Annotated in this window: 52 protein-coding genes and 1 tRNA gene (1 of these 53 running past the window's edge); 31 read left to right on the forward strand and 22 right to left on the reverse strand. The window is 71.0% G+C overall.

Annotated features, from left to right (window positions below; all coding sequences use genetic code 11):
- A protein-coding gene (locus ACIQI7_RS08780) for a hypothetical protein (RefSeq protein WP_401106493.1) crosses the window boundary here: on the forward strand, positions 1-20 show its 3' portion. It extends 205 nt beyond the left edge of the window; only the last 20 of its 225 coding nucleotides appear in the window; its start codon lies off the left edge, out of view; the stop codon is at positions 18-20.
- Between the two features lie 168 nt (positions 21-188).
- Here the strand turns inward: ACIQI7_RS08780 and ACIQI7_RS08785 are convergent, their stop codons facing one another.
- Positions 189-1,514 carry a M14 family zinc carboxypeptidase gene (locus ACIQI7_RS08785; protein ID WP_401106496.1) on the reverse strand — a complete coding sequence of 442 codons (1,326 nt, stop codon included), beginning with the start codon at positions 1,512-1,514 and terminating at the stop codon, positions 189-191.
- A 314-nt stretch (positions 1,515-1,828) separates the two neighbouring features.
- On the opposite strand from ACIQI7_RS08785, the gene ACIQI7_RS08790 reads away from it, so the two are divergent.
- On the forward strand, positions 1,829-3,004 hold the full coding sequence (locus ACIQI7_RS08790; protein ID WP_401106498.1) for a HesA/MoeB/ThiF family protein: 1,176 nt from the start codon (positions 1,829-1,831) through the stop codon (positions 3,002-3,004).
- Positions 3,005-3,024: 20 nt separating this feature from the next.
- The gene (locus ACIQI7_RS08795) at positions 3,025-4,224 is read left to right on the forward strand and encodes a hypothetical protein (RefSeq protein WP_401106501.1); all 1,200 of its coding nucleotides are present in this window, start codon (positions 3,025-3,027) and stop codon (positions 4,222-4,224) included.
- A 63-nt stretch (positions 4,225-4,287) separates the two neighbouring features.
- Here the strand turns inward: ACIQI7_RS08795 and ACIQI7_RS08800 are convergent, their stop codons facing one another.
- From ACIQI7_RS08800 to ACIQI7_RS08850, 11 genes are all read right to left on the reverse strand, one after another.
- On the reverse strand, positions 4,288-5,007 hold the full coding sequence (locus ACIQI7_RS08800; RefSeq protein WP_401106504.1) for a nucleoside phosphorylase: 720 nt from the start codon (positions 5,005-5,007) through the stop codon (positions 4,288-4,290).
- A gap of 56 nt (positions 5,008-5,063) precedes the next feature.
- Entirely contained in the window at positions 5,064-6,857 is a 1,794-nt protein-coding gene (locus ACIQI7_RS08805; RefSeq protein WP_401106506.1) for a B12-binding domain-containing radical SAM protein, read from the reverse strand.
- A 30-nt stretch (positions 6,858-6,887) separates the two neighbouring features.
- On the reverse strand, positions 6,888-8,087 hold the full coding sequence (locus ACIQI7_RS08810; RefSeq protein ID WP_401106508.1) for a DegT/DnrJ/EryC1/StrS family aminotransferase: 1,200 nt from the start codon (positions 8,085-8,087) through the stop codon (positions 6,888-6,890).
- A gap of 77 nt (positions 8,088-8,164) precedes the next feature.
- The gene (locus ACIQI7_RS08815; RefSeq protein ID WP_401106511.1) at positions 8,165-8,632 is read right to left on the reverse strand and encodes an RpiB/LacA/LacB family sugar-phosphate isomerase; all 468 of its coding nucleotides are present in this window, start codon (positions 8,630-8,632) and stop codon (positions 8,165-8,167) included.
- A 234-nt stretch (positions 8,633-8,866) separates the two neighbouring features.
- Positions 8,867-10,012: a DegT/DnrJ/EryC1/StrS family aminotransferase gene (locus ACIQI7_RS08820; RefSeq protein WP_401106514.1), complete on the reverse strand. Its 1,146-nt coding sequence runs from the start codon at positions 10,010-10,012 to the stop codon at positions 8,867-8,869.
- Complete coding sequence (locus tag ACIQI7_RS08825) at positions 10,009-11,064, reverse strand: NAD-dependent epimerase/dehydratase family protein (protein ID WP_401106516.1); 1,056 nt, start codon at positions 11,062-11,064, stop codon at positions 10,009-10,011. Before ACIQI7_RS08825 ends, ACIQI7_RS08820 begins: the two co-directional genes overlap by 4 nt.
- A gap of 39 nt (positions 11,065-11,103) precedes the next feature.
- Positions 11,104-12,441, reverse strand: coding sequence for a hypothetical protein (locus ACIQI7_RS08830; protein ID WP_401106519.1), 1,338 nt, complete (start codon positions 12,439-12,441; stop codon positions 11,104-11,106).
- Entirely contained in the window at positions 12,438-13,181 is a 744-nt protein-coding gene (locus ACIQI7_RS08835; RefSeq protein ID WP_401106522.1) for a hypothetical protein, read from the reverse strand. The genes ACIQI7_RS08830 and ACIQI7_RS08835 overlap by 4 nt, the downstream gene beginning before the upstream one ends.
- Before the next feature lie 16 nt (positions 13,182-13,197).
- Complete coding sequence (locus ACIQI7_RS08840) at positions 13,198-14,208, reverse strand: Gfo/Idh/MocA family protein (protein ID WP_401106525.1); 1,011 nt, start codon at positions 14,206-14,208, stop codon at positions 13,198-13,200.
- Between the two features lie 79 nt (positions 14,209-14,287).
- Entirely contained in the window at positions 14,288-15,367 is a 1,080-nt protein-coding gene (locus ACIQI7_RS08845) for an NAD-dependent epimerase/dehydratase family protein (RefSeq protein ID WP_401106526.1), read from the reverse strand.
- A 33-nt stretch (positions 15,368-15,400) separates the two neighbouring features.
- Positions 15,401-16,324: a class I SAM-dependent methyltransferase gene (locus ACIQI7_RS08850; RefSeq protein WP_401106530.1), complete on the reverse strand. Its 924-nt coding sequence runs from the start codon at positions 16,322-16,324 to the stop codon at positions 15,401-15,403.
- 238 nt (positions 16,325-16,562) lie between these two features.
- Between ACIQI7_RS08850 and ACIQI7_RS08855 the strand changes: the two genes are divergently transcribed.
- Positions 16,563-17,897, forward strand: coding sequence for an XRE family transcriptional regulator (locus ACIQI7_RS08855; RefSeq protein WP_401106533.1), 1,335 nt, complete (start codon positions 16,563-16,565; stop codon positions 17,895-17,897).
- A gap of 34 nt (positions 17,898-17,931) precedes the next feature.
- Here ACIQI7_RS08855 and ACIQI7_RS08860 read toward each other — a convergent pair whose 3' ends face one another.
- The gene (locus ACIQI7_RS08860; RefSeq protein ID WP_401106536.1) at positions 17,932-18,819 is read right to left on the reverse strand and encodes a glycosyltransferase family 2 protein; all 888 of its coding nucleotides are present in this window, start codon (positions 18,817-18,819) and stop codon (positions 17,932-17,934) included.
- A 159-nt stretch (positions 18,820-18,978) separates the two neighbouring features.
- Between ACIQI7_RS08860 and ACIQI7_RS08865 the strand changes: the two genes are divergently transcribed.
- The 3 genes from ACIQI7_RS08865 (at position 18,979) to ACIQI7_RS08875 (ending at position 21,014) form a co-directional block, all read left to right on the forward strand.
- Entirely contained in the window at positions 18,979-19,536 is a 558-nt protein-coding gene (locus ACIQI7_RS08865) for a GIY-YIG nuclease family protein (RefSeq protein ID WP_401106540.1), read from the forward strand.
- 78 nt (positions 19,537-19,614) lie between these two features.
- Entirely contained in the window at positions 19,615-19,878 is a 264-nt protein-coding gene (locus ACIQI7_RS08870) for a hypothetical protein (protein WP_401106542.1), read from the forward strand.
- Positions 19,879-19,934: 56 nt separating this feature from the next.
- A complete protein-coding gene (locus ACIQI7_RS08875; RefSeq protein WP_401106545.1) occupies positions 19,935-21,014 on the forward strand; it encodes a hypothetical protein in 1,080 nt (359 codons plus the stop codon).
- 123 nt (positions 21,015-21,137) lie between these two features.
- Here ACIQI7_RS08875 and ACIQI7_RS08880 read toward each other — a convergent pair whose 3' ends face one another.
- A complete protein-coding gene (locus tag ACIQI7_RS08880) occupies positions 21,138-21,761 on the reverse strand; it encodes a transglycosylase family protein (protein ID WP_401106547.1) in 624 nt (207 codons plus the stop codon).
- A gap of 698 nt (positions 21,762-22,459) precedes the next feature.
- On the opposite strand from ACIQI7_RS08880, the gene ACIQI7_RS08885 reads away from it, so the two are divergent.
- Positions 22,460-22,723, forward strand: a complete 264-nt coding sequence (locus ACIQI7_RS08885; protein WP_401106550.1) for a hypothetical protein — start codon at positions 22,460-22,462, stop codon at positions 22,721-22,723.
- Between the two features lie 437 nt (positions 22,724-23,160).
- On the opposite strand, the gene ACIQI7_RS08890 is transcribed toward ACIQI7_RS08885, so the two are convergent.
- Entirely contained in the window at positions 23,161-24,345 is a 1,185-nt protein-coding gene (locus ACIQI7_RS08890; RefSeq protein WP_401106553.1) for a hypothetical protein, read from the reverse strand.
- Between the two features lie 199 nt (positions 24,346-24,544).
- On the opposite strand from ACIQI7_RS08890, the gene ACIQI7_RS08895 reads away from it, so the two are divergent.
- Positions 24,545-24,718, forward strand: a complete 174-nt coding sequence (locus tag ACIQI7_RS08895; protein ID WP_401106556.1) for a hypothetical protein — start codon at positions 24,545-24,547, stop codon at positions 24,716-24,718.
- A gap of 20 nt (positions 24,719-24,738) precedes the next feature.
- Here ACIQI7_RS08895 and xerC read toward each other — a convergent pair whose 3' ends face one another.
- The gene (gene xerC / locus ACIQI7_RS08900; protein WP_401106559.1) at positions 24,739-26,751 is read right to left on the reverse strand and encodes a tyrosine recombinase XerC; all 2,013 of its coding nucleotides are present in this window, start codon (positions 26,749-26,751) and stop codon (positions 24,739-24,741) included.
- A 452-nt stretch (positions 26,752-27,203) separates the two neighbouring features.
- Between xerC and ACIQI7_RS08905 the strand changes: the two genes are divergently transcribed.
- The 4 genes from ACIQI7_RS08905 (at position 27,204) to ACIQI7_RS08920 (ending at position 30,178) form a co-directional block, all read left to right on the forward strand.
- Complete coding sequence (locus tag ACIQI7_RS08905; protein WP_401106562.1) at positions 27,204-27,428, forward strand: hypothetical protein; 225 nt, start codon at positions 27,204-27,206, stop codon at positions 27,426-27,428.
- A 73-nt stretch (positions 27,429-27,501) separates the two neighbouring features.
- On the forward strand, positions 27,502-28,644 hold the full coding sequence (locus ACIQI7_RS08910; RefSeq protein ID WP_401106564.1) for a hypothetical protein: 1,143 nt from the start codon (positions 27,502-27,504) through the stop codon (positions 28,642-28,644).
- Between the two features lie 2 nt (positions 28,645-28,646).
- Positions 28,647-28,919 (forward strand): hypothetical protein, encoded by a 273-nt coding sequence (locus ACIQI7_RS08915; protein WP_401106909.1) that lies wholly within the window; start codon positions 28,647-28,649, stop codon positions 28,917-28,919.
- Positions 28,920-28,987: 68 nt separating this feature from the next.
- A complete protein-coding gene (locus ACIQI7_RS08920; protein WP_401106567.1) occupies positions 28,988-30,178 on the forward strand; it encodes a hypothetical protein in 1,191 nt (396 codons plus the stop codon).
- Here ACIQI7_RS08920 and ACIQI7_RS08925 read toward each other — a convergent pair.
- Entirely contained in the window at positions 30,172-30,645 is a 474-nt protein-coding gene (locus ACIQI7_RS08925) for a hypothetical protein (RefSeq protein ID WP_401106570.1), read from the reverse strand. The two genes, ACIQI7_RS08920 and ACIQI7_RS08925, sit on opposite strands and share 7 nt — an antisense overlap.
- Positions 30,646-30,830: 185 nt before the next feature.
- Between ACIQI7_RS08925 and ACIQI7_RS08930 the strand changes: the two genes are divergently transcribed.
- Entirely contained in the window at positions 30,831-32,540 is a 1,710-nt protein-coding gene (locus tag ACIQI7_RS08930) for a DEAD/DEAH box helicase family protein (protein ID WP_401106573.1), read from the forward strand.
- Between the two features lie 141 nt (positions 32,541-32,681).
- On the opposite strand, the gene ACIQI7_RS08935 is transcribed toward ACIQI7_RS08930, so the two are convergent.
- The gene (locus ACIQI7_RS08935; RefSeq protein WP_401106575.1) at positions 32,682-33,947 is read right to left on the reverse strand and encodes a cytochrome P450; all 1,266 of its coding nucleotides are present in this window, start codon (positions 33,945-33,947) and stop codon (positions 32,682-32,684) included.
- 288 nt (positions 33,948-34,235) lie between these two features.
- On the reverse strand, positions 34,236-37,019 hold the full coding sequence (locus ACIQI7_RS08940) for an AAA family ATPase (protein WP_401106578.1): 2,784 nt from the start codon (positions 37,017-37,019) through the stop codon (positions 34,236-34,238).
- Positions 37,020-37,678: 659 nt separating this feature from the next.
- Here ACIQI7_RS08940 and ACIQI7_RS08945 point away from each other — a divergent pair.
- The 4 genes from ACIQI7_RS08945 (at position 37,679) to ACIQI7_RS08960 (ending at position 40,649) form a co-directional block, all read left to right on the forward strand.
- Positions 37,679-38,047 (forward strand): hypothetical protein, encoded by a 369-nt coding sequence (locus tag ACIQI7_RS08945; RefSeq protein ID WP_401106580.1) that lies wholly within the window; start codon positions 37,679-37,681, stop codon positions 38,045-38,047.
- A 26-nt stretch (positions 38,048-38,073) separates the two neighbouring features.
- On the forward strand, positions 38,074-38,292 hold the full coding sequence (locus ACIQI7_RS08950; protein ID WP_401106582.1) for a hypothetical protein: 219 nt from the start codon (positions 38,074-38,076) through the stop codon (positions 38,290-38,292).
- 7 nt (positions 38,293-38,299) lie between these two features.
- A complete protein-coding gene (locus ACIQI7_RS08955; protein WP_401106584.1) occupies positions 38,300-40,354 on the forward strand; it encodes a phage portal protein in 2,055 nt (684 codons plus the stop codon).
- A gap of 61 nt (positions 40,355-40,415) precedes the next feature.
- Complete coding sequence (locus ACIQI7_RS08960) at positions 40,416-40,649, forward strand: hypothetical protein (protein ID WP_401106587.1); 234 nt, start codon at positions 40,416-40,418, stop codon at positions 40,647-40,649.
- On the opposite strand, the gene ACIQI7_RS08965 is transcribed toward ACIQI7_RS08960, so the two are convergent.
- Positions 40,631-41,785 carry a DUF6615 family protein gene (locus ACIQI7_RS08965; protein WP_401106590.1) on the reverse strand — a complete coding sequence of 385 codons (1,155 nt, stop codon included), beginning with the start codon at positions 41,783-41,785 and terminating at the stop codon, positions 40,631-40,633. The two genes, ACIQI7_RS08960 and ACIQI7_RS08965, sit on opposite strands and share 19 nt — an antisense overlap.
- Before the next feature lie 101 nt (positions 41,786-41,886).
- Between ACIQI7_RS08965 and ACIQI7_RS08970 the strand changes: the two genes are divergently transcribed.
- From ACIQI7_RS08970 to ACIQI7_RS08985, 4 genes are all read left to right on the forward strand, one after another.
- Positions 41,887-42,909, forward strand: coding sequence for a hypothetical protein (locus ACIQI7_RS08970; RefSeq protein ID WP_401106593.1), 1,023 nt, complete (start codon positions 41,887-41,889; stop codon positions 42,907-42,909).
- A 79-nt stretch (positions 42,910-42,988) separates the two neighbouring features.
- Complete coding sequence (locus ACIQI7_RS08975) at positions 42,989-44,023, forward strand: hypothetical protein (RefSeq protein WP_401106595.1); 1,035 nt, start codon at positions 42,989-42,991, stop codon at positions 44,021-44,023.
- A 66-nt stretch (positions 44,024-44,089) separates the two neighbouring features.
- Complete coding sequence (locus ACIQI7_RS08980; RefSeq protein WP_401106596.1) at positions 44,090-45,232, forward strand: HK97 family phage prohead protease; 1,143 nt, start codon at positions 44,090-44,092, stop codon at positions 45,230-45,232.
- Between the two features lie 34 nt (positions 45,233-45,266).
- A tRNA-Met gene (locus tag ACIQI7_RS08985) sits at positions 45,267-45,343 on the forward strand.
- 57 nt (positions 45,344-45,400) lie between these two features.
- Here ACIQI7_RS08985 and ACIQI7_RS08990 read toward each other — a convergent pair.
- Positions 45,401-46,102, reverse strand: a complete 702-nt coding sequence (locus ACIQI7_RS08990; protein WP_401106599.1) for a hypothetical protein — start codon at positions 46,100-46,102, stop codon at positions 45,401-45,403.
- A 307-nt stretch (positions 46,103-46,409) separates the two neighbouring features.
- On the opposite strand from ACIQI7_RS08990, the gene ACIQI7_RS08995 reads away from it, so the two are divergent.
- From ACIQI7_RS08995 to ACIQI7_RS09010, 4 genes are all read left to right on the forward strand, one after another.
- On the forward strand, positions 46,410-47,720 hold the full coding sequence (locus ACIQI7_RS08995; protein ID WP_401106601.1) for a phage major capsid protein: 1,311 nt from the start codon (positions 46,410-46,412) through the stop codon (positions 47,718-47,720).
- Positions 47,720-48,160: a hypothetical protein gene (locus ACIQI7_RS09000; RefSeq protein WP_401106603.1), complete on the forward strand. Its 441-nt coding sequence runs from the start codon at positions 47,720-47,722 to the stop codon at positions 48,158-48,160. Before ACIQI7_RS08995 ends, ACIQI7_RS09000 begins: the two co-directional genes overlap by 1 nt.
- Positions 48,161-48,289: 129 nt before the next feature.
- The gene (locus ACIQI7_RS09005) at positions 48,290-48,853 is read left to right on the forward strand and encodes a hypothetical protein (RefSeq protein WP_401106606.1); all 564 of its coding nucleotides are present in this window, start codon (positions 48,290-48,292) and stop codon (positions 48,851-48,853) included.
- Positions 48,854-48,913: 60 nt separating this feature from the next.
- Positions 48,914-49,942 (forward strand): NAD-dependent epimerase/dehydratase family protein, encoded by a 1,029-nt coding sequence (locus ACIQI7_RS09010; RefSeq protein ID WP_401106609.1) that lies wholly within the window; start codon positions 48,914-48,916, stop codon positions 49,940-49,942.
- Here the strand turns inward: ACIQI7_RS09010 and ACIQI7_RS09015 are convergent.
- On the reverse strand, positions 49,939-51,279 hold the full coding sequence (locus ACIQI7_RS09015) for a hypothetical protein (protein WP_401106611.1): 1,341 nt from the start codon (positions 51,277-51,279) through the stop codon (positions 49,939-49,941). The genes ACIQI7_RS09010 and ACIQI7_RS09015 overlap by 4 nt on opposite strands.
- Positions 51,280-51,529: 250 nt before the next feature.
- On the opposite strand from ACIQI7_RS09015, the gene ACIQI7_RS09020 reads away from it, so the two are divergent.
- The 5 genes from ACIQI7_RS09020 to ACIQI7_RS09040 all read left to right on the forward strand — a co-directional run bounded on the left by ACIQI7_RS09020 (position 51,530) and on the right by ACIQI7_RS09040 (position 56,764).
- The gene (locus tag ACIQI7_RS09020) at positions 51,530-51,967 is read left to right on the forward strand and encodes an ATP-binding protein (RefSeq protein WP_401106614.1); all 438 of its coding nucleotides are present in this window, start codon (positions 51,530-51,532) and stop codon (positions 51,965-51,967) included.
- Positions 51,964-52,446, forward strand: a complete 483-nt coding sequence (locus ACIQI7_RS09025) for a hypothetical protein (RefSeq protein ID WP_401106617.1) — start codon at positions 51,964-51,966, stop codon at positions 52,444-52,446. Before ACIQI7_RS09020 ends, ACIQI7_RS09025 begins: the two co-directional genes overlap by 4 nt.
- Before the next feature lie 13 nt (positions 52,447-52,459).
- Complete coding sequence (locus ACIQI7_RS09030; RefSeq protein ID WP_401106620.1) at positions 52,460-52,960, forward strand: hypothetical protein; 501 nt, start codon at positions 52,460-52,462, stop codon at positions 52,958-52,960.
- Positions 52,961-53,427: 467 nt separating this feature from the next.
- Positions 53,428-55,281 carry a glycoside hydrolase family 15 protein gene (locus ACIQI7_RS09035; RefSeq protein WP_401106623.1) on the forward strand — a complete coding sequence of 618 codons (1,854 nt, stop codon included), beginning with the start codon at positions 53,428-53,430 and terminating at the stop codon, positions 55,279-55,281.
- 220 nt (positions 55,282-55,501) lie between these two features.
- Complete coding sequence (locus ACIQI7_RS09040) at positions 55,502-56,764, forward strand: tetratricopeptide repeat protein (protein ID WP_401106626.1); 1,263 nt, start codon at positions 55,502-55,504, stop codon at positions 56,762-56,764.
- The last annotated feature ends 11 nt before the right edge of the window (positions 56,765-56,775 follow it).

Here is a 56,775-nt window from a genome sequence, read left to right on the forward strand (position 1 = left end):
TGGCCCAAGCGGGCGAGTAGTCAGGTGAGCGTGTTGTGGCCCAGCAGCTACTTGAGCCTCTCACCCTTCGGGCGCCCCTGTCCCATTTCGTGACCACGAAGCCGCAGAAGTTGGGGAAATCGCTGACCGTTCACACCGGGCTATGGTGGCCGCTGCTGCCACGGAGGTCGACCGGTGGAACTCGGCCGTCATGCCTCGCGCAGGCCGAGCTCCACAGCCGCGAGGACAGTGTTCGCCTGGTGGGCCGCCTGGTGGGCCACCGGGATCCACACGGGCCGGAAACGCTGCTCGTAATCGCCGGTCCACTCCCGCAGCAGGGCATCGAATCGTCCGGCGACCAACGCGGTGCGCGGGTTGTCCGGGCCGAGGGCACGATGCAGCAATGCGGCGGTGCGTACGGGTAGGCGATGGGCCCAGAGTTCAATGCCTTCGAGGCGGGCAGAGGTCATGAGACCGGACTTGAGAAGGCGTTGGCCGCCTGTCTGCGGGTCCCACTGGTCGGCGAGCTGGCGCAGGGCGGTCAGGGGGGTCTGGGCGGCGCGCAGCAAGGGGCTGTCGGTGAGGTGGGGTTTGGCGGTGTGGAGGAGTTCGGTGATCTGGCGGCCGCGGTCGCGGAGCCGGTCGGCGCAGGCGGTGAGATGGGTGCGGGCGTCGGGGACTGTGCGGGTGGAGTCCGGGTGGCTGGCCCAGACGGGGACCTCGATGATGAGGGTGTCGCCGCCGTGGCGCTGCGGGGTGAACCAGGGGGTGGCGCGGACGCCCGTCTCAGTTGCGTCCGATGCGCCGGGAGTGGCCAGCATGCCGGTGGTGCTTTCCTGGCGGTCGATGTCGTCGGGGTCCATGACGAACACGCCCGGGCCGGGTTCCGGAAGCCAGAAGGTGTCGAAGCTGCCGGAGTCGAGGGGGATGCCGAGGTTGTCGGCAGACTTGGCGAAGGGGTCGGCGAGGCCGGGTAGGTCGCGGGTGGCCTGGATGAAGGTGCCGCCGACGTCGGTGGAGTGGAGGGTGAACTGTAGGCGTGGGCGCAGTTCGCCAATCAGGTTCAGGAGGATGCGGCTCTCGGGCAGGTCGATGCCGACGGCCGGGGCCCATTCGGGCTGTTCCTCGGCGGCGGGGCGGAAGAACGTCGCGAAGTACTCGGGCAGGGTCCGGGCGTGGCGGCTGTCCTCGGCGACGTGTGCGCCGTCGGGGTCGAGGCAGAGCAGAAAGTTCCAGGTGACCATCGACTGGAGGGCCGGCTGGGCGAGGGCTCGGTGGGCCAGTTCGAGGACGCTCGCGCGGGCGGAGAACTCGTCGGCGTGGGCGCCGGCGACGACCAGCACCTGGTCATCACCGTGGCCGATGCTCAGGAGCAGCAGCGGGCGGTCGGCACGGGAAGTGCCGAGGGTGCGCACGCGGCACAAACCGGGATGGCGGGCGGCGAGGCGATGCGCGGCGTCAGCGAGTTCGTCCAGCGCGGGGTAGCGGTCGTTGAGTACCGCGGTGCCCGCAGTAGTCGACGTGTCGGTGAACATGGTGGTCCTCCCCGGTGTGCGCCTGTCCTGGTCTTGTCCATGCGAAGGGGCGGCCGTCGGCGTGTGCCGATGGCCGCCCCGGGGCGCGGGCCGGGCGTGCTAGCTACGCCCGGCCCGGCCGGTCGGTCAGCCCCCGCTGGGGCCGCTGACCGCGGTGGTCTTCTTCTTCTCGAGCGGCTTGATCGTGATCTGGTTCATGCCGTCCCCCAATCTCGGTTGAGAAAGATCAGCCGTAGGCGCACGGTTGACTGTACGTCAGTAGGCCATGTTGGTTGTTTTGCGTCAAGCGGTTTCAGGGGGAGGAGCGGTTGTTCATGTTGGTGCGTCCGCGGGTCAAACCTGAGCATTCCGGCTACCGGGCCAAGGACGGGACGGTGCGTCTGGGTAGCGTCGTCTACGGCATCGGGGTGGAGATCGAGGACCCCGACGGGTGGGTCTGGACGCTGGTGGATGCCATGGACGGCACTCGGACGGTCCCCGAACTCGCGGAGCTGGTCTGCGGCGCCCACCCGCAGGTCAGCGTGGCCGACGCTGCCGGAGCGGTCGCGGCGCTGTACGAGGCTGGCCACCTGGAGGACGCCGACGCTCCCGCGCCTGACCTCACGGCGCGCGAGCAGGAGCGGTACAGCCGCGGCGTGCCGCTGCTGCGCTGGCTGGACCGCACGCCAAGGCGCAGCGCCTGGCAGATGCAGGAGGATCTGCGTCGATCCCGGGTTCTGCTGGTGGGGCTAGGCGGGACCGGCGGCTACGCGGCACAGGCCCTGGTCGCCTCCGGGGTCGGGCATCTGCGCTGCGTCGACCCCGACACCGTCGGCCTGTCGAACCTGAACCGGCAGCCGTTGTACAGGGAAAGGGACATCGGCCGATCCAAGGCCGAGGCGGCCGAGGAGGATCTGCGAGCGCTGAACTCCGACGTCGAGGTCACCTGCGAGCGCCGCCTGGTGGAAGGGCCCGGTGACGTCGCGGACCTGCTCGGCTCCGGCGCCGAGCCGTACGACCTGCTGCTGATGTGCGCCGACGAGCCGCCCGAGGTTCGGCGGTGGACTAACCAGGCCTGCCTGGAGTCGGGCACGCGATGGGTCGACGGTGGCTACCGCGGCCCGGTGACCACCGCGGGGGTATACGTGCCCGGGACCGGGGGCTGCTGGGAGTGCGTGCGCACCAGCGAGATCAACCGCCGCGACCTCGGGCTCGCCCCCGGCCAGGACCCCGCCGTCGCCTCACCGCGCAGGCCCTGGAACCCGGTGACGGCCGTCACCGCCGGCATGTCCGGCCTGCTGGTCGCCCACGCCGCGATCACCCTGCTCACCGGAGCACCGCCGCTCGAACCCGGTGTCATGTTCGGGATCAACCTCGGCGCCCTGGACGACCCGGTCCTGCTTCGCTCCCCGCGCCAGCCCGACTGCCCGGCCTGCGGCACCGGCGCGGGCCCAGCGGTCGACGCTGGCGCCATCGCCAGGCAGCGGCCGGACGACCGGACGACCGGATGAGCGCCTCACCAGCGCTCCCGGTGATCACCGGTACCAGCCGTGTGATCTTGCATCAGCTGCGTACACGTCCCACGGGCGACTCGGTGATCGTCGGACGCCTCGAGACCGGCGAGGTCGTTGAACTGCCCCCCTCCGGAGCGAGGGTCATTGAGCACCTCGGCCGGGGCCTCACCGTGGCGGAGACGGCCAGGCTCATCGCTGCCGAGACGGGCGAGGACGTCGACGTCGCCTCCTTCGTCACGGCCTTGACCCAGTTCGGCTTCGTCGCCCGAGTCGACGGCAGCGAGGTGCCGGGGCCCATCCCCCGACGTCCGGCGCTGCCCTGGATCACCCCGCGCCGCGCCGCGTGGTCGCTCAACCCGCTCCTGCCCTGGGCCGTCGCCGCCCTCGCCGGGACCGCGGCCGTCACGATGACCGTCGACCCTTCGCTGGCGCCCGGCTATCAGAGCCTCTTCTGGAGTCCGTACGGCAGCCTCGTGCTGCTCGCAGTCTTCGGCGTCGGCTGGCCCCTGGTCTTCCTACACGAACTCGCCCACCTCGTCACTGCCCGCGCCACTGGCGTTCCCGCTTACCTCGAGCTCGGCACCCGCTTGCAGTTCCTCGTCGCCCAGACCGATATGAGCGGTATCGAACTCGCCCCACGCCGCCACCGCCTCACCGCCTACCTGTCCGGCATGGCCGTCAACCTCATCGCCGCCTGCCTCGCCATTCTCACCGCCGCCACCTTCGAACAAGCCTCTCCCTGGCGCCTGGCACTTCAAGCCCTGGCGCTTCTCGCGCTGCTCCCGCTCGCCTGGCAGTTCCTGATCAACATGCGCACCGACCTCTACTACGTCCTCCAGGACCTCACCGGCTCCGCGGACCTGTATGCCGACGGCCTCTCCTACACCCGACACCTCACCCACCGGGTGCTGCACCCGCGCCAGGACCCACCGCCCACCGACCCCACCCTGGACCTGCCGCCAGGCCAACGCCGCGCCGCCCGCCTCTACAGCGCCGTCCTTATGACGGGAACGACCCTGTGCCTGGCCGCACTGATCTTCATCACCGCACCCGCCGACCTGACCCTGCTGATCCATGCCGTCCGGCAACTCGGCCCCGATCACGGCACCCTCGAACGTCTGGACGGCGCGACCGTGGTTCTCCTGCTGGGCGGCTCGCAGGCACTGTGGGCCCGGACCAAGTGGCGGCAGTGGCGCCGCAGGACTACGAGAACTTGAGGCAGAACGAGCCTGCGCTCCCCAGAGGCGGTTGGTGAACACCTTGAAGCCGCAGCCCGGACCTCAACTGGTTAACGCCACCGTGGCAGCAGCCAGGGCGTTTCTCAGGCCGTTGGTGGTGCCCGGGTGGTCAGTGCGGGGGGTGCGGTGCGCCAGAGAGTCGGCGACGACCAGAGCCACCGCAGCAGCGACGCCCCGGTGCTCGGCCACCGCCAGGACGCCGGCGGCTTCCATGTCGGCCGTCAGCACCCCTTGGGAGGCGTAGGCGCGGACTTCTTCGGCGGTCTCCCGGTAGAGGGCGTCGGTCGTCCACGTCGGACCGGACTGCACCGGGGATCTCGTGTCGGCGAGGTTCGACAGGAGAGTACCGGCGAGGTGGGGCGACGCTGCGACGGTGCGGCTTGGAGGCAGGTAGTGGTGTGACGTGCCTTCGTCGCGGTACGCCTGCTGGGGAACGACGATGGTTCCGGGCAGCAGGCCGGGATGGAGAGCGGCGGCGGTCCCGACGGTGGTGATGCGGCGGATGCCGAGGGCGATGAGTTGTTCGAGCAGGAGGGCGGCCGCGGGCGCGCCGCGGCCGAACCCGGAGCAGAGGACGACGTGTTCGTCGGTGAGGTGGAGGGTTCCGGACGTCCACCGCCCCAGGTCGTGTAGGCGGTGGACGGTACGGGCGTGCTCGATGAGGGAGCTCTGGTAGATCAGGATGGCGCCGGCCGCAGTGGAGAGATCCGCGCCCGGGTCACGGGCGCGGATGTAGGCGGCGTGGTCGGCCGGGTCGGTCACGGACGGCAGGGAGTGCTTGCCGGGGTGTGCCGGGAAGCACAGTGGGGCGGGCTCGGTCACTGCCAGCCCTGCCGGTTGTTGAGGGCCTGGATGAGGGCCTGCTCCGTCGTCGTGTCGACGTCGTTGAGGACGTGCCAGGGCAGCACCGGGTCGTCCATGTGTCGCAGGTGCCGCTCGAAGTCGAGACCATGGGCGGCCAGCGCGTCGAACAGGACGTCTCGGGGCAAGTCGGTGGGGTCCATCCCGTTGTCGTAGAGGTCTTCAAGGACGTGGCCGACCCGGCGGTCGCCCCTGAGGCAGATGGCCTCCAGGTACAGGCGGCTCGTCTCGCCGAACTGCACGCGGTAGTGCTGGTCGAAGTCCTCCTGGCCGACTAGGTCGCGGAGCCGGTCCGTGATCTCGTCCCCGTACCGCTCGACGGCCTTGGGGTCGGCCATGCGCAGGCGCTGGCCCGGCGTGCCCGGCTTGGGCATGAACTGGTGGAGCTTGACGATCACGGCAGCGTCGGGCCGGTCGAGGAGCTCTCGGATCTCCTTGGCGCGGTCGGCGATGGCGAGGTGGTCCTCGGGGCGTTCGCCGGGCGCGCCGACGAGGAAGTACAGCATGACGGTGTTGATGACGGTGCCGCGGCACTGCTCGATGGTCTTGTTGACGCGTTCCGGGCGCATGGTCTTGTCGTAGATGTCGAGGAGTTCCGCAGAGGCGAATTCGGGGGCGATCGTGATGATGCCGCGGGCCTGGGTGAGGTTGAGCTCGGTGAACAGGTGACCGAAGTTGCCGAGTTCGTTGATGTCGCGCAGGTAGTCGGAGGTCATCTCGTCGGCGCGGACGGAGCCGATGATGGTGCTGACCTTGATACCGCGCTCAGCGGCGCGGTCGGAGTAGGCGCGGATCCGGTTGAGGAGTTCTTCGCGCCGCCGGTACTGGGTGAAGGTCGGGGCGGAGATGATGATGCGCTCGACGTTGAGCTCTTCGATGCGGTCCAGGTAGGCCGTGAGGATCTCGATCGGGACCTCGCGGAACGGGGGCACACCGAGGGTGCAGAAGTGGCAGCTGTGCTTGCAGCCGAGCACGGGGATCAGGCCGGCGGCGGTGCCATCGGTGATCGGGTAGGTGAAGTGCGCGTCGTGCAGGTCCCGCAGCTCGAGGAACTGCGTGTGGACGGTGGTCGGCACCGTCGGGGCCTTGGGGCGGACCGCCAGGACTCCGCCGCCGGGCGCGAAGTCGTATTCGTAGAGTGCGGGGACGTACAGGCCGGGGATCCGGGAGATCTGCACGAGCGCATCGTTCTCCGGGGTCCGCGGGTTCGCGTGGAGTGTACGGAGGAGTTCGGCGAGCGACTTCTCGGCCTCGCCCATGGCCACGACGTCGAGGTAGTCGGCGAGCACTTCGGGGTTCGCCAGGCCCGCGTTGCCGCCGACGACCAGCGGGTGGACACCGGGGATTCGATCGGCGCTGCGCCGGGGGATCCCCGCGAGGTCGAGCAGGCGCAGGACGCTGTGGAGGTCCCCGGAGTTGGTGACGGAGACGCCGACGATGTCGGCCTGGTTGACCGGGGCCGCGGACTCGATGGTGCGGTATGGCTCGCCATCGGGGGTGGTGAGACGGTTCCCGTTGCGGACGAGGTTGTCGTACTGGAGGGCGCGTTCGGCGTACGCGGGGATTCCGGCGGTGCGGTTGATGAGGTCGTACAGGCTCATCGGGCCGTTGCACATCAGAGAGTAAGCGTGGCCGTACGGGATGAGGAAGACCACGCGCAGGTCGCCCTCGACGCGGTCGGTGGGGTAGGGGCCGGCGACGACGGTCTCGCTGGCGCGGATGGCGGCGGTTTCCTTGTCGAGCAGGGACATTGGTGGCTCCATCGGTGGCAGGGGCGGTGGTCAGGCGCCGAGGACGTTGGCGACGTGGTCGGTGGCGTCGCGGATCGCCTGGCAGATCTCGGTCTCTTCGTCTTCGCTGATCAGCGGGTGCAGGACGGGGCACAGCAGGCGCGCGGTGAGTTGCTCGGCGCGCGGGCAGCGCTGGCCGACGGTGTGGTCGCTGATGTACTGGTGGCCGTCGTAGGTGACCGGGTCGTTGATGAGGCTGCCGACTCCGTGCTCGGCGGCGAGGGTCTCCATGAGCAGGTCCCGGCCGTGGCCGGCCCAGTGTTCGGGGACGAGCAGGTTGTAGCGGTAGTAGAGGTGCTGGCGGCCGTGGATGGTCGGTGGCAGCACGAGGTTCGGAGTCCCGGCCAGCAGCCGGGTGCGCTGGTGCGCGCGGGCGATGCGGGCGTCGTTCATCTCGTCCAGGCGCCGCAACTGCACGAGGCCGACGGCCGCCTGGGCCTTGGTCAGCATCTGGTTCGTGCCCCACTGGTCTCGCCCGCCGTAGGTGCGCAGCCGGTGCAGGCGGTTGGCGAGGCCCTGGTCGTCGGTGGTGACCATGCCGCCTTGGCCGAGGGTGGTCATCAACTTCTTCGACTCGAAGCTGAAGATCGTGGCCCAGCCCTCGCGGCCCACCGGAGCACCGGAGGGAGCGGTGCCGCCGCAGGCCCGGGCGGCGTCGACGATGACGGCGGCCGGCCCATGGACGGGGTGGGGATGGCGGGCGGCGGCGTCGAGGAAGGGCCGGACGTCGGCGACCTGCCCGTTCCAGTGGGTGAGGACGATGGCGCGGGTGCGCGCTGTGATGCGCTGCTCCGTGTCGACCGGGTCAAGGCTCAAGGAGACGGGGTCGGGTTCAGCGAGGACGAGCGTGCCGCCCTGGTTGGTGATCGGCAGGTGCACGCCGACGAAGTTGACGGCGCAGGAAATGACCTCGTCGCCCGGGCGGAGGTCCAGGGCGCGCAGCACCATCTCCAGCGCGGCGCCGCCGCTGTTGAAGGAGACGGCCGCGGCGGTGCCGACACGGGCGGCGAAGGTGCCCTCGAAGTCGGCGACCTGCGGGCCCTTCCAACCGGTGCGCCACGACGCCGAGTCGGCCATCACCTCCTGGAGCGCAGTGTTCTCGGCGTCGGTGTACCAGCCGCCCTGCCGCGGTTCGATGGGCCAGCGCAGGTTGGTGGTCGTGCGGGGTGCGGTGCGGGCGTCGGTGGGCATGGGGCATCGCTCCAAGAAGGCCGGTACGGTGGCGAGCGGCCAGGTCTCGTGACGGGCGGGGTGAACGCCAGGCGGTGTCAGGTGCGCTGCTCGTAGGCGGTGATGGCGGCGATCCTGAGAGCGGCACTGGCGCCGGGGTCGAAGCGCAGGCCGAGCCACGTGCGGACCAGGCCGACCGCGGTGCCGAGGTCGACGATGGCCTGGCCGAGACACAGGACCTGGGCGTTGTTGAACAGGACGGCGTGCTCGACGCTGTACGGGTCGTGGGCGGTGACCGCCCGTACGCCGCGGACCTTGTTCGCGGCGATGGCCATGCCGAGTCCGGTGTGGCAGATGAGCAACGCGCGGTCGGCGGCGCCGTGGGCGACGAGCTGCCCGGCAGCGAGGGCGACGTCCGGGTAGGAACGCCGGTGCCCGGCGGCGACGTCCGGGATGTCAAGGACCTCGGAGACGAAGGCGTTCGCGGCGAGTTCGACACGCAGAGCGGCCCGGTGGCCGCTGCCGGCCCGGTCCGAACCGAGGGCGATGCGGAGTGGTCCTGGCATGGCGCAGCCTCCCGGGAAGAGCGAGGGAATGGTGGGTGGCCGCGGGAAAGGCGGCGCGTCCACAATCTCCGGGGTACCGGTGGCGCGGGAAGGAGCGAGGGTGCTGCCCTTCCGGTGCTCTGGGCAGCAGCGCGGGAGCAACGGGTCCAGCTCTTCCTGACGCGGTCCGGCTGCGCTACAGCCGCAGCCGAGGCCAGCCGCCGATCTCCTGACGGCCGGCCCCGGGTGGGGCGGTCAGGACCAGAGGGCGTGCAGGGCGTCGATGACGCGCTGCACGTCGTGGGCGGTCATCGCCGGGTAGCAGGGAAGGGACAGCTGCCGGGCCGCGGTGTGCTCGGTGATCGGCAGGTGGTGCGGGGTGTGCCGGTAGGTGGCCAGGCGGTGGACGGGCTGGAAGTGCACGCTGGTGCCGATCCCGGCCTCTCGCAGCGTGGTGGCCACCCGGTCGCGGTCGCGGCCGGGGACGGGGTCGATCAGCACCGGGTAGAGGAACCGGCCATGCTCCACGCCGTCCAGCACGGTCGGCAGCGTCAGGCCCGGCAGCCCCGCCAGGGCCTTGTCGTAGGCGGCGGCGATGGCGGTGCGGGCGGCGGTGAAGTCGGGCAGCTTCTCCCACTGCTTCAGGCCGATCGCGGCGGTGATGTCCGGCATCGTGTACTTCAGGCCGGGCACGGTGACCTCGTAGTCGGCGGTGCTGCGTGTGCCGTGGCGCTGCCACACCGAGGAGTCGATGCCGTGGCGGCCCAGCAGCCGGGCCCGCTGTACGAGGTCAGCGCGGCCGACGAGCATGCCGCCCTCGCCGGTGGTGATGACCTTGTTCGCGTAGAAGGAGAACACGGCGAGGTCTCCGACCGACCCGGCACGCTGGCCGTCGCGCCAGGCGTGAAGGGCATGGGCGGCGTCCTCGATGAGCAGCAGGCCGTGGTCGTCTGCGAGCCTGCGGAACGCCGCCAGGTCGCAGGGCTGGCCGCCGTAGTGCATGACGACGATCGCCCGGGTGCGGGCGGTGATCGCCTCGGCGGCGGCCTGCGGGTCGAGGTTGAGAGTCGCGGGGTCGATCTCGGCGAAGACCGGGACGCCGCCGCTCCGGAGGATCGCGTTCGGGGCGGCGCAGAAGGTGAAGCTCGGCGTGATCACCTCGTCGTCGGGGCGCAGCCCGGCCGCCAGGAGCGCCAGGTGCAGTGCGGCGGTGCAGGAAGACACCGCGAACGCGTCCTGCTGTCCCAGCGCGTCGCGTACCGCCTGCTCGAACGCGGCCGCGTTCGGGCCGGCGGTCAGCCACCCGGAGCGCAGCACCCCGAGTACGGCGGCTTCCTCCTCCTTACCGATCGAGGGCCGGTTCCATGGCAGGAACGGTGCCTTCGCGGCCGGGGCGCTCACCGCGTGCCCCAGGCGGCCCGGTAGCCGGCCCAGTGCTGCTCGCAGTCCCCTCCGTCCCGCCGCCGGACCTTCCCGGCGGCGACGGCGGCGACCAGGCCCTTGTGGTTGTCGTACTGGTCCTGCGTCGGATCGCCGACGACGCCGGCCAGCACCAGGTCGGCGACCTCCCGGGCCCCATCCTTCAACGGCGTCGGGCAGGCGCCGGGCAGCACCTTCTGCAGCTGGGCGAAGGACACCCGGTAGTCGCGGGCGTCGGCCTCGTCGCGTTCCGGGCCGCGGTCGATCACCGCGCCGGGCACCACGCTCGCCACGGCCTCGGCGATGTCGGCGATGGTGTGGTTCTCGGCGTCGCTGCCGACGTTCAGCGCGCCGGTGATGCGCTGCTCCACGACGCCGGCGAGCACCCGGGCGACGTCGCGGACGTGGACGAGGGGGCGGCGCTGCCCGCCGCCGTTGAGGGGGATGCGGCCGGTGGCGGCGGCGGTGGCCGCCATCTTGTTGACCACGGAATCCAGGCGCTGGCGCGGCGAGGATCCGTGTACGGTCGCCAGCCGGAGGCTGGTCAGCGCGGCCTGCTCGCCCAGCTCGCGGGGCAGGTGCTGCTCGGCGAGGACCTTGGTGCGGGCGTAGATGCCGAGCGGGTTGGGGGCGGTGTCCTCGTCCACCGTGCCCTCGTGCATCCCGTACACGCTGCACGAGGAGAAGAACACGAAGTGGCCGGTGCCGGCCCGGCGGGCGGCGTCGGCGGCGATCAGCGGCGAGGCGTAGTTCAGCTCGACCGCGAGCCGCTCGTCGACCTGGCTCGCGGGTTCGCCGACCACGCCGCCCAGGTGCACCACCGCGTCCGCGCCGTCGGCGGCGGAGAGGAGCGCCTGCGGGTCGCGTAGGTCGGCGCGGACGAAGTCAGCTGCACCGGGCAGGAGCCGGGCCGGGTCGTCGCTGGGGCGGTAGATCAGTCCGTCCACCACGGTGACGTGATGGCCGAGGTCGATGAGGTGGCGGGTGGCGGCGGTGCCGATGTAGCCAGCGCCGCCGAGCAGCACGATGCGCATGGGGATGGGTCCTTGATTCGTGAGCGGTCGTGGGTGGAGTCAGTGGGCGGGCTGGAGCGCCGGGTGAGTGGTGTGCGGGGTGAAGGCGGCCTTGCCAAGCGCCGTGCTCTGCAGGTCGGCCAGGCGCGGGTGGAGGGCGGCGGCGATCTGGTCCTGGGGGTGGAGCAGGCCGCGCTCGCAGGTTCGGGCGGTCCAGAGGGTGACGGGGGCGGGGGTGGCGAGGTTGACGCCGATCTCCCCCTTGGGCAGGAAGCCGTTGTACGGGGCGGTGATGCGGCGGCTGTTCCAGTAGGCGTAGACGCCGTGGGCCTTGGCCTGCTCGATCAGGGAGAACAGCTGCGGGTAGCGGGGGTGGGCGCGCAGTTCGCGGAACAGGAGCTGGCCCAGCAACCGGGGGGCGGCTTCGGCGAGGTCATCGAAGTCGGCACCGTGGAAGGTGGCGGTGCGCACGTCCTGGCCGGCGTCCAGGGCGGTGGTGGCGAAAAGGTGGGCGAGGCGGCGGCGCACGTACGCCGGGGCGGCCTCGGCCAGGCCGGGTTCGATCGCACCGATCAGCTCGGCCAGTCGCCGGTGGCCGGGCCGGAACAGCGCCAGGTCGAACAGCCGGTCCATGCTGGGGACGGCGTTGAACGCCAGGCGCTTGTACAGACGGTTGTTCATCTCCCCCAGCTCCGCGCAGGCCCGGCTCTCGGGCGAGGCGGAGTGGAGCATCAGGTACTCCGACAGCACCTCGAAGTACAGGTAGCCGAGGAACGGGAAGCCGGTGATGGCGTGGGAGAGGCGGTCGAGGAACTCGGCCCCGTCGGTGGTGGTGCCGGAGGCGTTGGCGAGCAGCAGGTCGAGGAAGTCGGCGCTGTCGCGCACGCGTCGTACGGCGGCGGCGCGCAGCCGCTCGTCCTCGGCCGCGGTCAGTGCGTACTGGTGCTCGCGGTAGGTATCCAGGTGGATGCCGCCCAAGCGCAGGTAGTCGACGCCCTCGGGCGGGGCGGGCGCGGCCGGGGTGATCTCGATGACGACCACGTCGCGGTGGCCCTTGGTCTCCATGAGGTAGGAGCCGAGGTTGTGTGGGCGTAGTCCGGCGGCGGTGGGGGTCAGCGGCGCGCAGTACAGGGCACCGACCAGGCAGCCGCCAGCGCCGAGGACCTGCCCGCTGGAGCGGATGGCGTCCAGCGCGGCGGTGGTGTGCATCAGGTACAGCGGGCCGCCGCTGGCCAGGGCGTGGAGCTGGGCGTTGCCGCGGCCCATCAGCGCGCCGTTGGGCGTGCCGTGGTGCAGGTGGTGCTGCCAGTCGGCGTCGGTGTCGGCCAGCCCGGCGGGGGCGGGCCGCTGCCGGTAGGCGGTGTGGTCGGTGTGGGCGTACTCCCATTCGGGGTTCACTGCTGCTCCCGGGTCGGGCGGTCGAGGGCGTGGTGCAGGGCGTCGCTGTGGCTGGCGCCGTCCAGACGGGCGTGCTCGCTGTCCAGCACGAGCCGGAAGGCGAGGGCGTGCGCCGCCTTGGGCAGCGGGGTGCGCACGCGGGCGGGGTCGGGCCACCAGCGCAGGGCGGGCAGGCGGTAGCGGTCCAGGGCGTCGGCGGCGGCCAGGAGGTCGGCCACCGTCCGGGCGCGCGGGTCGGCGCAGCGGCGGTGCGGCGGCGTAGCACTGGCGGGCAGGTCGTGCAGGGCGATGGCGGTGGTGGCCGCTGCGAGGAGCTGCCCGGTCAGGTCGGGCAGGCGGAAGAAGGTGGTGACGGCGCCGTGCTGCTCGCTCAGCCATCGGGCCGCGCGCTCGCCGTGGCCGGCGTCGGTGCGGTCGTCCAGCCTTCGGCAGTCGTGGACGGCCGCCGCCACCGCCAGGGCCAGGGTGGCTTCGGCGTCCACGTGGTGCCGGGCGGCGAGGACTTGGGCGAGAACCGAGACGCGGGCGTTGTGCCGCATCCCGTGCAGGCCGTCGGCCAGCGTCGGGTCGGCGAACCAGTCCTCGGCGGGCACCACGACGTGCAGCCCCGGCGGGAGGGCGCTGGCCGGGCCGGACGCGATCGGTGGGCGGTGGGAGGCGATCCACTCCAGGGTGGCCCGGTCCATCACCTGATGGTCGGGCAGGCGCCGCTGGTCGGCGAGCTCGTGCAGGGCAGGCATCGGCAGGGCCTGGTGCTCAGGCGGCGGCGGCGAGCGCGCGGGCGGCGACCGGCGTCGTACGACCGGTGGCGGCGGCCGCGAGGACCGCTTCGGCGGCGGCGACCGCGGCCGCGCCGTCGGCCAGGGTGACCAGGCCGCCGTCGCCGTGGCCGAGCAGCACATCGCGCAGTAGCGCGTGTTGGACGGTGAACGGCGCGGGCCGCTCGGCCACGGGCAGTGCGATCGACGGCCCACTACTCACACCCCGGAAGCCGCCCTGCCCGTCGACGGGGGCGCTGTTGGCGTGCAGGCTCAGCGTGCCGGCGATCGCGTCCGAGATCAGCAGGCCTGCCTCGGTGCGGACCTGCACAGTGCGGGCCTTGTACGAGCTGATCCAGTCGGCGTGGACGCTCAGCAGCGGGCCGCCGCTCAGGCGGGCGGTGGCGGTGACGAGATCCTCGTGCGGACCGGCGACGCGCACGGTGTCGGCGCTCACCGACTCGATGGGCGCTTCGGCCAGCCACGCGCCGAGGTCGAGGTCGTGCACGGCCAGGTCGAGGGTCACCCCGACATCGCGGATCCGCCCCGAGTAGGGGCCCTGGCGGCGGGCGTCGATGTGCCACAGCGCGCCGAACTCCCCGGCGTGGAGCAGGCGGGCGAGTTCCGCCACGGGGGCAGTGTGGCGTTCGGTGTGGCCGACGGCGGCGGGGACGCCGACGGCGTGGAACGCGTCCTCGATGCGCCGGGCGGCGGCCGCGGTGGACGCGAGGGGCTTCTCCACGAGCGCGGGGATGCCGGCGGCGGCGAGCTGGAGCGCGAGGTGTTCGTGGGCGGCAGTCGGCGCGGCGACGACGCAGTAGTCGAGGTCCATGAGCAGCAGGTCCCGCAGGCGGGGGACAGTGCAGTGCCCGGGGAACCGGGTGCGGCGACGCGGGTCCGGGTCGGCCAGGGCGACGAGTTCGACGCCGTCCAGCGCGTCCAGAGTGCGAGCGTGGACGCCTCCCGCCCATCCGAGGCCGACGACTGCGGCCCTCAACTTCCTTGCCATGGCGGTTCCTTCCAGGAGGTAGGAGGTACTGGGCATCGCCGGTCGGGTCCCCGTGGGCCGGCTCGACCGGCGATGGGGATCAGGAACGGACGGGGGCCGCGCCCGACCAGGCGGCCAAGCGGCTCTCGGCGGTTTCGGCGCGCATCCACTCGGGCACGGCCTGGGGGTTGGCGTCGACCCACTCGACGTAGCGGGTGATGCCGTCGGCGACAGTCACCGCAGGCGCCCAGTCCAGCGCGGCGTGCATGAGAGCGGTGTCGGCCCGCCCGCCCCGCGGGTCGCCGGCGGCGGGCGGTGCGATGCGGATCCGGGTGCCGGGGAAGTGCGCGATCACGTGGTCGGCGACGTCGCGCACCGAGGTCTGTACGCCCGTGCCCAGGTTGAGCGCGCGCCCGGCCGCGCCCGGGGCGGTCAGGGCCCGCGTGATCGCCTCGGCCGCGTCGTCGCGGTACAGGAAGTCGCGTACCTGCACGCCGCCGCCGTTGAGCAGCAGCTCCTGACCCAGCACGGCGTACATCGCGAACTGCGCGACCACCCAGGACGCGGCCCCGGGCTTGGGCACCTGGCCGGGCCCGTAGACGGAGAACGGGCGCAGCACGGTGAAGTCGCGGCCGGCGGCTTGCAGCAGCTGGCGGGTGTGCTGCTCGGCCCAGGACTTGGCGCTGGCGTACGGGTTGAGTGGCTGGTGGGGCTGGGTCTCGGTGAACACACGCGGGCGTGTCGAGCCGGCGTCCTCGCCGCCGTGGCCGTACACCTGAGCGGTGGACAGCAGCACGAGGCGGCGCACGCCGGGGGTGTCGGCGACGGCACGCACCACGGTGTCGGTGCCAGCCATATTGGAACGGAACGCGGTCTTCGGCTCGGCAAGGCAGCCCTGGACGGTGGAGTGCGCGGCGGCGTGGACGACGTAATCGGCGTCCGCGACGAGGTGACGTACGAGGGTCTCGTCGCCGACGTCGCCGAGGACCAGGTGCGGGTCGCTGCGGCCGGTGCCCAGGAGGGCGAAGACGGCGGGGTCGTAGGCGGACAGGTCGTCAAGCAGGACGGGGCGGGCCCCGGCGCGCAGCAGGGTGTCACGGACGGCGGTACCGATGAAGCCGGCGCCGCCGGTGACCAAGACGCGCGCACCGGCCAGCGGGCTAGGGACAGGGTGGGCCATGGGACCCTCCTTCGGGATCGGGGGGACGGGTGGTCAGGAGCAGATGAAGGTGCCGGAGAGCTTCGTGACGGCGAAGTAGCCGCGGGCGTCGATCGCGTCGGCGACGGCCGCCGCCACGTGCTCCTCCAGAGCGGCGAGCAAGGCGGGCGAGGCGGGGTCCGGGCCTGCGGAGGCGGAGCAGTGGTAGGAGGCGCGGTAGAAGGCCAGAAACGGTGCGACGTCGGCGAACTGCAACTGGTCCTGCCACTCCAGGAGTCGGATCTGCTCGAAGTGCCCGACCAGGTGCCGACGGCCGTTGGTCAGGGAGATCCGGGCCTTGGACGACGCCTTGGCCAGGTGGTCGGGGCCGTCCAGGGTCCGTAGGGCGTGCAGGTGAACGTCGTACATCTCGACCATCGAGTCGGGCCGGTCGGTGGTGAGCAAGAACCGGCCACCCGGGCGCAGGACCCGCCGAACTTCGGCGAAGCACCGCCCCAGGTCGGCGACGTAGTGCGCGGTGTAGACGCACATGACGCGGTCGAAGGTGTCGTCCGCGAGAGCGTCGAGGCGGTCGGCGGTGCCCTCGATCCACTCGCACGGCGTTGCCACCCCCGCCAAGCGGTGCCGGGCGGCGGCGAGCATCGCCGGGGAGATGTCCAGGCCTGTGAGATGGCCGGCCGCCAGGTGCGGGCGCAGGCGCTCCAGCACGAAGGCGTTACCGCAGCCCAGGTCCAGCAGCTCCTCGGTGCCGCGCAGGGCGAGGGCCTCCAGCAGGTGGTCGTGCAGGGCCTTCGGGTTGGTGCGGAACCGGTCGTGGATACTCTGCTTGACCTCCAAGGCGTCGGCGTCGCGGAAGTAGGTCGCGCGGGCGTCCTCCGCCGTCAGAACAGCGTGCTCCTCGGGAATCACCTTGTCGGCCAGTTGCTCCAGATACGCGGTGGCGAAGGTCTGCGCTCCGGTGACGGCGCTCGTCAACATGCGCTCCGATCAGGGGAATTCGGACCGGTGCTGAGATCAGTGCCACCGGAACCGTCCCGGCGTTCAGCCGGGAGCCCTACGATGCGTCCCCGCCATGAGTCGCCGGAAGCACCCAGGACGGTGCTGCGCCGGTGCGCCGACGAGCAGCACCGGAGCAGCGCCCGAAGGGGTGTCGGGCATACGGCGGGAGCCAGTAGCGTCGGGCGGATCGCTGTCACGCGCCCAAGGGAGGGACAGGTTGGCTGCGGAGCCGCAGGACCATCCGCTGATCCGTGTACGCAAGGCCAGGAACCTTGAACGATCAGCCTTCGCGCGGAAGTTGTGCGATCGAAGCGCCGAGCTGGGCACGCCTCTAGGAACGGGCCGGGACGGCGTCTTACGCTGGGAGAAAGGCCGTACCCCCGACAACCTCACCCAGTTCGTCATCGCCGACCTGATCGGCGTCGACAGCGCCCTGGTCGAATCCCACCCGTGGCCCCAGTGGCTTCAGTACGACCCGCTTCAGCAGCCGAACGAGCACCCGTGGACGGGCCCCGGCACCGTGGGCGCCCTCAGAGAAGTGATCGGAAGTCCCATGGACCGTCGGACGTTCTTCCTCGGCTCGACCGCGATGACCGCCGCCCTGTTCTCATGGCTCACCGCCGACCCGGTGGCGGCTGCGCAGCTCACGACGGGCCGGCGCATCGGAGAAGGCGCCGTCACAACAATCGAGCGTCGGGTGCGGGAACTGCGGCTGGCCGACGACGAGGACGGCGGCGGCACGCTGATCCGGGACACGGCCGCGGCGCTGGAAGCCGTCACCGAACTGCTGACCAACCGCAGTTACACGCTCGCCCACCAGAGTCGGCTGTACGCGGCCGGCGCGGACCTCGCCCGGATGCGGGCCTGGGCCGCATTCGATGTCAACGGCCGGTGCGACGACGTGGCGTTCAAGGCTGCCCTACAGGCCGCGCATGCCGCAGACGACCCGGCGCTGGGCGCCCACATCCTCACCTTCTGGGCCGCGGCCGCGTACAACTGCGGACGTCCCGTCGAAGCGGAGGCACTGGCCTGCACCGCGGTGGCCGCCGTGCGGGGCAAGGCCACACCACGCGTGGAGGCACTCGTTCTCGCACGACGGGCCCGAGCGCGCTCCCACTTGCGTCATGAAGGCTGCTGGAGCGACCTCGAGGCGTCCCGGGCCAAGCTCGATGCTGCTGAGCGAGACCGGACGTACGAGCCGGACTGGGCGTACTGGTTCGACGGTTCCGAGTACGCCGGCAGCCTCGCCTCCACCCAGCTCGCCATGGGCCGAGCCGACCAGGCGGAGAAGGCGTTCGCGCTCAGTGCCCGTGAGGCCGCAGGCACAGTACGGACCCAGGCGATCTATCTCGTCCGGGCAGCTGATGCACAGCTCCAGCAAGGCCACGTCGAAGGTGCCTGCGCCACCGCGCACCATGCGCTCGACATCACTGCCGAGATCAGCTCCCAGCGCACCACCGGCCCCCTGCGGGACCTGGCCTCCGCCCTGGCCTCCTACTCCCATGTGCCCGAGGCCGCAGAGGTGCGAGAGCGAATCTCCGCCACCATCTGATGCCCCGCAGGCAGGGAGCGCTGAAGGCCGTCGGTCAGATGATCGGCGGCCGGCCGGCGCGGGTGAGCCTCCACACGGTGCGCCAGCTCATCGGGCGCCGCTCGCCATGCCCGCCGCGCAGCCCCTCCGCGAGGCCCTTGAACCACACCCCGAGCTGCCCCGTCGATCGGAAGCGGTAGGCGCTGATCAGCGTCCACGCCGCCAGGTACACCGGGACGAGCACCAGTGGCAGACGCCGGTAGGCCACCCACACCCTGTTGCGCGCGACCATGCGGTAGAACGGGCCGTGCCGGGCCGGATTGGTAGCCGGGTGATGCACCTCGACATCGGCTGCGTACCAACCGATCTTTCCGAGGTCCCACAGGCGCCACGACAGGTCGATGCCTTCGTGGAAAAGGAAATAGTGCCCGGGCCAGCCGCCAACAGCGTCGAAGTCCGCGCGACGGATGAGCACGATGCCCTCGGCCATCACCGTCACCACGCCCGGGCGCCGGGCATCGGAGGACTTCAACCGCGGCACCCACCGCCCCAACGTCTCCCCCGTGGTGGGATCCGCGATCCGAGGCTGGACGTACGCCGCCTCGGGATGCCGGTCGAACTCGGCCACCAGGCGTGCAACGGTGTCGGCCTCCGGCAGGATCGCGTCGTTGTCGAAGAACAGCAGAAACTCTCCGGCGTCCGGGCCGATCAGCGCCCGTGCCCCGACGTTTCGCCCCTCGGGAATCCCAGTGTTCTTCGGCAGGGCTACGGAGACCACCCCGGGCGGTACGTAGTCCGGCTCCACGCCGTTGCCCACGATCACCGTCCGCAGGCTGACCCCCTTCTGGGCGAGCACCGACGCCATTGCGTCACGGAACTCGGCGTGCCGGTCGTTCATCGTGAGGACGACGACATCGACAGCCCGTTCCGTGTCCTCGCCCATGAACTTCCGCCTCCCAAGCTGGCCTATCCGTACGAGCTCACCCTAAGGGTTGTCCCGGAAACGATGGCTGCTGCCCGCCTCCTCGCCCGCATCGGAACCGCCCAGGCTGAATGTGGGGAACGACCAGACCAGATTGGCTAGTTGTGGAATCCTTCTGAGATGACGCCCTTGTCCCAGTCCCAGTACGCCGCCCGGCTCGCGCAGGCCGGGATCGATCCCGAGATGTTGTTGGACCACCTCGGTGAGGACCAACTCCGCGAGGTGCTACTGGACAGGCTCCGCACCGATGGAACGGACCGAGCGTCCGAGGAAGTCACCAATCTGGTGTGGTTCGCGGAGTGGCGTGCGTTGCGGCGACTTGGGCCCGCTGCGGAACAGCCCCGGCTTCCCGGCCGGGACCAGCTCTACCTGCTGTCGTTCGCCGGCCCGACCAACTCGTACGTGAAGGTCGGACGTACCACCCGCTTCGGTGTGGGGCGGCTACGTAAGCTTCGGGCCGACGCGGAGCGTGACGGGTATGTGCTGTTCGATGCCTGGGCGTCCGAGCCGGTTACCGACGCGCACCCCTGGGAGCAGGTGGTGCTCGGAGAGCTTCGGCGCAGGCACCCGGGCGAGCGCAGGAGCGAGTACTTCTACGGGCTCGACTACGGCGAAGCGCGCAGCGTCGTGGATCAGCAGCGGATTCGGGTCGCACCTCGCTCAGCCGGACTCGAGTAGGCCGATAGGCACGGTGGAGACGGAGTCGAACGGCGCACCCGGGATGTGCTGGTGGCCCGGCTGCCGCATTCTCGGGGCATGGCCTCGATCGTCGTCCTCTACGAGCTGGATCCCGCGGATGGGCTGGCGTCCGACGACGGCGAACCGGTCGTCGTGGCGGTGCACGCCGCAGGTGCCGACCCCGACGTGCCGCAAGATCCGCTGCCCGGGACCCTGTGCGGGCTCGGCAGCGCGGAGATGGAGCACTCCCACTACCAGGGCGGCTACGGCCAGCCGTGGTATCCGCCTGCCTTGAGCGAGCTGCGGTGCCGGGAGTGCGAACGGGCGCTGCGGGCATTGTGAACGCCGCCCGGCCCGGCACGGACCCCACGCAGACTGAGCCGGCAGGTTTCACCGCGGTGGCCGACGCGCTCTTCTCCCGGCTGCCGACCGAGTTCACCAAGGCCCGCGACGAGGCCGCCGCCCGCGCCCGGGCGGCGGGTGAGCGGGCGCTCGCGGCCCGCATCAAGGTCCTGCACCGGCCCACCGCGGCGGCCTTCGCTGTCAACCGCCTCGCCCGCGCCTGCCCTGAGCAGACCGGGCAACTGCTGGACCTCGGCGTGGCGCTGCTCCGGGCTCAGGAGGAGCTGGCCGGCCCCGTGCTTCGGGAGCTGTCCGCGCAGAGGCACCGCCTGGTGGCCGCGCTGACCGCCCAGGCCCGTGGGTTGGCTGCCGAGGCGGGCGTGCGGCTCGGCGAGGCGCAGCTGCGGGAGGTCGAGCAGACGCTGCGCGCGGCGCTGGCGTCGCCGCGGGCGGCTGCCGAGGTGGCCGCCGGGCGGTTGTCCGCCGCGATCGAGGAGCCCGCTGTCCTGCCCGTCGTGGCCGGGGAAGGCCAGGTGGAGAAGGCCGGCAGGAAGGCGGACGTGCGGCCGAAGACGGCGGGCGGTAGGCCGGGACGCAGGGAGACACGAGAAGTGGCCCGAAAGCGGGACGCCGCCCGGCAGGAGGCCCAACAGCAGGAGGCCCGGCGGCACATGGCCGGGGCCCGGGCCGAGTTGGAGGTGGCCGAACGGCGCCACCGCGATGCCGCTCACCGCCGCGACCGGCTCGCGGCCCAGGTCGAAGACCTGGGTGCTCGTCGTGACCAGGCCGCCGCCGACGTCGATCGCGCCCAGGCGGCCCTGCATCGCGCCCAAGAGCAGCTGGAGGGCGCGGTCACCTTGCTGGCCGAGCGCCAAAGCGACCTCGGCCTCGCCACCACCGAGGCCGACACCGCCCTCGCGGACGCGACGCGGGCCCGTGATCGGTACAGGGCGGCGCAGCGGGCCACCCGGCGACAGGAAGGAGCGGCGAAGAAGCAGGGCGACGAGGACCTGTCGGCTCTTACCAAGGCGCAGCTCTACGAGCGAGCCACACGCTTGGAGATCCCGAACCGTTCGACGATGGACCGGGGACAGCTCCACGAGGCCGTGGAGAAGACGCAGGGAAGCGCCACGTGAGGACCGTGCCCTGATTCGGGGAGAAGCGCGGTAGTGCGGCCGTTCGGGCGTGCGGGCAGCAGCGTCTGGCGGGTGTACGCAGTGGCCCCGGCAGTTGTCGTCGGTGGATGGCCATGGGGCCGGTCAGGAGTCGAGGACGAGTACCTGGCCCGGCAGCAGCACGTCGGGATCGTCGCCGACGGTGTCACGGTTCAGGTCGTGAAGGGCGGGCCATCCGCCGGGGAAGCCCAGCTCCTGAGCGATGCCGCTGAGCGTGTCCCCCTCCGCCACCGTCCAGGTGTCCGAAGGGTGAGGGGCCGAGACGGTGGCGTGCGGGTGGGTCGGCACCGGGCGGTGGCCGTGCCCGTCGGCCCGCTGGTGAGCGGCGGCCCGGTCGGCGCCCCCGGCTGCCCGGGCACCACACGCCGGCCACGGCGCCAGACCCCGCCGCTCGGCCAGGTGCTCGGCCACCGCGATCTGCTGCTCCCTGGTCGCCCGGTCCGCGCGCGGCGCGTACGTGAGCCCGCCGTTGGACCGCCAGGTCGCGGCGTCGAACTGCAGGCCCCCGTAGTAGCCGTTGCCGGTGTCGGCACCCCACCGTCCGCCGCTCTCGCAGCGGGCCAGGGCGTCCCAGTCCGTGCCCGACTTCGCCCCCGTGGGCGCTCCGACGGCGGGCGACGCCCCCGCTCCTACGAACACCGTGCCGAGCACGAGCAGTGGAAGAAGGGCAGCGAACAGACGGTGCAGCGGCGCGGGGACGAAGGACATGGAAGCTCCATGGCTCGGGGACAAGAGCACAGGCGCCGAAGCGCCCGGACCCGATCCGTTCCCACGAAGCCGCCGCCCTCAGCCGCCGGACCCGTGCGTCCTCCGGCCGGCGGTCAGACGCCACTCCAACGCCAGGCAAAGCGGGTACGGCAACTGGACCGCACCTGCGTTGGCCGACCCGGTCGGTTGGCAGTCAGCGGGTCGGCGTGCCGCCAGCTCTTGACCAGCGGACATATCGGATCGCGCACGCGGCGATCTTCATCACTTGAGTGCGGTCGAGAGCCTCGCCGGGAAATCAGGCGGTGTCCGAAACCTGCCGAAGTTTGAATTGCTCACGCCAATCGGCGCGAGTGGCACGCGTATACCACAGCCGTCCCCGAAATGGGGGCAAACGGAAGCTGTTAACTCGTAAGCATGCTGTCGGGTAACCCATCTGGGCCCCAACCGTTGTGATAAGTGGAATGGGATTCCGGCCGATGCCGGTACCCATTCGAATATCCCCCAGCAGCCTGGACTCGTCGGCAAACTATGGCCAGGCCGCTGGGAGACACCATCAAATCGAACAGGAGGTTCGGATGAGTGAGACCCCTGCTCGCTGCCCGAACGAGAATTCGGGCACAGAGCCGCAGTCTCCCACGGCCCGTCTTGGGGGATGCCCGCGCGGGTGCGCGGCTACACCACAGCGGACCCGGCGGTACATGTACGCGCTCGGCTTGGTGCTCAGGGTCGCGGTACCCGAGGTCATCGAAGCTTCGATGGAGGGCGAGGCGGCCGACGAGGCCGCCCTGCTCTTCAGGGTCGGCTGGCCGATCGTGTTCGTGGGCCTGCGGGCCATCGAAAAGGGCCTGCACAGGGCTTTTTGCCTGCGCCGGCGTCGGCCCGCGCCGATGGCGCAGATCGACGGCCACGGTGCCATCCAGGGATCGGGTGAGGGAGAGGCGAACGACCGCCAGCGCGAGTAGGTGAGCACTGCCTCTCCTCCTTGGTGAGATGTTGTGGAGCCCGCTGTTGGTTGCAGCGGGCTTCATGCAATAGCCGATCCCCTGCCGCCCAGCAGGTGGTCCGGCCGTCGAAGGGTCTTCCTTGCGCGCTGCCCTTCGGGAACGCAACGCGGCGTGCCGGTGCAGTCGAGCGGGGAGTGGCGTTCGCCGCTGCTGGTACCGGTTGATCGTGGCTCGTTCGGACTAACTGCAACGCTACGAAGCGGGAAACGGCGCTGCGCAAAGGCTGAAGTACTGTTCACCCAATCGGGTGAAGAATTGCGGTGGATTACATGACCTACTAATTATCTGATGTTCGATGATGGCTCTTTGTGATTGAAAGTGTCAACTTTTGACAGGGCGACCATGGTGCGCGTGAACCGCGCCTAGGAAGCCTTTACTGCAGCGGAGCTGGTGGTTCAGGGCGAGACCTCGCTCGGTCCGGCCGACCGAGTTTCGACGGCGGCCAGCCGGAGAAGGAACGGCGGCGCGAGACGGTGCAGCGTCTCGTGTCCGTCCGCGTCCGTCGTGGCGAGCACCTTGTTGATCGCGTCGAAGGAGAAAACCAGCTCCAGTGCGGTCAGTGCCTGTTGGCCGGGGGTGGGGGAGGGCTCGGCCAGTCCCTTGATCAGGTACATCCTGCCGATGCCGAAGAGCTGGCCGAAGACCCACTCGAGGCACGCGTCGCCTCCCGGGGGCTCGGACGACAGCTCGGTCTCGACGGCCTGGCACAGTGCCTCGGCCCAGCCAGCCATTTCCCCGGCGGTGGCCCAGCCGGCCCGTAGCCGCTCCAGCGGGGCTTCCCGGGCCACCGAGAGGAAGTGATTCACGACGCTCTCGGACGGCAGCCCCGGCAGTTGGTGGGGCGGCGTGTGCCGGATGGCGATAAGAGGATCGAGCGGGTCGGTCTCCAGCAGGTGGGCGGTGTACTGCGGAACCTCTCGGCCTGCCTGAGCACGGGCGATCCGCGCGACCACCTCCGGGGCGATCCCGTCGGCCCCGCCGACGGCAGCCGCCAGACCGTGGAACAGCACACCCGTGTTGTCCAAGGGCTCGATGTCGGCGCGGTCCGGGTCGAACCCGGCGGCGAACTTCCACAGCTCGGCGACCGCGGGCAGCTGCCGCAGCTGCTTGTCGATCGCCCTGATCCGGCGGTTCACCCCGGTCAGCCGACGTGCGCCCTGCTGCGCGATCTCGTCGGCCCGGTCGCTCACCCACTCCTGGACGTCACCAGTTGCGGGCACTGGGCCGAGCTGGTCGGTCATGCGTTCCGCGAGCCGGACGACCTGCCGGGTGAAGGCTTCACGGACGGTCTCCTCCGGGACGGGTAGCTCGGCGCCGAACGCGCCCAGCGCCAGGTAGAAGGGATCGGCGCCGGGCCGGCTGTGCTGGCCGAGCCACACCACGAGATCGACGACCGCGGGGTTGGTTGTGGAGGTGCTTCCGCCGACGGGGCGGCCCGGGCGGGAGCGGGGGTTGGCTGGCAGCAGGGGCCATGGACGAGCGCGCCAGCGCTCCAGCTGGCGGCCGGACACCTTCGTACCGCAGTCGGCGACGAGCTGGAGCAGCAGCTGGTCGGCCGCGCTGGGTGGAGTTCTCACCATGAGCTCACGCTACTGGCCGGGGAGTTGGCGTGCCGCGCTGACGTGGTGCGCGCTTAACCGGCAGACCTAGAGGTACCGAGGCGGACGTAGAACCCCCCGAGGTCTCCCGGAAACCGCGGGTGGGGCACCTGGTCTGCTGGGTTCAGCGGCCCGCACAGGGCGGCCCGCGACCTCGAACAAGACAAAGCAAGGAGGCCCGATGGTGGGCAAGTTGAAGGCATCCACCCAAACCCCGGTGGCCGGCGAAAGCCGCCGCAGAACGGTAGTCAGGCGCAGCCTGCGGCGGTTTTGCTGGGGCGTGCTGGGCGGTTCCGGCCATGCACTGGGCAGCACCGTCGTCGTGTGGCTGGCATGGTGGGTGCGCACCAGGTAACGGGGCCGGGCCAAGGGTCGTCACGTCGAGACGGTCTCACCCGGGGGCTGACCGTCGTTGGCACCGGGGGAACTGGTGGTGAGGAGCTGCGCGGCCTGCTCCAGGGCTTGGTCGAACGCGCCCTTCACCGCCGCCGCGTCGGTGCCGCGGGCCACGACTTCGATGGTGCCGCGCAGGCCGTGACGCAGCTGCACCGAGCTGACGGCGGCCTGGTCGGTGTACAGGTCGCGCTCGAACTCGAAGCAGGGCTGTTCGGCAAGCGGCAGTTCGTAGATCACCGTGCCGGAGCGCCGGTCGATGCCGGTCACGGCGGAGTGCAGCTGCTGGTGTCGGGGCTGCCGCTCCCACAGCACCCCGCGGCCGGTCCAGCGGGTGCGCTTCGTCGGTATGGTCGCGGGGCGTTCCCTCAGCCCGGGGTAGCCGTGGGCCAGGAGTTCGTTCCACAGGTCCACGAGGGCGTGGGCGTCCTCGGCGTTGGTCATGGCGACCTCGATGCCGCCGAGCACCAGCAGGTACACCAGGGGGGCGCTGGTGTTGCTGCGGGACTTCACCGGGACGAGCGCGGCGGCCTTCTCGGCGTTCTCGCGGTCGAGGGATGGCAGTACGGAGGTGTAGGTGTCGGCGGTCAGTACGTACGTGGCGTGGCCGAGTACCTCCTGCACGACTTTGAGGTCGGCGCCCGCGCCGAGCAGCAGGGTGGCCGCGAGGTGCCGCAGGTCGTGCAGGCGTACGGGCGGCAGGCCCAGCTTGTTGCACAGCAGCTCGAACCTGTCGGTGAGGTAGTCCGGGTTGATCTCGGTGCCGTCCTCGCGGACGAACACCTTGTCGGTGATGGGCCACGGCCGTCCGGCTTCGGCCGCGTCGTGGCGCGCCTCGGCCATCCGGTCGCGGTGGTCCCGAAGTTCCTGGAGCGTGTGGCTGTCGAGGGCGAGCGTGCGTTCGCTGTCGGCCTTCGGCTTCTTCCCGAGGGGCTTGCCCTTCACGGTGACCACCTGCCAGTCGACGGTGATGACCGCGGCCTGGAGGTTGGCCTTTGGCCATTCGAAGCCGGCGCCTTCGCCGCGGCGCAGCCCCCGGAAGATCGCCAGGTGCCAGAACGCGCGCAGCCAGTCGTCCGCGACGCCGTCGAGGAACTGGCCGGCCTGCTCCGGGGTCCACACCATCACCTTCGACGGCTTCTCGCCGGTGCGCCGCCACTCGTCGACGCGCTCCGGCGTCCACAGCAGTGCCTTCGGCCGCTTGCCGGAGGGCAGGTCGACCAGGCTCGCCCAGTTCCGGCTGACCTGGCCCTTCTTGACCGCCGCCGTGAGGGCGGAGCGCAGGGTGGCGCGGATGCGCTGCATGGTCGCCGGGGCGACGATGCGCATCTGAGCGTGGGGCTCGCGCTTGGGTATCTCGGGCGCGGGCACCGGCGGCGGTGGTGCGTTCCTCTTCGGCCGGCCCGGCTTGCGCCCGTAGAGGGCCTTCCACTCGGCGTACTCGGCTCGGGCCTTGGCGATCAGCGCCAGCTCGTACGCGATGACGATGTTGCGGGCCTCGATCGCGTCGAACATGTCGGCGATCGGCTCGGCGGTCAGGTCCTCCAGCTTGATGTGGCCGAGTGCGGGGATCAGGTAGATCCGGATGTGGCTCTCGTACGAGCTGACGGTTGTCGGTTCCAGGGTTTTGCGCTGCTCCAGCCACTTGAGCAAGTACTGGGCGACGGTCGTGCGGTGGTCGATCACCTCGCCGCGGTCCACCTTGCCGATCGCCTTCTTCAGGGCGGCGACGGCGGCGTCCTTGTCCGGGTAGCCGCCCCTGCGGTCCCGCCCGGGTTTGCCGTCGGGACCGGGCTTCAACCTGAGGTAGTACCACCACGTGCCATGAGCCTTTTTGCCTTTCAGCTTCGGGCACTTGGCGCCGAGTTCTCGCATCTTCGGCTTGCCCTTGGCGTCCAGCACGGGCTGCCTGTTCTCGTCCAGGACGGGCTCGCGGCAGGTGCAGCGGCGATACACCGACCCGGGACTGTCATTCTTCGACTCGCGCTCGCTCATCTCTCTCAATCAGCGCTCAGCGCCCGGTGGTTGGGGCGGCGGTCAGGTCGTCCCCACAGTCACCGGCCCGCGCCTGCCGGGGCACAGGTCGGTTCGGTCGTGGCGGAGTTGGCCGTGACCGTACGGTGCTGAGCACGACTGGGTCGCGCCGAGCTGGACGGGGCCGTTCGCGCGTTCGCCGACGTGGACGGCTCTGGACGGAGAAAGACACATCGGTGGGCGGCGCGCCATCGCACCGGGACCGCTTCCCAGCGTCCGCGCGCTCCCAGACGGGCCTGTCCGCGAGGAGCCGCAGTTCACGGCAAGGCTGCCATTCGCGGCGCGCATTCATTCTGACCTGCACGAACGTGGCCCTTGGTGTACTGGCGCGGCCGGTGCCACACGCACGGGGACAGGCTGAGCCGACTGTGGACGGCGGGACGGTAGACCCGGCCCCGGGCCAGGGTGCGGGCATGACGACAAGCCCCGTTCCCGCCCTCCCCGACCCGCAGGTCCAGCCGACGATGACCGTCCCCGAGGCTGGCCGGCTCTTCGGCCTCGAGCGTGCCGCCAGCTACAACGCCGCCCGGCGCGGCGACATCCCGACGATCACCGTAGGCCGTCGCGTGCTCGTGCCGACGGCGAAGCTGCGCGTCCTCCTGGGCCTCGAAGCTCAGGCCACCGACACGGCGGCCTGAGCGCCGCCACCTCTCTCCGATCGTCATGCCGGCCTGCGGACCCGGCACCCCACCTTGGTAGGAGACCACCGGCATGCCCTGGTTCGCCGTCGGCGACAACACGGACGACCACCCCAAGATCCTCGCGGCAGGCAACGCGGCCGTCGGCCTGTGGGTGCGCTGCGGTGCCTACGCGAGCGCCCACCTGACCGACGGGGTGATCCCGGCGGCGGTCGCCGCAAAGAACGGCACCGTCACGCAGATCAACAAGCTCGTCGCTTCCGGACTGTGGCACGAGGCCGGGCACGCGTGCGCGCGCTGCCCCCAGCCCCGGCGCGGCGACTATGTGATGCACGGCTACCTGGACGCCAACCCGAGCCGGCGCCAGGTCCAGGAACGGCGTCGGCGCGCGGCCGAGAAGAAGCGCCAGCAGCGCAACCCGCCGCCGGTCGGCGACGGTTCCGCCGATGAGCAGGGAACAAAATCTGCCCCAGCTGGCGAGGACTTCGCAGGCCAGCCGCCTGTGTCCCCGGGGGACCGTCCTCGTCCTCGCGCGCGCCCGGCCCCTCCCAGCCCCTCCCGCAGGGAGGGGGCTGGTGTGGGTGGGGAAGGCGCAGGTGGATGGGGGCCGGCGCGCCGGCACCCCCTGCCCGACGGCTTCGCACCGGAGCCGTCGGCGCTGGCGTGGGCGGCGGTCGAGGGCCATCTGGACCGCCTTGGCGGCCCGGCCGGGCTCGCCGCCGTGACGACGGTGTTCACCGACTGGCACCGCGGCCGTGCCACCCTCGCTACGGACTGGCAGGCGCTGTGGCGCAAGTGGGTGCGCGAGCAGTGGGAACAACCCGGACACACCGGGTCCGGCCGCCCCGCCAGGCGCGGACACCGTGCTGCGCCACGGCGAGGACCGGCCTACGCGGCGCAAGTGAGCGTGGCGGCCCGGCTTGCCTCGATCGAGACCGAGATCGCCCGCGACCAGGAACCCGGTGCCGTCGACAGGCCGTTGACGCTGCTGCCCGCGCGGCCCGACGACGGGGCCCGCCCCGGTGGCGTGGCGCCGATGCCCGGGCAGCGGCCGCTGATGGCCGCGCTTCCTGGGGGTCGCACGCAGGCCCCCGACCCGCTGGAGGTGCTGGAGGCGATCGCCGAGCACGGCCAGGCCCACGCCGTCGCCCTCTTCGGCTGGCGGCCCGTGGCGGCGCTCCTTGTCGGCGTCACCGCAGCCGCCGGAGAGGCGTGAGCATGCTGCCGACGCGAGGCCTCGCCCGGTGCCGGCTGTGCGGAACGGCAGTCCACTGGACCATCACCGCCGCCGGCGCACGGCTGGCTGTGGACGCGAACCCGTGCGCACTCGGCAACACCGCGGTGTTCCGCGACGGCACCGGCACGATCCGCTCGCGTCGACCGAACGCGGAGTTGCCGCTGCTGTCGTACGAACGGCTGCACCTGCCGCACGCGGCCACATGCCTCGCGCGGCCCTCGGAGAGCAACTCTTTGCGGCGCCGCGTGTCTTGAGGATGTGAGGACAACTCGGACTGCCAACTAGCCGGTTGGTTGAGGTCGGATCAACGAAGGAAGGGCGCGTGCAGGAGTACGAAGCAGTGCTGGCGGCGCTGCGCCGGTGGGGGAACGTCTGGCCGACTGAGGGCGGCTGGTTGGCGCGCTGCCCGGCGCACGACGACCGGCAGGGGACGCTGCTGGTGCTCGCCGCCGGGGACGGTCGGGTGGAGCTGGACTGCCTGGCGGACGGATGCGAGACGCAAGACATCGCGGCGGCGCTTCGGCTGAGCCCGGAGTGTGTAGTCGTCGCGCCGCCGGCCTTCGAGGACGGCCCCGGCTGGATCTGGCCCGGGTACGTGCCAGCAGTGGGGGTGAGCCTGATCGACGGCGAGGACGGCGTAAACGCGTTGGCGGTGGCCCTGGACATCGCGGCCCGCTCGGCGGCCGGCGCGGCTCTGCCGGACGGGCAGCAGCCCGGATCGGCACGTCGCGTGCTGGTGCTCGCATCTCCGCAAACGGTCGAGCACGCCGCGCAACTGCTGGCGGCATGCGGCCCGGGCAGCGAGGACGTGGACGTTGCGGCGGTGCTCGGCGGTCGGGGCGGCCAGCGGGGGCTGCGCCTGCCCGCCGACGCCGACCGCCTGGAGCAGCTGCTGCGCGAGCGCCGCCCTGACCTCGTGGTGCTGGACTTGATGACGATCTGCCCGTACCGAGTCCCCGTCGAGACGGCGCTGCGAGTGTTGGCCGACGTAGTGCAGCGCGTCGGCACGGCCGTCCTGGCGGTGCGGGAGGCCTCCAAGCGGGCCGGCTGGTCGTCGTCGCGCAGAGCGGCGGAAGCTTCGCAGTCCCGGCTGACGGTGGCGGTGCACATGGCTGTCCACGGGGAGGGCGGGGCGATGGCCCTGGTGCCGGTGTACACGAGGTCGTGGGCGGTCATGGGCGGCTTGGCGTTCCACCAGGCCGGGGGGTTCAGGCCCGTGGTGTGGAGCCGCTTCGCGCGGGGCCGCGACGAGGCGATGAGCGGCGCGGACCTGCGGCGGCGGCGCCCAGCTAGTACCAGTGCCCACAGGTTCCTGAGCAGCATCTTGGCGGCTGGACCGGCGCCGGCCCGGGAAGTGCTGGCGGCGGCGACCGCCGTCGGGCTCGCTCCGCGTACGGTGCAGCGGGCGCGGCGCCAGCTGGGAGTGGTAGCGGTGAAGACGGCGACCGGCTGGGTGTTGTCCATGCCGGTCCGGGGCCCCTCGAGTGGAGGAGCCCCGGGATCAGGTCAGTGACTCGGCTGAGGGCTGCGCGGGCTGCTCTGGGCCGGGGAGGGGGTCGAGGTCGGGAGCAGGGTGCTGGTTGCGGTCGAGGCCGGGGAGGGGGCCGTCGGGGCGGTCACGATCTGCATGCTGGTGATCGTTACGGTGACGGTCGGGGCGGGCTCAGTGATTGTGGCCGCCGGGACGGTGACGGTGACCGTGGCGGGCGGCTCGGGCAGGGTGATGGCAGCCGGGCTCGGGGTGGCGGCGGGCACGGGGCAGATGGCGGCCGGGGAAAGGGGGGCGTCTGGGGCCGCAGTGGGGGCTGTCGAGGCGGTGAAGGTCAGGGGTTGGGCCTGGTCGGGGCTGACCGTCACGGCCACCGGGTTGGCCGGGACGGCGGTGGGGCGGGTGCTGATGACCATGCCCGTGGTGAAGGCGGTGGTAAGGGCGAAGGCGACTGCCGCGTGTCGGGCGGTGACTCGGCTGGTCAGGGCCATGGTTGGTCTCCTTGAGGTTCGGGCCGGGGGTTCGCGGTCCCCGGCTGGCGGAACCAGCCTCGCAGAGAAGTTGACTCAAGTCCATAAAAACTACCTAGGGATATTCGTGGCGGAATTCTCGGCGCGACACTCGGCCGCAGGTCCGGCACCGTGGCCTGCCGACCGGCGTGAACCAGGGGGAGAGCGTGACCAAGCCACTGTCCGCGATGCCCGCGCCCCGCTCCGGCAGGCTCGGTCGCCGCCTCTACGCTGAACTCGCCGACGCGCCCCCCGCCGTCCGCCGGCGCTTCTACCAGACCCTCGACGCCGCCGACTGGGAGCAGGTCCTCGCCGCAGCCGACACCGAGGCAGGCACCCCCTACGCCCTGTGGGCCGACGACCCGGTCGGATTCGTGGAGGACGTCCTCGGCGAATCCCAGTGGAGCCGCCAACGGGACATCCTCGAAGCCCTCGTCGACAACCGCCGCGTCGCGGTGCCCTCGTGCTTCGGATCCGGCAAGACCCACATCGCCGCCCGCGCCGCCGTCTGGTCCGCCGTCGTCCACCCGCCCGGCACCGCCCTCACGGTCACCACCGCCACCCGCGCCCGCCAAGTCCAGCGCCAGATGTGGCCCCACATCCGCCAGATTGTCGCCCGCGCCGGCCTACCCGGCGACGTCGGCGTCGCCCAGTGGAAGATGCCCGACCGCCACGGCTCGGACACCGTCATCGCCTACGGCTTTAGCGCCCCGCCGCACGACGAAACCGCCGTCCAGGGCATCCACGCGCCCCGCCTGATGGTCATCGTGGACGAGGCCGGCGGCATCGGCCGCATCATCGGCGCCGCGATGCGCGGCCTGCTCACCGGCGAACACACCCGCGCCCTGCTGATCGGCAACCCCGCCACCGACGACGAGGGCAGCTGGTTCGAGCAGACCTGCGCCGACCCCGCAGTTCTCGTCCTCCCGATCAGCGTCTACGACACCCCGTTGCTGTCCGGCGAACGCACCCGGCGGTGCCGCGCCTGCCCTGCTCACGCCCCTGCCCACCTGCTCGCCACCCACCTCGTGGACCCCCAGTGGGTGGAAGAGGCCATCCGCGACCACGGCGAGGACGCCCCGTTCGTCCAGGCGAAGGTACACGCCAGGTTTCCTCGCGGAGGCCAGGCCCGGGCGATCCCCTCCTCCTGGGTCGAGCGCGCCGTCGACAGCCCCGAACCGGACGGCCCCGACTATGTCGCGCTCAACGCTCTTGGCCTGGACGGCGAGACCAGCGCCCACCGGGTCCGGCGCGGCGCCTGGGTCCGGCTCGGCGTGGACGTCGCCGCCGATGGGGGCGACGAGTTCGCGATCGCTCGCTCCGTCGGCGACCTGGTCGAGCTGCGCCACGCCACTGCCGGCCACGACAACGCGGACGCCGTGGTCGTCGCCGGAGTGGTGCTGCGGGAGATCAAGGCCGCCCAACTGCTCGCCGCTGCGCTCGGAAGCACCGCCGACGTGAGAGTCAAGATCGACGGTGTCGGCATCGGCTGGGGCGTCGCCGGCCTGCTGGAGGCGTGGCGACGCGAAGGCCTCCACCACGCCGAGATCGTCACCGTGCTCGCCAGCGAGGGTACCGGCCGGGACGACGAGGCCGCGACGTTGCGCCCCTCCACCAAGAGGGATGAGATGTGGCTCGCGATGAGAGCTCTCCTTTCCCCGCACGGGCAGGGCGCGGTGCGGCTACGCGTCGACCGCCGGACTCAGGCCCAGCTGTCCACCCCGAAGCTGGAGACCAACTCGGGCGGGCGCACCATCATCGAGTCCAAGAAGTCGATGAGAAGGCGCGGCATCAGCTCGCCCGACCGTGCGGAGGCGGTCCTGCTCGCCCCCTACGAGCCGCACACCGGTCGGCGACGCGTCCGCGTGATCGCCTGACCGCGACCAGCAACGAGCCGCCCCTCCCGAGGAGTATGCACCCTTGTCTTCTGGCAACGCCGGTGCTGGCCGCCGTAGAGCCAGCGCCTCGACCGGTTGACGGTCCAGGGACACGCTCCCTAGGCCCGGCCGGGAATTGAGTCATTTGACGGTGGCGGACCTGGCCGGAGACGGCCCGCGACTGACGGCGGCCGCTTGCGCGGGCGCGATTCGCCCGCGCAAGCGAGTGCGGTAACGGACTGGGAGAGACAGCACCCCGCGGATGATGCCTGAGCCGATCCAGGAGAGGGATTCAAGCGGGACTGCGGGTTCGAACTCCGGTAGGCGGGAGAGGAGAACACGCAGGGCGATGGTCGTCTCCAGCCGGGCGAGCGGGGCGCCGAGACAGTGGTGGATGCCGTGGCCGAAGGCGAGGTGGCGGGCGTCCGGCCGGGCCACGTCGAGAGACGCCGAGGCGGGGCATCCAGCCATGCGGGCGTCGTGGCTAGCCGAACCGAGGGCGACGGCGAGCACGGCGCCGCGGGGGATCACCACGTCGCCCAGCTTCACGTCCTGGGCCGCGTAGCGGTTCGTGGAGCGTTCCACGGACGTGTCGTACCGCAGGAACTCCTCCACCGCGCCGGGCAGCAGCTCCGGCCGGTCACGCAGCAGCTGCAGCTGGTCGGGGTGCCTGAGCAGCGCCAGTTCGGCGTTGCCGAGCAGGTTGACGGTGCTCTCGTGGCCCGCAACGATCAGCATCAGGGCGGTGCCGACCAGTTCCTCCTCGGAGAGCTGGCCGGCTTCCTGGTCACGGACGCTGACCAGGGCAGATAGCAGGTCGTCCTTGGGACAGCGGCGCTTGTCCGTGACCAGGTTGGCGAGCAGGCTGTGCAAGGCGGCCAGTGAGGAGCGGTGCTCGGGCGAGGTCGGCCGCAGGGCCTGTGCCGACCAGCGGCGGAAGTCCTGATGGTGTTCCGTCGGGACGCCAAGGAGTTCGGCTATGACGGTCGCGGGCAGCGGGGCGTTGAAGGCCTCGACGAGGTCTACCACGCCCGAGCCGGGCATAGCGTCGATCAACTCGTGGGCGATCTGCTCGATTCGGGGTGCCAGTTCTGCCGTTCGACGGGGAGTGAAGGCTGCCGCGGCGAGACGGCGTAGCCGGGTGTGCTCGGGCGGGTCAGCCTCCAGCATCTGCGCGCCGAGGCCGACGGAGGGCTTGTGGAGCACGAAGCCAACGGCGTCGAGCACCTCGGCAGCGGGCGTGGCGTCCTTGAGCAGCAGGGGGTGGGTCAGCGCCTCGCGGGCGAGGTCGTAGCCGACGACAATCCACCCCTCCAGACCGGGCTGTAACTCGGCTCGGTGGATGGGGCCGAGTTCCCGGAGGCGGGCATAGCGGGCGGGGGCGTCGGCCTTGAAGGCGGCGTCCATGGCCACTGGAGCAGCGCAGGAAGGCACGTCGTGAGGGTTAATGATGCGTCTCCTGATGACGGCGTGAAGGCGCCGGCGCTGCCCGCCGCAGGGCGTCGGCGCGTCTGATCCATGGGTTAGGCGGGCTGCTCAACTCTTTCGCCTGCCAGCGGACTTCCACATCCGTCATCTGACGGTAGAAGCCCGGGCTGCCCGTGGCGCCGCACATCGACCGTGTACGGCGTTCATGAAGAGTTCCGGGAAGGCCCGGGTAGCGGCCGGCTGAGGCTGGTGCTGTCGTGGAGAGGGTCACGCGTCCGGGGCGGAGGGCAGGCGGTCAAGGGCATCGCGCAAGGCGGCGCGGGAGGTGATGCCGAGCTTGGGAAAGACGCGGTAGAGGTGGGAGCTGACGGTGCGCGGCGACAGGTGGGTTTGGGCACCGATCTCCTTGTTGGACAGTCCACTCGCCGCGAGATCCGCGATCCGGCGCTCCTGGCGGGTCAGGGCTTCGAAGTGCGGCGCAGCGTCGAGCGAGGCTGGGTGGGTGGTGAGCAGTTCGGTGCGGGCGCGTGCGGCCCAGGTGGAGGCGCCGATGCGTTCGAACACCTCGACGGCGCCGGCCAGCACCGGTTGCGCCGTCCTCGGGCCCTTGGTGCGGTGCAGGTGCACACCGTGGGCGAGACGGATGCGGGCGAGCTCGAAGGGGAAGGTGTCCGCTTCCGGAAGGCCCTCAGCCCGGCGGTACCACCTCGTGGCGTGCGCTGGGTCGGTGGCGGTCATGGCCAGCGCGCCGTAGGTAACCAGGGCGAGGCGGGGCGAGATCTCGGGCAGACCGGCCTCTTCGGCAGCCAAGGCGTGCTGACGTGCCTGGGAGACGCGGCCGGTATGCAGGGCCGCCTCGACCAGGTCAAGCAGGGTACGGGAAGCCTGATGGGCGTAGGCGGTGAAGGTACCGGGCTCGGTGATGCCGACGGCGTACTGGTAGGCGGTCTCGTAGTCGCCCTCGGCCAGGGCGGCGGCGGTACCGACGGCATCGGTGATCTGGGTGAGGAAGCCGATTCCGCGGGGCCGCGCCCAGGCGTCGACGGTGGTCTGGAAGTCTCGCGCGAGATCACCGCTGCCGCGCACCGCCGCCAGCAGCCCGAGGTACGCGCGGGCCTGGTGGGCGAACAGCGGGTGGTGGTGCGTCGTCGCCAGCTCCAGACAGCGCTCCCCGGTCCGGCCCGCGTCATCCCACTCTCCGACGGCCAGCTGGTCGAGCATGACCAGGTGCAGCATCGTCAGGCCGACTACGGCGGCCCCGGTCGCCACCTCGCGGTCGACGGTGCGCCGCAGGTGCGGCCGGAACAGGCCGAGCGTGTCCACGTGGTACGCGGAGACAGCCAGCCGAGTGAGTTCCCATGGCTCCAGCATGCGCAGCCCGCCGAACGCTTTCTCGACCCGCTCCCGCGCTCCGGAGCCCCGGCGAACCACATCGCCCCACGTGTCCTCGTAGAGGCGCGCCAGCGGTGGGACCAGGTCGCCTAAGGAAGCGAGCAGCTCATGGGTGTCCGCCCACGCGGACTCGTCTGCCCCGTACTGGTCGACGGCCAGCAGCAGAGTGACGAGCCGGGCGACCACTTCGGCCGGCGCGCCCTCACTGCTGTCGCGGATGGCTTCTATCGCGCCGACCACCTGGCTGCGCGCGAAGCGTACGTTCCCGTCCTCGTAGAACGCGGTGTAGGCCGATGCGAGTACTGCGGCGGCGGACTCGCCCGCGACACAGTCTGTGTCGGCTAGGGCCAGCTGCTGCGCACGCTCCAGCAGACCGGCGTGACTAGCGATGAAGGCTGCTGCGCCCAGTCGGCGGGAGCGTTCGGTGTGGGTCTCGCTCAGTTCTGCAGCCCGGGTCAGCCAGGCGACGGCGGCCACCGCTCCGCCATGTCGGATGACGGACTCCGCGGCGTTCTCCATGGCGGCCGCGGCCTCCTCGTCGGGGCCAGGCACCGAGGCGGCCAGGTGCAGAGCATGCCGTTGCGGGTCCTCGTGGTGCACACGCGCGAGAAGCGCGTGCGCCGCGCGCCGCTCCTCGGGCGCGGCGCTCTGGACGACTGTCGAGCGCACCAGTGGATGCCGGAAGACGAACTCGCCGCTGAACGGCTCGACCTCGAGCAGTCCGTTGTCGACGGCAGCCATGGCGTTCGTCATGCGGTAGCGCGGACGCAGGAGGTGGCCGGCGGTCGCGCCCGCTGCGACGCCGTCCAGTGCCCCACGCAGCAACTCGACGCGGACCGTGTCATCGAGCGCCTTCAGCCGGACGTCGTACACCTGCTGAAGGCGACGCGGCACAGGAACACCCAGGTAGCCGGGCACGTCCGGGCCGCCCGTGACCGGATCTTCGCGAACTATCGGGGGCGCGGTCAGCATGTGCGGCGGCAACTCCCTCAGGGCCAGAGGGTTGCCCTGGGCCTCATCCAGGACGAGGCGGCGCAGCCCGGCATCCAGACCCGGGTGGTGCAGCTCCAGGAGCCGCTCGGAGGCCTGCGCCGACAGCGTGGTAACCGCCAGCAGGGGCAGCGCGGCGGTGTCGAAGCCGCAGGGCACATCGGAGCGCACCCCCACCAGGAGCTTCACCGAGCTGCCGGCAAGCCGCCGTCCCACGAAGCCGAACACCTCGGTGCTGGGCGCGTCGAGCCAATGCCCGTCGTCCAGCACCAGCAGCAGGGGACGGTCCGGCACGGCGAGGGAGAGCAGGTCAAGGACGGCGATGCCGAGCGTCATGACCGACGGAGGTGTTCCGTCGCCCCGGCCGAACACGGCGTCCAGCGCCCGCGAGCGGCCCTCGTCCAGCCTGCCGATGTCGGAGAGCAAAGGGTGGAGGCACTGATGAAGGCCGGCGAACGGCAGCTCCCACTCGGCCTCCGCCCCGTACGCCCGGACCACCCGGTGATTCCGGGCCACAGCGATCTCGGCGGCGTAGTCCAGCAGGACGCTCTTGCCGACTCCCGTGTCACCGCTCAGGACGAGTGCGCGGCCCCCCTCGGCCGTCACGAACTCGGACAGCTCCTGCTGCTCGCGATCGCGGCCGACCATCGTGTAGCTGATCGATTCCACCGCGCCCCCACTCACCTTCCCAGGCCACCCAGGCCCGACATCCCCTGCGGCCCGTACGCGGGACCGACTAGGTCACGGCAGGCCGTGCCAGAGCAGCAACCCGGAGGGCCGCGTCGCCCGTCACCGCCGAGCCGTGACCGGCTCTCCCCGTACCTGCCACGACGCAAGAGACTAGATGCCGTCCGGCAGTTCGTCACCTGACAACCGATACTGCCCATACCCGGTGGCCGCCCGGCGGGCGGTGCATCCACGGGAAAACGGGGTGCTCTCAGGCCGCGCTGGCGCCTGCTGGCCGACGAGCAATAGGAGGTCGGGGCCAGGTCGCGTCGTGGGGCCGCCGCCAGCCGCCGGTCGTCGGATCCGAGCTCCTGTGCGAGGCCGCATCGGCCAGCTTTTTGACTGAAATCCGCTGACTTGGGTCATGTGACTGAAGCTCCGGTTCATGTCGATGCGTCACAGTCAACTCCTCGGCTCGTACGTGCGGCCCGGATTGGAACACCTAGCGTGCCGCCACCCATCCGACCAACGCACAAGGGGAGCGGGCCTGACGAGGACGACGAGGGCCGCCTGCACTGCGGGGCTCGCGTAGAACCGGACGAACAATCGCTGCTGCCACTGGCGCCCACCCACTGGGCATCCGCTGGCGAGGGGAGTGCAGCTTGACCACCGACCACACTACGACCGACGACGCCAACACCGACATCCACGAGTGGGTGATCGCCGCTTACGTTCCCGTGGACATGCAAGGTGCCGCCTACGCGCGCCGCCGCGGTGTCTACCGCGTCCCGGCCACCACCAAGATCCGGTCGGCAGATGTGATGTGCATCCGCTGCCGCCGGCCCTACGACGAGGTCTACCAGGCGCCGTGTGCCGGCTCCGACCCGATGCTGCACGGCGGACCGATCGGGACCCGCAAGCGCAGGGCCGCGCCCGAGTACCGCCACCAGGTCGACGCGGCCGAGAACTTCCGCAAGCCGGACCCAGGAGACCCGGGAAAGCGGGTCGGGAAGAGGCCGCCAGGACGCTAGGCACTTCGGTGTCTAGCCTGCGTGCCGTGACGATACCCAGCAGGCACCAGCCCCACCTGACCGACGACGTCGCACACCTGACCGCACGCCGGGTGCGCGACGTCGTCGCCGTCGTCCTGCTCGTCCTCGGCGCCCTCGGCCTCAACGCGGCCGCCTACGCCACCGACCCACGCCTCGGCCTCGCCTGCACCAGCCTGTCGGCGCTCGGCAGCGCCGTCGCCCTCGGCCAGACCGACGAGGAGTAGGAGCCCCATGCCCCGCCGCTGGTTCCCCACCCTGCGCCGCCCCGTCCCGGCCGTGAAAACCCTCCCGGACTTCTCCCTGGGCTGGACCCCCGTCGGCGTCGACCGGGCCCGCCCGTGGTCCGTTGAACGAGCCGTGCGCGACGGCATGGAACGAGCGGTGTGGATCTACAAGGCCGTCGACACGATCTCCAACCACGCCGCGGACAGGTTGCTGCGGGTCCGCCCACGCAGCGGCACCTCCGATGAGCAGTTGCCTCCTCACGACACGCACCCGCTCTACCGGGCGATGAACATCAGGGCCAACCCGGCTGAGGGCGCGTGGACCTTCAAGAAGCGGGTCAGCATGCAGCTGCTCCTCTCCAAGCGCGGCGTCTTCCTGGAACCCACGTTCAGCCGCGGAGGCGACCTGCTGCGGATCGACCTGCTGCCGCCGGGCCGGACCCGGCCGGTGCCGTCCACCGGCGCCGACCTGATCTCGCACTTCGAGACCGCCACGGTCACCGGCGAACTGCGCCGCCTCGGCGTCGACCAGGTGCGGTGGATTCGCAACCCCCACCCGCTCGACCCCTACTCCGGCATCACCCCACTCGAGGCCGCAGGCCTGTCCGCCGACCTCGACTTCTTCACCCGCCACTACAACCTGTCGTTCGTCAACAACGACGCCAGGCCCGGCGGAGTGATCGGCATCGATGGCGACATGGACGACACCGAACTGCGCCTGCTGCGCGCCAGGTTCGGCACGGGGCCCTCCGCAGCCGGCGCCTGGACGGTGCTGAACGGCGGCAACGTCACCGTCACCGACACCTCCGTCACACCCCGGGATATGGCCTACGAGACTGTCGCCGCCCTCTCCAAGGTCGAGCTGCTCGCCGCGTTCGGCGTCCCGGAGTCCCAGCTCGGCAACGCCTCGGGCCGGACCTTCGACAACGCCCGCGCCGAGAAGACCACGTTCTGGGAGATCACCATGCCGCCGCACCTGCGGCTGATCGCCGATGCCTTCCAGGACGACGCCGGGGAAGACGCCGAGATCTACTTCGACACCTCCGACATCGACGTGCTGCGCGAACCCCGCACCAAGCGCCTGACCGAAGCCCGAGAGGAAGTCGCCGCCGGCGTCCGCTCGATCCGCTCCTACGCCGAGCTCGCCGGATACGCCGACGAGATCGATGACACCCCCGAGACCCGGGCCCTGTGGCTGGCCTCCGGCCGCACCGCCCTACCCACCCGCGCCGCCGACGCCCCCGCCCTCGGCACCCCGGCACCACCCCCGGCGCCGATCTCAGGAAAAGCCCTGACGCCCTCCTCCGACCTCGTCCTGGACGAAACCGCGGCCGACACGCTCCGAGGCCGCCTGGACGACGCCCTCCAGACGCTCACCACCCGCTGGACCGAACGCACCGTCGCCCGACTCAACTCGCCCCGCTACCGCAAGGGCACCCGGCACTGGGACGACCGAGGCCACACCGTCGCCGCCACCGCCAAGGACCTGCCCGTCAACCAGGTGATCGACGTCGCCACCTGGCAGCAGGAGGCCGCCCAGGCACTCCGGCCCCTCATCGAACAGGCCGCCACCACGGCCGCGGCCGAGCTGCATGCCGCCCTCGGCTCGACCGGCACCGCCACCGTCGGTGTCTGGCCCGCGACCTCCCCGCTGCTCACCACGTGGCTCGCCGAGCAGGCCCAGGCCCTCGCTGACGACGTGACCGAGGCAGACCGGGACGGCAAGAGCCTGACGGGCATCGCCGAGGCCACCCGCGACTGGGGGCGCTCCCTCGCAAACTGGGCGAGCGTCAAGGCCAACCACCTCGCCACCGCCACCATCGAGATTGCCCGCGACCAGGCCGCCGCCGCCAGCGCCCGCACCGGCCTCGTCCGTCGCTGGATAGCCCACGACGACGGTCGTACCAGGCCCGACCACGACGCGGCCGACGGCCAAACCCAGGCCTACGGCCAGCCGTTCACCATCGGCGACGACCTGCTGCGCCACCCCGGCGACACCACCGCCCCGCCCGGACAGGCCGTCAACTGTCGTTGCCGCCTTGTTTGGCGCCTCGAACGCTGACTACCCGCCCCGGCCGCAGAACCGCGACCACCTGGCCCGTACCCCCGTGTGAGGATGAAGCATGACCACCGGAACACCGCCCAGCGACCGCCAGCAGCTCAATGAGGACTGGCTGCGCAGCCGGCGCTGGGACATCCGCTACCCGAGCGGCGAGCCCGTCACCACCCTCGACGGGCTCGCCCAGGTGCTCCGCGTCTCCCGGCAGGAAGCGGCCCGGCGCGTCCTCACCCAGCCGTTCGGCAAAGCCGCCCCGCAGCAACTCCGGGACGAGGCGGCTCAGGAGGACTCGGCCTGACCCTCGCCGACGTCTAGGGCAACCACCCAGCTGACTCGCTCGTCCGGCTGGTCAATCTCCCGCCCTGCAATCAGGTCCCGCACGTAGTCCGGCAGGCGGTACCGCCGCGGTGCGTCAGTGCCACGGAATTCGTCCAACCGCACTCCGGCGAAAGGCCAGTGCCCGGACGACTGGCCGTCAGCCGGCACTTCAAGGGTGGCCGTGGGCTCCTCCCACAGAGCACCCAGTTCGAGGTCTAGCGGGTCCATCCGCACACGGTGCTCGTAGACCACGTGGGGTCGGTTGCTCGAATCCGTCTCTGCCCCGTACCCATCGGCTGTTTCCCTCCTCTCCCGTGCAGCAGCAGCTTCGTCCGCCCGCCGCACGGCGTCCGCGCCTTCCTCGTCCATCCGCTTGAACCTGAACGCAGCGGCATCCAGACCGTGCAGGCTGTCCGCCGGGCCTTCGCAGAACAGTCTGTGCCACGGCAAGCTCTGGTTCCGCACCGGGGCGTAGCCCTTCTTGCCGTGGTCGAGGCGGGCCTGAACGATCCGCGCGGACACGATCGTGCAGCCCAGATGAGCCTGCTGCCCAGCTCCGTGCATGCAACTGCCGGTCCCGCCGAGCCCCACCCGGGGTACCCAATTCCTGTGGTTGTAGAGGACGTAGAGCGGGATCATGCCCTTGTCGTCGGCAGACTGGATCAGCGCGTCGCACTGGCTGCGGCCCGTGGTGCCAGCGGGCGCGTCAAACTTGAACGCCCCTCCGCGGCGGGCACGCTTCGCTTGCACGCGCAGCCCGATCCCGGAATCCCCTGAGTGAAGCCACCACTCCCAGTCCGATCCGTTCTCTGCCTCCTCGGATGCCACGAAGCGGTGGGACCGGATCTGATGTTGGTGGAGGCGGATGAGGTCGATGAGGTTGCGGCGGGTGAGATCGTCCTCATGGGGCACCAGGCGGCCCCCATCGAAGTGGTCTTGAGCGAGCAGTTCGAATGTTCGCGCGGACAGCGCCCGGAACGTATGGCACAACGACTGCCCCACAACACTTCCGGGCAGATCTTCCACGCTGATGGCCGGGTTGAGAGGCCGAGAGCAGCCCGGACAGTAGTTGTACTCCAGGCGGAGTTCCGAACCGCACACGCAGACCACAGCCATCCCCCTCCGCCTCCCCAGCGCCAAAAACACCGTAAGGCACGGAGCTGACGCTAAGCATGTTGATCGGGACGCTTGCTCCTCCACCGAAACCGGAGGAGCAAGTGAACGTTACCGCCAGGGTTGTCCGGCTGAGATTCCGTTCGAAGAACAAGCCGTTCGAGGAACACCTGCACCCGCGGGACGGCCGCGGCCGGTTCGCGCACAGCCCCGGCGGGGGGCTGAACCCGCTGCTGGAGCGCATCCGGGCGGCCGCAGGCCGGCCATCCCGGGCACCACGTTCCGAACCGAGCTTCGACGAGGAGCAGCACGGCTTGGTGTTCCGCGACGGACAGAGTGAGCGCGTCGCCAAGGCGTACAAGGCGAACGTGGTGGAGGGGATCAGCCGCGACCTGCGGGACATGTCAGATGAGGCGCTGCTGCTGGAGCCCGACCGGGCGTGGCTCGACAAGGTGCGCTCGGGGCAGGCGCACGCGTACGAGGACCGGGTGAACGGGATCGTCAACTCCGTGAGGCCGGGCGACTCGCCGGCGGACGCGTCCTGGATGCACGTCGACGCTGACCGGGCACGCGAGCTGTTGCGGCGCGACGCCGTCAACCAGGTGGTTGCCACCTGGGCGATGACCTCCAACGACGAAGACCCCGGCGCACTCGCCCTCCAGGAGACCGCCCGCCAGGCCTTCGGGCTGCACCCGGCCGCCGACTGGCCCAGCACCGGCCACATTGCGCGGGAGACCGCCGCCCAGCAGGCCGCCCTCGGAACCGGCCACGCGGCGATGCTGGCGGCGATGTGGGAGCGCACCCAGAATCACCTCGCTGAAGCCGACCTCGGCTCGCTGACCGTGTGGCGCGGCGTCGCCACCCCCGACGGGCGGCCGCCCGCAGGCTGGGCCGTCGACGGCAGCACCCTCTCCGATCCGCTGCTGCGCCCCCTCTCCGCGTTCTCCCTCGACCCTGACGTCGCCCACGGCTTCGCCACGGACGAGGGGCCCGGCTTCGTGATGAGCGCGAGCGTCCCTGCGGGCAGGGTGATCGCGACACCAGCCACGGGGCTCGGCTGCCTGGACGAGTCGGAGGTCATCATCCTGGCCGGCCCCGGTACCTGGCACTGGCAGACCGCGGAGTAGCCCCGACTGCTCGGCGCGACACCATCGGGCGGCCGGTGCCACGCTGCCGCCGTCCTGGTCTCCGGCAGAAGGCGGTGCGGTGCACGACTTCCCCGCCGTCGTCCTGCGACTGCGCCGCAAGAACCGGCTGTGGGACGAGGCCCGGCACGCGCGCGACCACCAGGGCCGCTTCGCCCACCACGCGGGCACCGGCCGCGCCGGCCTCCCGGGCACGCTCGCGGACGACCACGCCGTCAGCCACGACGACCTGCTCGGGAAGAGGGGGAGGTCGCCCGGCAAGGTCAAGGCCGCCATGTGTGACTCGCTTGTCCGACGGATGGACGGCATCCCCGACGAGCAGCTGCTGTCCGACCGTCAACGCGACCGCCTCGCCCGGGTACGCGCCGGACAGCTCGCCGCGTACCGTCCGGAGTCCGGGGCCAACGGCTACGCCGACTACGTCGAGCAGTCCGACCTCGACAGCGGCGCCCGCCACGAGCCCTGGGGCTACGTTCGGATGAGCACCGAGGAGTACCGGGACTTCGCGCGCGCCGAGGCCGTCTCCCACCACGTCGCCGGATGGGCGGCGACCTCCAACGACCACGACCCTGATGCCCTCGCCCTCCAGGAGAGCGCCCGCCAGGCCTTCCACCTTGCCGACACCATGGGCTGGGAGTACGGGGACGCCGGCCTCGACGCCGACACCGCCCAAGCCCTGGCCGACGACGGGCCCGTGCTGCGCGCCTTCCTCACTGCCATGTGGGAGAACACCCAGGCGCACTTCGCCGACCTCGGCGTCACCCACGTCACCGTCCACCGCGGCTTCACCGGTGGCTACGACGCCACCCGGGTCAGCGGGATCGACGGCCAGGGCACGGTCACGGACCTGCCCCTGCGCCCGCTGTCGTCCTTCACCACCGAGGAACACGTCGCCACCGACTTCGCCACGCACGGCGGCGAGGTCCCCGACGGCTACACGATGAGCGGCGACGTGCCGGTCACCCGCATCCTGGCCGTGCCCGGGACCGGCATCGGCTGCCTGGACGAGTCCGAGATCGTCGTCCTCGCGGGCCCCGGCGACTGGCACGTCCAGCAGGTGTACGCCGAGCCCGACGACGGCTGGTACGACGAGTAGACGAGACCCAAGCCAGCCCTACGCCTACCGTGACCGCCACCAACCCAGCGAACCGGGAGCGACACGGTGGCACCGACCCCCAGCAGCACGCTGGACCACAAGCAGGCGGCCCTCGGCGTGCTGGAGACCGACGACGACCAGGGCACCTTTACCACGCTCGTGTCGATCACCGGGCTGCGCGACCACGACGGCGACGTGATCGAGCCCGGCGCCTACGCCCGCACCCTCGCGGAGATCACGCCGAAGGGTGTCTGGTCGCACGACTGGAACGTGTGGACAGCCCGCACCGAACACACCGAGGAGCTGCTGCCCGGCGACCCCCGGCTGCCCGCCACCCTGCCGAACGACCAGCCCTGGCCCGCCGAGGCCGGCGCGCTCCTCGTCAAGGGCCGCTGCAACCTGGCCACCCAGGCCGGGAAGGACATGTACGCCAACCTGCTGTTCTTCGGCGACCAGGTGCAGTGGTCGATCGGCTACCAGGTCCGAACGGCCAAACGTGCCAAGGGCATTCGCCGCATCACCGACCTCGACCTGTACGAGTACAGCCCGGTGCTTTTCGGCGCGAACCCCTACACCTCGACCCTCGACCTCAAGCAGCACACCCGCGGGGTCCTGGGCGACACCCAGGTGGAACTGGCACCGCTGGCCGGCACGCTGGAGGAGCGGATCGACGCCATCGCCTCCGCCGTCGGCCACCGCCTGCGTCCCAGCGAGGACGACCGCTTCGAGCACGGCACGGTGCAGGTCATCGGTACCTACCCGGACCGGGTCATCGCGACGGTCTGGAGGTACACCGAGGACGGCTTCACCTCGACCAGCTGGGAGGTCCCGTACACACTTTCCGGGGACGGTGTCCCCTCCGTCGGTCAGCCCAGCCGCGTGCGCCTGGTCCTCGATGTCGAGGGCACCAGCCCCGACGCGGCGCTGGCCGCCCTTGCACCCGACGTCGAACGGGTCGCCTCCCAGATGAAGACCTTGGCAGACCTCCAGAGCAAGGCGGGACGCGTCCTGTCCGGAGAGAACGCCGACCGCCTGGCCTCCGCCGTGCAGCACCTGGTCGCCGTGCTCACCGCCGCCGGCATCGACTGGCAGTCGCCCGAGCCTCCGACTGACGAGAGAAAGACCCAGGCCACATCGGCGCTCCAGCCCGGTGAGCTCAGCGCTGCCCTCGCCCTGTTCGCCGACGCCCGGGCCGAACCGAGTTTGTGATCACCGACTGGTGCCGTACAGTCGGGACCACCGACGCGGGGTGGAGCAGCTCGGTAGCTCGCTGGGCTCATAACCCAGAGGTCGCAGGTTCAAATCCTGTCCCCGCTACCACGAACGCCGAAGGGGCGGACACAGGCATGTGCCCGCCCCTTCAGCGTTCCTCGACTTCTACAGGCGCCGATTTCGGTTCGCCATCACACCGGTTGACCTGTTGATCGTGGGATTCCATCCGGTTCCGGACGCGGCGCCGGAGATTGCCGATGGCGAGACGCCGAGCCGCTCGGCCAGGTTGGTCGGCGAGTAGTTGCCGCGCCCGAGTTCCTGGCCCCGGTAGGCGTCGCGGGTGATCGTTCCCAGATCGGCCGTGGCCCACGTCGCCAGTACCCGGTAGCCCTCCCGTACCCAGAACTGCGTCTCGATCGCTCGGATCGCCGACGGCAGGCTGGTGTCGTGCACGGCCGACCACGCGGCCGGGGTGATTAGGTGACCGGCGACGCACACCTCCGCGTCCTGCACGCCAAGGTGCGGCTGGACGGCGGGGGGCAGTGCCGTGTGCGCCAGCGCGGTCATCCAGCCCTCCGAGGCCTTGACCAGGCATCCCCAGGGCCCGCGGGTCCGGGTCAACGGCCACAGCCGCCACGCCGCGTACCGGCACAGCCACTCCTTCGTCTGCTCGAAGCTGTCTGACGGCCCGTACAGCTCGACTGAGGAGGAGGAACGGATCCGCAGGGCCCACCCGGAGGAGGTCCGAACGACGTGGAACTCCGTCCCGTCGACGGCCAGGGCCAGCTCCGCCTCGCGGTCAGGGTCGGAAGGCGGGCACGAGGCGGCTTCCAGGAGCGGCAGTTGGGGCTTGGGGAAGGGGTACACGCATGTCTCCAACGCACTGGCCGGCGGTAGCCGGATGTCCGGCGCCCTGCCGGACACCACCACACTCACCCCCGTGGCGTAGGCATGGGCACACCCAAATCATCTGGCAAAAGGGCGACTTGAAAATGAACGGCCCGGTGTTCGATCCTGCCGGACACGCGCCTCGGCGCTCGACGCGACACTAACGATCAGCTTTTCCTACGGTGTGCCGATCGCCGTGCCGACCCGGTGCTGACCGGTCGCACGGCTGGACCCCCTCCGTCCCGCGCTGGCGGGGTGGCCCGGCAACATTCCAAGGAGCCACACCGTGCCCACCGACAAGTCCCGGCTCAAAGAGCTCAACAACGCGCTGCGCACCAAGGCCGCCGAACTGGACGGCATCAGCCAGTCGTTCACCATCGAGGACGGCGGAGTCACCGTATCGGTGGAGAAGGCGGCCGCCTTCCGCAAGACCCTGGCCGAGGCGCAGGAGATCAAGCGGCTGATCACCGACCTCGAGGGCGCGTCGGCCATCGCGACCTTCCTCAACGAGCCCACCACTGCGCCCTTCGCGCCGCACGACGCAGCTCTCGCGGCCCGGCTCGGCAACCAGGCCAAGACACTCGGCCAGCGGTTCCTGGACAGCGAGGAGTTCAAGGCCCTTGCCGCCGCCGGCTTCCGCGGCTCGTTCGACCAGATGGTGACCATCGACGGCACCGCCCTGGACCAGCTCGGCCGCAAGGACGTCTTCAGTCGCTCCGCGGGCACCGCCTCCGTCCTCGGCTTCGGCACCCCCGAGCACCTGGACATCGTGCCCCGCGCTGTGCGGCCCGGCCGCATCCGGGACCTGTTTCCCTCCCAGACCACCACTGCGAACCTGCTCTACGGGGTGCGCGTCACCGGCTTCACCAACGCGGCGGCGATCGTCCCCGAGCGGGCGATGGAGGTACCGCCCGGCGGCGGCGCGGCCGTCGAGGTGTACGCGCGAGCCCCGCAGTCCGAGCTGACGTTCAAGACCGTCACCTACCCGGTCGCCGAGATCGCGACCACGATCCCGGTCCACAAGAACACCTTGGCCGACGAGCCGCGGCTGCGCGACATCATCGACACCGAACTCGTCGACGGCGTCAAGATGACCGAGGACAACGAGATCGTCTACGGCGTCGGCGGCGACGAGAAGATCACCGGCATCGTCAACACCGCGGGCGTCCAGACCTACGCGCAGACCGATCCGGACAAGCAGTCCGCCGCGATCCGCCGCGCCGCGACCCGCGCCTTCCTCGCCTACTTCCCGCCGACCGGGATCGTGCTCCACCCGTTCGACTTCGAGGACCTGGAACTGGAGACCGACGGGCAGGGCGCGTACCGCGTCGCCGTCAACGTCGCCATCGGCGCGCAGAAGGTCGTCTGGCGGCTGTCCGTCGTGGACTCCATGGCGATCAACCAGGGCAAGTTCCTCGTCGGTAGCTTCGGCCTCGGCGCCCGCTTGTACGACCGCGAGCAGGTGTCCGTTCAGGTGTCCACCGAGAACCGCGACAACTTCGAACGCGGCGTCGTCACCATGCGCGGCTCCGAGCGCATCGGACTCGAGATCCCGCGCCCCGAGGCTTTCGTCTACGGCACCTTCAAGGCGCACTGATGGCCGCCCGCAAGCCCACCACGAAGCCGGCCGCCCCACCCGCGGCGGAGACCGCCGCCGACGCGGATGGCGCGGAACTGGAGACCCCGCCCGCCGAGCTTTCGGCCGCCGCGCCGCTCGACCCCCCGCCCAGGACTACGGCCGAACCGGAACCGAACCAGATGGAGCCGGCAACCCCGGGCATCGTCGCCCACCAGCCCCTGGCCACCGGCCACGTCGACCTGGTGGACGAGGACGGTGCCCCGCTTCCTCAGGACGTGGAGCAGCTGTTCGACCTCACCCACCCGGAACAGACCGTTGTCTTCGCCCGCCTGCGGATCTACCAGAACCGGACCTACCCCGGCACCCACAGGATCGTCACCCAGCTGCTTTACACCCCCGCCCAGTCCATTCCCCGCACCGAGGTCGACCGCCTTCGGGTGGCCCTCGGCTGGGAGTAGCCCCGTCGTAGTCAGGAGCCCGTCCGCAATCCTGGGGACGGGCTCTCGGGCTTCCGGGCGCCGGCTGCGGTGTTCGGACCTCCGCGACCGGATCCATTCCGCCGCGCCAAGGTGTCGTAGCCTCGCGAGGTGACTGAGACAGAGGAGTACGCGCTGCAGTTCATCCGCACGTGGGCGGAGGCGGTGGTCCGGCAGGCTGAACGGGCACGGGCCGTACGTGTGAGGGCCGCTCGGGACAGTAGGAACTACGAGCACATGGAGGACTGGAGCCCGACGACGGAGGAGATCGAGGCCAACTTCCGCGAGCAGTGGGCTGAAGAGCACATGCTGGTCTGGGCGGCCCATCAGCTTGAGCGCTGGGAGGGTCGGCTGCGGAGCGAGCGCGGTCAAGACGCTGTGGAACCGGACGAGCTGCTGAAGAACATCCGTGACGCCCTCGAGCACCTTGATGAGGTCGACTTCAAGGACGGCAGCGCGGTGCCGCCCAGCGCTCCGGGCGGCCGCGTCAGCGGAAAGGCACTACGCCGACTCCCCGGAGAGCAGCTGTGGATCGAGCTGCCCGACGGCGGCAGCTTCGAGGGGGTCACCCCCGAGACGGTGGAGGCCCATGCCCTGGCCGTCGTGCGCTCCATCGAGAATGATCTGGAGCAGCAGCTCGTTGACCGATACCTCGACCTGCTCCGTGACCGATAGGCGACACCCGATCCCGCAGGCGGCTGCGCGCGAACGAGGTGGGCTGGCAGGATCAGCCTCATGAGGATTCTCGTCCTGGGCGGTGGCTGGTTCCTGGGGCCGGCCGTCGTGGCTGGTGCCGTGGCACGAGGGTGGGACGTGACCACTTTCACGCGTGGACGTTCCGGAAGCCCCATGCCCGGAGCGACCGCCGTACACGGTGATCGAGAGCGGCCCGACGACCTTGCCCGGCTGGCTGAGCGCGGTCCCTGGGACGCCGTGATCGACACGTCCGCCTCGGCTCTCAGCTCACGCGACGTACTGGCCGGTGCTCGCGCCTTGGAACCGGTCGCCAACCGGTACGTGTACGTGTCCACGGTGGCGGTGTACGAGGGCTGGCCCACCGACCCCCTAAACCCCGGCTCGGCGGTGTGGGCGGCCCTGGCGGGCGCGGACCAGGAACTCGAGCAGCCACCCGCGAGGACGTCGGGCATCAACCCCGTCTACGGCCGGCGGAAAGCCGGTACCGAACGCGCGGTTGTCGACACTTTCGGGCTCGCCCGGACGAGCCTTCTGCGGCCAGGCGTGCTGCTCGGGCCCGGAGAGTACGTCGGGCGGCTGCCGTGGTGGTTGGACAGGGCCAAGCGGGGCGGACGAATCCTCGCCCCGGGGGACCCGTCGCGGAGCATCCAACCCGTCGACGTCCGGGATGCCGCCGTGTTCGCGCTCGACCAAGCACTCCGTGTCGGACATCAGGTCCACAACCTCGCCGCGCCAATCGGGCGGGAGACGATGGGTGGGCTCCTCCAAGCGTGCGTAGAAGCGACCGGAAGCAGTGGGACGCTGGTGTGGGTGCAGGACGACGTCCTGCTGCGGCATGGGCTGCGCCAGTGGACCGAGCTGCCCCTGTGGTGGACCCATCCGGGCACGTCTGCCATCGACGCGTCTTCGGCGCGCGAGGCCGGCTTTGTCAGTCGGCCTTTGGCGGAGACCGTGGCCGACACGTGGGCGTGGTTGAGTGAAGGTAACAGACCGGTGCCACACAGGCGTTGGGCGAGGCACGGCCTCGATCCGGATAAGGAACGCGCGGTCCTGGCGAGCGTGGGCTAGCTGTCGCCCCTGCCGAGAGCGAGCCTCGCGGTCCCGGGTCCCAGAACGTGCGAGGGCGCAACGAGGGTGAAGTCCTCGATCCGCTCCGCGAGATCCTGGGCGAGTTGGGCGTCGCGGAAGGTGGGCATTGCCAGTAGGGCGGCCTGGATCGTCTGAACCCTTGCCGTGAGTCCGGCCCCGCGCCACTCCCGGGGAAGGCCGAGCACCGGGCTGAGAGCGTCCGCAGCCCCGTCCAGGTCGCCACGCATCAGCAGGGCGGAGGCCAGATCGGCTCGGGCCTGCGGAGCCACGACGAGCGGGCTGGAACCGGCCGAGCGGGCCGCGATCAGCTCGAGCGACCGACGGGCGGATGCCTCAGCCCTCGGGCCGTCTTGAAGGATCAGCAGCGTGGAGCTGTTGCTCATGGCGACCCGCTCCAGGTTGAAGTCGAACTCGCCACCGACGGCGTGGAGGTCGTCCTCGACCAGGCCGCGATCGGCCAGGCTCTCCTCAATGGCCAGCTGCGCGTTCTCGACCAAGCCGCGGTGCGCGTAGGCGCGGGCGGCGATCGCCGCGAGCCGGGCCTTGCCCGTCGCGCCAACACCGGGGAACGACCTCGCCTCCTCGATCTTGCGGACTGCCTGGGCAGGCTTGCCGGTCCAGTAGTACAGCACCGCCAGATAGCCATGCGCGTAGGCCTGGAGGGGCCCGTACTCGGCAACCTGGCCGTACAGCGCAGCCGCCCGGGCCAGCTCGAACGCGTGGGGTATCGCGCCGAGGTCGAAGGCGCACGCGGAGAGAAGCGCCGAAGCCTGGCCGGCCACCAGGTAGAGGCGCTGGCGCTGCGAGGGCACCTGGGTGCGGTCCAGTAGCACCTTCGAGACGCCGAGCACGTCCCGGGCCAATACGAAGATCGTGTGCGGTGGCTTCGTACCGGTGCCCTGGACGAGACCCACCAGATCGTCTTCGAGCTGGTCGAGCGTGAGGTCAGGCAGCAACTGAGCGGCCGCGTCGGAGGCGTGGGTGCTGGCATCTCGTGCAGTCATGGAGAGTTCACTTTCATCGAGCACAGGAGCAGATGGCGCCCGCACCACCTGGGCCTGCTCGCCGGTGTGGGGCGCGAAGAGCTCGTCTACCGTCCTGCCGAAGATCAGCTTGAGGATCGCGGGCGCCGGATGGTGGGGCCGGGCAACGCGCCCGGAGCGCCACCGCGTGAAGGTCTTCTCCGTCAGGTCGATGTTCCTGAAGGAGGGATCGCGGGTCTTCTCGTGGAGCTGCGAGGCAGCCCGCCGGTACTCGGACAGGAATCCGCGAAAGTCCATGCCGGACTGGCTGATTAAGGCATCGAGCAGGTTCACCGCGGTCCCTTCGTCGCAGCCCGTGCGAACCGCGTCGTTCTCTGCCTACCACCGCTGGCCCGGAGATCACACGGGCTGAGGAGAAGTGTCCGTGAACTGTCCCTGGTTTGTCCCTTGGCTCATCCGAATGGGGACGAAGTGTCCTTGTTCTGCCAGTGGTTATGTCCGCCAAATCGGTCCAGTGTTGATCACCGCAAGCGAACCAAGAACGGGGCGCGTCCAGGTGCTCCTGCTGACGGGAGCGATGCACATGGTGGCCGTCGAACGCGTGAGGTCCGTCCGCCACTGGGAGGGCGTCTTCCCGGCGGATTCGGACGTGGTCCCCGTGGCGCGCCACACCATGCGGTCGGAGCTGAGGAAGTGGGGATGGGACGTGGACGGCGGCCGAGCCGGCGATCTGCTGCTCATCTTCACGGAGTTGGTCACGAACGCCATCCGGCACGGCAGCAGCCAGGGCGACGTCGTCGTGGTGCGACTGGACGAGCGCGGCGATACCTGCCGTGTCGAGGTCGAGGATTCCCGGCCCGACCGGCTGCTCCCCGAGGACTTCACCGCCTGCGGGGAACACGGCCGCGGACTGATCCTTGTCAACGGCCTGGCGCTCGCCGTGGGAGTGGCGACGGCGGCCACAACCAAGAGGGTATGGGCGAGCGTTCTCGCCGACGACGCGGCGGGAGCCACACGGTGAAACTCAGCAAACTCGCCCAGGTGTTCGCGCGGCGGCCTGCGACCGGTCGCCGACGGAGACCCGCACCGACGCATTCGGGCGCGGCACCGCAGCACCACCAAGCGGCCGGCCAGAACGTGTTCCTCCGGGATCGTCCCTGGACGCCGCCGCCGTTCTGGTGCACCGTCACCGCCTACTACCAGTACGGACAGCCGATGAAGCTGTGGAGCGGAGGTGCGGACAGCCCCCGCTTGGCCGTCCGGGCACTGCGCGCTCGCGTTCAGGCACTCGCTGTCGACCTCGACCTTTCCGAGGGCGAGGAGCAGCGTCTCTGGCTGGACACCCCGGCCGCCGAGGTGCGGGCAACCGAAGACCTGGCCAGGGGCCGCTCCCATGCCGTCGCGATCACCCACAACAAGGTCGTTTACATCATCAACGCCACCCCGTCCTCTCGCGCTGAGACCGGGACTGCGACTCACGACCTGTTCTGCTCGGCCTGACGGGAACAACGCCATGACATACACGAGACTCAGCCGCCCCCGACGGACCCCGGACTTCAACCGCGGCGCGACCTGGCTCGCCTCCGCGAACCGAGAACCCGGATCGGCCATCGAGCGATGGCGGGCGGGACAGCTCGCCGACATCGAGACCGGCCAACTGCTCAACGTCGTGCGGGTCGACGGCGTGGACCGTGGTGTGGCCGCACTCAAGGACCTGTGGCAGTCCGACGTGCCGGTCGGCCCGGTCCTGCACAACCGCGCCGACAGCTGCATCGAGTTCCTGGTTTCGACCCGGGCGGGCGCAGGGTGGGACATGCCGTACACGCACCTGATCGGCCGCTCCACGGACGAAGCCCAGCCGCGCACTGTCCCCATGCCGGCCCCCGGCATGCATCGGGTCTCGGGGAGGATCTGGCTCATCCTCCCGGACGGTGAACGACGACCGACCGACCTCCGAGACCTGGCGGTGGCCTTGCGGCACGCCGACGCCCGCCTGCGCCACGGCACCTCCTGAACTCCCGCTCCGGCCCCGGGCTACAGCCGGAGCGGGTACCTGGTCGGCCGTCTCGCACCCCGGCGAACGGCCCGGCCAGATGGGATCGGCGACGGCCGATCCCACGCTGACCGTCCCCAGGCGCGAGCGCGCGCAAGGTGGTGCTGCTGCGCCCCCTGGGGACGGTCAGCCCCAAGCCACGTCCACTTGATGCGCGACCAACACGGCTGGGGACGTCTCCCCGCGCTGCGGCTGATCGGAGCCGAATCGCTGCGCCCTGGCCGGCCTGGACGCGAAGCCGTCCTGGTCCGTGACCGGACGAACCACCCACGCCAGCAGGCTCGCACAAGTCCTGCTGCGGATCGCCGCGGCCATGCCCCGGCGAAGACACCGCGCTCACGCGCGTCGCACCGCATGTACCACCCATGGCGGCCGTCCGGGTCAGGGCCGCACCAATCAACTGACCACTACTCTCCAGGAGTCCAACCGTGCCCGACCCGTCGATCGAGGAACACGCATTCCTCAGCAACACGCGCACCGCAGCGCTCGTCCTCCCGGACGGCACGATGACCTGGTTGTGCCTGCCGGGTTTCGAGTCCCCTGCTGTCTTCGCGAGTCTCCTTGGCACTCCCGCGAACGGCTCCTGGCGAGTCGGCCCGGCCACGTACACCAAGACGCCGTCTGAGAGCCGGCGTTGCTACGTCGGCGACACCCTCGCCGTCGACCAGACCTGGGACACCGGCAGCGGCGTGTTGGAGGTGACCGACTTCCTGCCCGCCCCGGATGCCACCGGCTACGCGCCGCCGACGGTGGTCCGCATCGCCACCTGCCGCAGCGGCATGGTCCGCCTCGTCTCCGAATTCCGGCCCCGTCCCGCCTACGGCTCCCTGACCCCCGGCCTGGAGTACGTCGGCCCCGGCACGCCCCGCCTGCGCGTGACGGCCGGCAGCGACACCTACTGGCTGGACGGGCCCCGTCACACAGTCAACCTCGGTGGAAGTGCCTCGTGCGACATACCGCTGAAGGCCGGGCAGAGCCTGGTCTTCGTGCTGACGTGGACCAGCACGGGCAGCCCGGCGCCCGCCCGAGTGCCGGGTACCACGGCTCTGGAGGCGACCCAGCGGTACTGGACGCAGTGGGCGGCCGCCTGCACCTACGACGGTGCACACCGGGATGCCGTCCTGCGGTCGGCGCTCACGCTCAAGGGCCTATGCGACGTGAGAGGCGCCGCGGTCGCATCCCCGACCACGTCGCTGCCCGCACCCATCGGCGGCGTGCGCAACTGGGACTACCGCTACACGTGGCCGCGCGACACCGCGTGGATGATGCAGGCTCTCCTGTCCCTGGGATACACCGAGGAGCCCGCCGCCTACCGGGACTGGCTGACCACTCACCTCGACCTGGACGACCTCAAGCCCCTATACGGCCTCGATGGCGCCCCGGTGCCCGCCGAAGCGTCCCAGCCGCACCTGCGGGGCTACCGCGGCTCCAAGCCGGTCCGGGTCGGCAACGCTGCCGCCAACCAGCATCAGCTGGATGTGTACGGCGAACTCGCCGACCTCCTCGCACAGATGGACGACGCAGGCATCCCGCCCTGCCCGGACGCCGATCACCTGCTGCTCGCCCTGGCGCTGCAAGTCGAGGCGCTGTGGGGACAGCCCGACGACGGGATGTGGGAGAGCAGGGGCACACCGCGCCGCTACGTCTCCTCCCTCGTGTGGGCATGGGTGGCCCTCGACCGCGCCGTCCGTGTGCTGGGACGCCACGGCGCCGCCGACCAGGAGACCCTGCGAAGGCTGGCGGCCACCGCCGAGGCCATCCACGCCGAGGTGTGCGCCCGGGGATACGACGAGGAGCGCCGCACCTTCACCCAGTACCTCGACGGCTGCGACCTAGACGCCTCCCTCCTGCACATCGCCCGCGTCGGATTCCTGCCGCCGGACGACAAGCGGGTGTTGGGCACCGTCGAGGCAATCGAACGCGAACTCGGCGCGGGCGGCGGCATGCTGCTGCGCTACCCGACCCGCATCGAAGCGGCCGACAACGTGGACGGGCTGTCCGGCCACGAGGGAGCGTTCCTCGCCACCGCGTTCTGGATGGTCGAAGCCCTCGCCCTCGTCGGCAGGAACAGGGACGCCGAAGACCTGTTCGGCCGCCTGCTGGCGGTGCGCAGCGACCTCGGCCTCCTTGCCGAGCAGTACGACCCGGTCGAGAAGACCCACCTCGGCAACTACCCGCAAGGACTGTCGCACGACGGCCTGATCCGGGCCGCCCTCGCGCTCGGCACCGCCAGCACGGTCCCCGGGGCTGATGGCGACCTGGTGCTGGCGCTGGAGGGGTAGCGACTCCGCCTGGCCACCGTCGCCGCCTGCGGCACCCGTGACCTCCACGGGTCGCCACCTCACGGCAGGCCCCCGCGCTGCTGCGCCGAACGATCGGCGAGCAAGCGGCTCGCCGCAGAACCCCAGGCGGCAGCCCTCCCGACGACCTCTGCGGTGGGCCGCTGCCCGCCATCACGCGGCCCAGCCCCGACCGACCCCATCCCTACGAGGAACGCTGCTCATGACGATCACCGACACCATCGACCGCCTGTCCCCGGACGAGCGACGACTACTTGCCCAGATCGCCGACCTTCCGGCGCCGGACCTGGACGTCTACGCCGTCGCCGCCTCCACTGAGACACCCACCAGCCAGATACGCAAGTGGCTCGGAGAGCTCACGGCCAGGAACCTGCTGGAGCACGCCGGCGACGTCGCCGCCCGCGGCCCGGTGTACACGATCCGGCCGGAGGTGGCCGACCGGGCCCTGGCTCTCGCCGACGGGCCGGGTACCCGTACGGCTGTACTCCAGCGATACCTGGCGTACCTGACCACCACCGCCTACAACGCCGCTCGGGTCCTCACCCCCCATCACCGCGTGCTGGGGCACGCCAGTCGGCCCGAGCCCGCTGAGCCCGTCCGGTTCTCCATCAACCACGTGGCGCTCGCCTGGCTGGACTCGATGGCTGACGCGCTGCTCCCGGCGATCACCGCCGCCGCCAAGTACGGCGACTACCAGGCCGCGACCTGCGTACCCCACGCGGCTTGGCCGCTATTCCTCTACACCCGCCGCTACGAGCTGTGGATTCCCGTCCACCGTCAGGGCCTGGCCGCCGCCGAGCGCTGGGGCGACACTGTGGCCATCCGCGAGATGCTGGCTGCGCTCGCCGCTGGCCTGCGCGGTACCCACGACTTCGACGAGGCGATCTCCTGCCTCCAGCGCATGCGAACCCTCGCGGAAGGCGACCTCGGGGCAATCGCCCAGGCCAGCCTCGGCATCGGAGCGTGCCTGCACGCCGACGCCCGCTACGTGGAAGCCATGCCCCAGCTGATCGCTGCCGCTACCCGCTACACGCGGCTCGGCCACGCGCGCGGCCAGGCCCTCGCCTTGATCCTCATCGGATCGGCGCACGCCCGGCAGGGCAACCCCACCGCTGGCATACCGGTCCTCCAAGAGGCCTGCACGCTGCTCTCCGGCCTGACCGACCCGGACCCGCTCAACATCTCACGAGCGCTCGCCTACCTCGGGGAGGCCCACTCGTTGGCGGGCACCCACGACTTGGCCGCCAGCGCGCTCGTAAAGGCCCTGGAGCACTTCCGCTCCCTCCACGCCCCCCATTGGACCGCGCACACCATGGAGTTCCTGGGCCAAGCCGCCCTGCGCGCCGACCAACACCACGCAGCCATGGACTGGTACTCCACCAGCCTCGCCCAGTACACCGAACTCGGCAGCAGCCACGACACCGACCGCCTCCAGCGTCGCATCAGGTCGGCGACCCACCGGTGAGCAAACCGCCG

The organism is Kitasatospora sp. NPDC092039 (assembly GCF_044756065.1).
Lineage (GTDB): Bacteria > Actinomycetota > Actinomycetes > Streptomycetales > Streptomycetaceae > Kitasatospora.

What these genes read in the sequence shown, in the direction of transcription:
- ACIQI7_RS08785 (WP_401106496.1), bottom strand. Translation starts at nt 1,514, where the DNA reads ATGTTCACCGACACGTCGACTACTGCGGGCACCGCGGTACTCAACGAC.
- ACIQI7_RS08790 (WP_401106498.1), top strand. Translation starts at nt 1,829, where the DNA reads ATGTTGGTGCGTCCGCGGGTCAAACCTGAGCATTCCGGCTACCGGGCC.
- ACIQI7_RS08805 (WP_401106506.1), bottom strand. Translation starts at nt 6,857, where the DNA reads ATGTCCCTGCTCGACAAGGAAACCGCCGCCATCCGCGCCAGCGAGACC.
- ACIQI7_RS08810 (WP_401106508.1), bottom strand. Translation starts at nt 8,087, where the DNA reads ATGCCCACCGACGCCCGCACCGCACCCCGCACGACCACCAACCTGCGC.
- ACIQI7_RS08815 (WP_401106511.1), bottom strand. Translation starts at nt 8,632, where the DNA reads ATGCCAGGACCACTCCGCATCGCCCTCGGTTCGGACCGGGCCGGCAGC.
- ACIQI7_RS08825 (WP_401106516.1), bottom strand. Translation starts at nt 11,064, where the DNA reads ATGCGCATCGTGCTGCTCGGCGGCGCTGGCTACATCGGCACCGCCGCC.
- ACIQI7_RS08835 (WP_401106522.1), bottom strand. Translation starts at nt 13,181, where the DNA reads ATGCCTGCCCTGCACGAGCTCGCCGACCAGCGGCGCCTGCCCGACCAT.
- ACIQI7_RS08840 (WP_401106525.1), bottom strand. Translation starts at nt 14,208, where the DNA reads ATGGCAAGGAAGTTGAGGGCCGCAGTCGTCGGCCTCGGATGGGCGGGA.
- ACIQI7_RS08845 (WP_401106526.1), bottom strand. Translation starts at nt 15,367, where the DNA reads ATGGCCCACCCTGTCCCTAGCCCGCTGGCCGGTGCGCGCGTCTTGGTC.
- ACIQI7_RS08850 (WP_401106530.1), bottom strand. Translation starts at nt 16,324, where the DNA reads ATGTTGACGAGCGCCGTCACCGGAGCGCAGACCTTCGCCACCGCGTAT.
- ACIQI7_RS08860 (WP_401106536.1), bottom strand. Translation starts at nt 18,819, where the DNA reads ATGGGCGAGGACACGGAACGGGCTGTCGATGTCGTCGTCCTCACGATG.
- ACIQI7_RS08865 (WP_401106540.1), top strand. Translation starts at nt 18,979, where the DNA reads ATGACGCCCTTGTCCCAGTCCCAGTACGCCGCCCGGCTCGCGCAGGCC.
- ACIQI7_RS08870 (WP_401106542.1), top strand. Translation starts at nt 19,615, where the DNA reads ATGGCCTCGATCGTCGTCCTCTACGAGCTGGATCCCGCGGATGGGCTG.
- ACIQI7_RS08880 (WP_401106547.1), bottom strand. Translation starts at nt 21,761, where the DNA reads ATGTCCTTCGTCCCCGCGCCGCTGCACCGTCTGTTCGCTGCCCTTCTT.
- ACIQI7_RS08885 (WP_401106550.1), top strand. Translation starts at nt 22,460, where the DNA reads ATGTACGCGCTCGGCTTGGTGCTCAGGGTCGCGGTACCCGAGGTCATC.
- ACIQI7_RS08890 (WP_401106553.1), bottom strand. Translation starts at nt 24,345, where the DNA reads ATGGTGAGAACTCCACCCAGCGCGGCCGACCAGCTGCTGCTCCAGCTC.
- ACIQI7_RS08895 (WP_401106556.1), top strand. Translation starts at nt 24,545, where the DNA reads ATGGTGGGCAAGTTGAAGGCATCCACCCAAACCCCGGTGGCCGGCGAA.
- xerC (WP_401106559.1), bottom strand. Translation starts at nt 26,751, where the DNA reads ATGAGCGAGCGCGAGTCGAAGAATGACAGTCCCGGGTCGGTGTATCGC.
- ACIQI7_RS08905 (WP_401106562.1), top strand. Translation starts at nt 27,204, where the DNA reads ATGACGACAAGCCCCGTTCCCGCCCTCCCCGACCCGCAGGTCCAGCCG.
- ACIQI7_RS08910 (WP_401106564.1), top strand. Translation starts at nt 27,502, where the DNA reads ATGCCCTGGTTCGCCGTCGGCGACAACACGGACGACCACCCCAAGATC.
- ACIQI7_RS08915 (WP_401106909.1), top strand. Translation starts at nt 28,647, where the DNA reads ATGCTGCCGACGCGAGGCCTCGCCCGGTGCCGGCTGTGCGGAACGGCA.
- ACIQI7_RS08925 (WP_401106570.1), bottom strand. Translation starts at nt 30,645, where the DNA reads ATGGCCCTGACCAGCCGAGTCACCGCCCGACACGCGGCAGTCGCCTTC.
- ACIQI7_RS08935 (WP_401106575.1), bottom strand. Translation starts at nt 33,947, where the DNA reads ATGGACGCCGCCTTCAAGGCCGACGCCCCCGCCCGCTATGCCCGCCTC.
- ACIQI7_RS08955 (WP_401106584.1), top strand. Translation starts at nt 38,300, where the DNA reads ATGCCCCGCCGCTGGTTCCCCACCCTGCGCCGCCCCGTCCCGGCCGTG.
- ACIQI7_RS08960 (WP_401106587.1), top strand. Translation starts at nt 40,416, where the DNA reads ATGACCACCGGAACACCGCCCAGCGACCGCCAGCAGCTCAATGAGGAC.
- ACIQI7_RS08965 (WP_401106590.1), bottom strand. Translation starts at nt 41,785, where the DNA reads ATGGCTGTGGTCTGCGTGTGCGGTTCGGAACTCCGCCTGGAGTACAAC.
- ACIQI7_RS09000 (WP_401106603.1), top strand. Translation starts at nt 47,720, where the DNA reads ATGGCCGCCCGCAAGCCCACCACGAAGCCGGCCGCCCCACCCGCGGCG.
- ACIQI7_RS09010 (WP_401106609.1), top strand. Translation starts at nt 48,914, where the DNA reads ATGAGGATTCTCGTCCTGGGCGGTGGCTGGTTCCTGGGGCCGGCCGTC.
- ACIQI7_RS09020 (WP_401106614.1), top strand. Translation starts at nt 51,530, where the DNA reads ATGGTGGCCGTCGAACGCGTGAGGTCCGTCCGCCACTGGGAGGGCGTC.
- ACIQI7_RS09030 (WP_401106620.1), top strand. Translation starts at nt 52,460, where the DNA reads ATGACATACACGAGACTCAGCCGCCCCCGACGGACCCCGGACTTCAAC.
- ACIQI7_RS09040 (WP_401106626.1), top strand. Translation starts at nt 55,502, where the DNA reads ATGACGATCACCGACACCATCGACCGCCTGTCCCCGGACGAGCGACGA.